The sequence below is a fragment of the Haloglycomyces albus DSM 45210 genome, from assembly GCF_000527155.1.
GTDB lineage: Bacteria > Actinomycetota > Actinomycetes > Mycobacteriales > Micromonosporaceae > Haloglycomyces > Haloglycomyces albus.
In genome coordinates, this window is the sequence record NZ_AZUQ01000001.1 from 3,163,869 (window position 1) to 3,221,539 (window position 57,671).

At 61.7% G+C, this 57,671-nt stretch carries 48 protein-coding genes, 2 tRNA genes and 1 pseudogene (2 of these 51 cut by a window edge); 7 read left to right on the plus strand and 44 right to left on the minus strand.

The window, feature by feature from the left end; all coding sequences use genetic code 11:
* Window positions 1-332 carry the end of a TetR/AcrR family transcriptional regulator gene (locus HALAL_RS0114635; protein WP_025274716.1) on the plus strand. Its footprint begins 433 nt before the window's first position, so the window shows 332 of its 765 coding nt (coding positions 434-765); the start codon falls outside the window, past its left edge; its stop codon occupies window positions 330-332.
* 90 nt (window positions 333-422) lie between these two features.
* Here the strand turns inward: HALAL_RS0114635 and HALAL_RS17845 are convergent, their stop codons facing one another.
* The 5 genes from HALAL_RS17845 to HALAL_RS0114660 all read right to left on the minus strand — a co-directional run bounded on the left by HALAL_RS17845 (window position 423) and on the right by HALAL_RS0114660 (window position 5,760).
* Window positions 423-1,028: a dTMP kinase gene (locus HALAL_RS17845; RefSeq protein WP_051463001.1), complete on the minus strand. Its 606-nt coding sequence runs from the start codon at window positions 1,026-1,028 to the stop codon at window positions 423-425.
* A gap of 182 nt (window positions 1,029-1,210) precedes the next feature.
* Window positions 1,211-3,016: a hypothetical protein gene (locus HALAL_RS0114645; RefSeq protein ID WP_156937765.1), complete on the minus strand. Its 1,806-nt coding sequence runs from the start codon at window positions 3,014-3,016 to the stop codon at window positions 1,211-1,213.
* A gap of 429 nt (window positions 3,017-3,445) precedes the next feature.
* Window positions 3,446-4,084, minus strand: a complete 639-nt coding sequence (locus tag HALAL_RS0114650) for a hypothetical protein (RefSeq protein WP_156937766.1) — start codon at window positions 4,082-4,084, stop codon at window positions 3,446-3,448.
* Window positions 4,085-4,321: 237 nt separating this feature from the next.
* Window positions 4,322-4,398, minus strand: a tRNA-Pro gene (locus tag HALAL_RS0114655).
* A 132-nt stretch (window positions 4,399-4,530) separates the two neighbouring features.
* Window positions 4,531-5,760 carry an RNA-guided endonuclease InsQ/TnpB family protein gene (locus HALAL_RS0114660; RefSeq protein ID WP_025274720.1) on the minus strand — a complete coding sequence of 410 codons (1,230 nt, stop codon included), beginning with the start codon at window positions 5,758-5,760 and terminating at the stop codon, window positions 4,531-4,533.
* 221 nt (window positions 5,761-5,981) lie between these two features.
* Between HALAL_RS0114660 and HALAL_RS0114665 the strand changes: the two genes are divergently transcribed.
* Complete coding sequence (locus tag HALAL_RS0114665) at window positions 5,982-7,088, plus strand: PQQ-dependent sugar dehydrogenase (protein WP_025274721.1); 1,107 nt, start codon at window positions 5,982-5,984, stop codon at window positions 7,086-7,088.
* A gap of 168 nt (window positions 7,089-7,256) precedes the next feature.
* Here the strand turns inward: HALAL_RS0114665 and alc are convergent, their stop codons facing one another.
* The 16 genes and pseudogenes from alc to uraD all read right to left on the minus strand — a co-directional run bounded on the left by alc (window position 7,257) and on the right by uraD (window position 24,339).
* Window positions 7,257-8,246, minus strand: a complete 990-nt coding sequence (gene alc, locus HALAL_RS0114670; RefSeq protein ID WP_025274722.1) for an allantoicase — start codon at window positions 8,244-8,246, stop codon at window positions 7,257-7,259.
* A 1-nt stretch (window position 8,247) separates the two neighbouring features.
* Window positions 8,248-9,561 (minus strand): allantoinase AllB, encoded by a 1,314-nt coding sequence (gene allB, locus HALAL_RS0114675; RefSeq protein ID WP_025274723.1) that lies wholly within the window; start codon window positions 9,559-9,561, stop codon window positions 8,248-8,250.
* Window positions 9,558-10,688: a glycerate kinase gene (locus HALAL_RS0114680; RefSeq protein WP_025274724.1), complete on the minus strand. Its 1,131-nt coding sequence runs from the start codon at window positions 10,686-10,688 to the stop codon at window positions 9,558-9,560. The genes allB and HALAL_RS0114680 overlap by 4 nt, the downstream gene beginning before the upstream one ends.
* 143 nt (window positions 10,689-10,831) lie before the next feature.
* Window positions 10,832-12,532, minus strand: coding sequence for a glyoxylate carboligase (gene gcl, locus HALAL_RS0114685; RefSeq protein WP_029768071.1), 1,701 nt, complete (start codon window positions 12,530-12,532; stop codon window positions 10,832-10,834).
* Window positions 12,532-13,443: pseudogene (locus tag HALAL_RS0114690) on the minus strand (NAD(P)-dependent oxidoreductase); the annotation flags it as partial. The pseudogene HALAL_RS0114690 and the gene gcl, both read right to left, overlap by 1 nt.
* Before the next feature lie 25 nt (window positions 13,444-13,468).
* Window positions 13,469-14,263, minus strand: a complete 795-nt coding sequence (locus HALAL_RS0114695) for a hydroxypyruvate isomerase family protein (RefSeq protein WP_025274726.1) — start codon at window positions 14,261-14,263, stop codon at window positions 13,469-13,471.
* A complete protein-coding gene (locus HALAL_RS0114700) occupies window positions 14,260-14,649 on the minus strand; it encodes an allophanate hydrolase-related protein (protein ID WP_025274727.1) in 390 nt (129 codons plus the stop codon). Before HALAL_RS0114700 ends, HALAL_RS0114695 begins: the two co-directional genes overlap by 4 nt.
* A gap of 32 nt (window positions 14,650-14,681) precedes the next feature.
* On the minus strand, window positions 14,682-15,758 hold the full coding sequence (locus HALAL_RS0114705) for an XdhC family protein (RefSeq protein ID WP_025274728.1): 1,077 nt from the start codon (window positions 15,756-15,758) through the stop codon (window positions 14,682-14,684).
* 293 nt (window positions 15,759-16,051) lie between these two features.
* Window positions 16,052-17,506, minus strand: coding sequence for an NCS2 family permease (locus tag HALAL_RS0114710; protein ID WP_025274729.1), 1,455 nt, complete (start codon window positions 17,504-17,506; stop codon window positions 16,052-16,054).
* A 191-nt stretch (window positions 17,507-17,697) separates the two neighbouring features.
* Entirely contained in the window at window positions 17,698-20,001 is a 2,304-nt protein-coding gene (gene pucD, locus HALAL_RS0114715) for a xanthine dehydrogenase subunit D (RefSeq protein ID WP_025274730.1), read from the minus strand.
* Complete coding sequence (locus tag HALAL_RS0114720; RefSeq protein WP_029768073.1) at window positions 19,998-21,371, minus strand: 8-oxoguanine deaminase; 1,374 nt, start codon at window positions 21,369-21,371, stop codon at window positions 19,998-20,000. Before HALAL_RS0114720 ends, pucD begins: the two co-directional genes overlap by 4 nt.
* Window positions 21,368-21,838 (minus strand): (2Fe-2S)-binding protein, encoded by a 471-nt coding sequence (locus HALAL_RS0114725; RefSeq protein WP_025274732.1) that lies wholly within the window; start codon window positions 21,836-21,838, stop codon window positions 21,368-21,370. Before HALAL_RS0114725 ends, HALAL_RS0114720 begins: the two co-directional genes overlap by 4 nt.
* A complete protein-coding gene (locus HALAL_RS0114730; RefSeq protein ID WP_025274733.1) occupies window positions 21,829-22,686 on the minus strand; it encodes an FAD binding domain-containing protein in 858 nt (285 codons plus the stop codon). The genes HALAL_RS0114725 and HALAL_RS0114730 overlap by 10 nt, the downstream gene beginning before the upstream one ends.
* Before the next feature lie 2 nt (window positions 22,687-22,688).
* The gene (gene pucL / locus HALAL_RS0114735) at window positions 22,689-23,516 is read right to left on the minus strand and encodes a factor-independent urate hydroxylase (protein WP_025274734.1); all 828 of its coding nucleotides are present in this window, start codon (window positions 23,514-23,516) and stop codon (window positions 22,689-22,691) included.
* A 2-nt stretch (window positions 23,517-23,518) separates the two neighbouring features.
* Window positions 23,519-23,842, minus strand: a complete 324-nt coding sequence (gene uraH, locus HALAL_RS0114740; protein ID WP_025274735.1) for a hydroxyisourate hydrolase — start codon at window positions 23,840-23,842, stop codon at window positions 23,519-23,521.
* Complete coding sequence (uraD, locus tag HALAL_RS0114745; protein ID WP_025274736.1) at window positions 23,839-24,339, minus strand: 2-oxo-4-hydroxy-4-carboxy-5-ureidoimidazoline decarboxylase; 501 nt, start codon at window positions 24,337-24,339, stop codon at window positions 23,839-23,841. The genes uraH and uraD overlap by 4 nt, the downstream gene beginning before the upstream one ends.
* A gap of 204 nt (window positions 24,340-24,543) precedes the next feature.
* Here uraD and HALAL_RS0114750 point away from each other — a divergent pair, with 204 nt between their 5' ends.
* Together HALAL_RS0114750 and HALAL_RS0114755 are read left to right on the plus strand one after the other, a co-directional pair.
* A complete protein-coding gene (locus HALAL_RS0114750; protein ID WP_025274737.1) occupies window positions 24,544-26,052 on the plus strand; it encodes a PucR family transcriptional regulator in 1,509 nt (502 codons plus the stop codon).
* 85 nt (window positions 26,053-26,137) lie between these two features.
* Complete coding sequence (locus HALAL_RS0114755; RefSeq protein WP_029768075.1) at window positions 26,138-26,737, plus strand: nucleotidyltransferase family protein; 600 nt, start codon at window positions 26,138-26,140, stop codon at window positions 26,735-26,737.
* Window positions 26,738-27,254: 517 nt separating this feature from the next.
* Here the strand turns inward: HALAL_RS0114755 and HALAL_RS0114760 are convergent.
* From HALAL_RS0114760 to HALAL_RS0114810, 11 genes are all read right to left on the minus strand, one after another.
* Window positions 27,255-27,328: transfer RNA gene (locus tag HALAL_RS0114760), tRNA-Pro, on the minus strand.
* A gap of 108 nt (window positions 27,329-27,436) precedes the next feature.
* Entirely contained in the window at window positions 27,437-28,825 is a 1,389-nt protein-coding gene (gene der / locus HALAL_RS0114765) for a ribosome biogenesis GTPase Der (protein WP_025274739.1), read from the minus strand.
* The gene (gene cmk, locus HALAL_RS0114770; RefSeq protein ID WP_035534613.1) at window positions 28,818-29,498 is read right to left on the minus strand and encodes a (d)CMP kinase; all 681 of its coding nucleotides are present in this window, start codon (window positions 29,496-29,498) and stop codon (window positions 28,818-28,820) included. The genes der and cmk overlap by 8 nt, the downstream gene beginning before the upstream one ends.
* A 113-nt stretch (window positions 29,499-29,611) precedes the next feature.
* Window positions 29,612-29,986, minus strand: coding sequence for a YccF domain-containing protein (locus tag HALAL_RS0114775; RefSeq protein ID WP_025274741.1), 375 nt, complete (start codon window positions 29,984-29,986; stop codon window positions 29,612-29,614).
* A 33-nt stretch (window positions 29,987-30,019) separates the two neighbouring features.
* Window positions 30,020-30,784, minus strand: coding sequence for a pseudouridine synthase (locus tag HALAL_RS0114780; RefSeq protein WP_025274742.1), 765 nt, complete (start codon window positions 30,782-30,784; stop codon window positions 30,020-30,022).
* Entirely contained in the window at window positions 30,765-31,493 is a 729-nt protein-coding gene (scpB, locus tag HALAL_RS0114785; protein ID WP_084472035.1) for an SMC-Scp complex subunit ScpB, read from the minus strand. The genes HALAL_RS0114780 and scpB overlap by 20 nt, the downstream gene beginning before the upstream one ends.
* Window positions 31,490-32,353 carry a segregation and condensation protein A gene (locus tag HALAL_RS0114790; RefSeq protein WP_025274744.1) on the minus strand — a complete coding sequence of 288 codons (864 nt, stop codon included), beginning with the start codon at window positions 32,351-32,353 and terminating at the stop codon, window positions 31,490-31,492. The genes scpB and HALAL_RS0114790 overlap by 4 nt, the downstream gene beginning before the upstream one ends.
* Before the next feature lie 42 nt (window positions 32,354-32,395).
* A complete protein-coding gene (locus HALAL_RS0114795; protein ID WP_025274745.1) occupies window positions 32,396-33,319 on the minus strand; it encodes an AAA family ATPase in 924 nt (307 codons plus the stop codon).
* A gap of 241 nt (window positions 33,320-33,560) precedes the next feature.
* The gene (gene ald, locus HALAL_RS0114800; RefSeq protein ID WP_025274746.1) at window positions 33,561-34,682 is read right to left on the minus strand and encodes an alanine dehydrogenase; all 1,122 of its coding nucleotides are present in this window, start codon (window positions 34,680-34,682) and stop codon (window positions 33,561-33,563) included.
* A 368-nt stretch (window positions 34,683-35,050) separates the two neighbouring features.
* Window positions 35,051-35,623: an NUDIX domain-containing protein gene (locus tag HALAL_RS17050; RefSeq protein WP_025274747.1), complete on the minus strand. Its 573-nt coding sequence runs from the start codon at window positions 35,621-35,623 to the stop codon at window positions 35,051-35,053.
* Window positions 35,624-35,677: 54 nt separating this feature from the next.
* Entirely contained in the window at window positions 35,678-36,205 is a 528-nt protein-coding gene (locus HALAL_RS0114810) for a TetR/AcrR family transcriptional regulator (RefSeq protein WP_025274748.1), read from the minus strand.
* 269 nt (window positions 36,206-36,474) lie between these two features.
* Here HALAL_RS0114810 and HALAL_RS0114815 point away from each other — a divergent pair, with 269 nt between their 5' ends.
* Complete coding sequence (locus tag HALAL_RS0114815; protein WP_025274749.1) at window positions 36,475-38,061, plus strand: MFS transporter; 1,587 nt, start codon at window positions 36,475-36,477, stop codon at window positions 38,059-38,061.
* A 45-nt stretch (window positions 38,062-38,106) separates the two neighbouring features.
* On the opposite strand, the gene HALAL_RS0114820 is transcribed toward HALAL_RS0114815, so the two are convergent.
* From HALAL_RS0114820 to recN, 8 genes are all read right to left on the minus strand, one after another.
* A complete protein-coding gene (locus HALAL_RS0114820; protein ID WP_245598161.1) occupies window positions 38,107-39,774 on the minus strand; it encodes a CTP synthase in 1,668 nt (555 codons plus the stop codon).
* Between the two features lie 38 nt (window positions 39,775-39,812).
* Window positions 39,813-42,017 (minus strand): hypothetical protein, encoded by a 2,205-nt coding sequence (locus tag HALAL_RS0114825; RefSeq protein ID WP_029768083.1) that lies wholly within the window; start codon window positions 42,015-42,017, stop codon window positions 39,813-39,815.
* Between the two features lie 9 nt (window positions 42,018-42,026).
* Entirely contained in the window at window positions 42,027-43,121 is a 1,095-nt protein-coding gene (locus tag HALAL_RS0114830) for a glycosyltransferase family 4 protein (RefSeq protein ID WP_211240482.1), read from the minus strand.
* A gap of 2 nt (window positions 43,122-43,123) precedes the next feature.
* The gene (gene murJ / locus HALAL_RS0114835; protein WP_025274751.1) at window positions 43,124-44,821 is read right to left on the minus strand and encodes a murein biosynthesis integral membrane protein MurJ; all 1,698 of its coding nucleotides are present in this window, start codon (window positions 44,819-44,821) and stop codon (window positions 43,124-43,126) included.
* A 95-nt stretch (window positions 44,822-44,916) separates the two neighbouring features.
* Entirely contained in the window at window positions 44,917-45,717 is an 801-nt protein-coding gene (locus tag HALAL_RS17055; protein WP_051463003.1) for a hypothetical protein, read from the minus strand.
* 32 nt (window positions 45,718-45,749) lie between these two features.
* A complete protein-coding gene (locus HALAL_RS0114845) occupies window positions 45,750-46,679 on the minus strand; it encodes a copper transporter (protein ID WP_025274752.1) in 930 nt (309 codons plus the stop codon).
* 6 nt (window positions 46,680-46,685) lie between these two features.
* Window positions 46,686-47,879, minus strand: a complete 1,194-nt coding sequence (gene steA, locus HALAL_RS0114850; protein ID WP_025274753.1) for a putative cytokinetic ring protein SteA — start codon at window positions 47,877-47,879, stop codon at window positions 46,686-46,688.
* Between the two features lie 626 nt (window positions 47,880-48,505).
* Window positions 48,506-50,242 (minus strand): DNA repair protein RecN, encoded by a 1,737-nt coding sequence (gene recN, locus HALAL_RS0114855; RefSeq protein ID WP_025274754.1) that lies wholly within the window; start codon window positions 50,240-50,242, stop codon window positions 48,506-48,508.
* Between the two features lie 369 nt (window positions 50,243-50,611).
* Here recN and HALAL_RS0114860 point away from each other — a divergent pair, with 369 nt between their 5' ends.
* Window positions 50,612-53,098 carry a hypothetical protein gene (locus HALAL_RS0114860; protein ID WP_051463004.1) on the plus strand — a complete coding sequence of 829 codons (2,487 nt, stop codon included), beginning with the start codon at window positions 50,612-50,614 and terminating at the stop codon, window positions 53,096-53,098.
* A gap of 103 nt (window positions 53,099-53,201) precedes the next feature.
* Here the strand turns inward: HALAL_RS0114860 and HALAL_RS0114865 are convergent, their stop codons facing one another.
* The 4 genes from HALAL_RS0114865 to HALAL_RS0114880 all read right to left on the minus strand — a co-directional run bounded on the left by HALAL_RS0114865 (window position 53,202) and on the right by HALAL_RS0114880 (window position 57,067).
* Complete coding sequence (locus tag HALAL_RS0114865; protein WP_025274755.1) at window positions 53,202-54,515, minus strand: M20/M25/M40 family metallo-hydrolase; 1,314 nt, start codon at window positions 54,513-54,515, stop codon at window positions 53,202-53,204.
* A gap of 114 nt (window positions 54,516-54,629) precedes the next feature.
* Entirely contained in the window at window positions 54,630-55,832 is a 1,203-nt protein-coding gene (locus HALAL_RS0114870; RefSeq protein WP_025274756.1) for a cation:proton antiporter, read from the minus strand.
* Window positions 55,833-55,838: 6 nt separating this feature from the next.
* The gene (locus HALAL_RS0114875; protein WP_025274757.1) at window positions 55,839-56,324 is read right to left on the minus strand and encodes a cation:proton antiporter regulatory subunit; all 486 of its coding nucleotides are present in this window, start codon (window positions 56,322-56,324) and stop codon (window positions 55,839-55,841) included.
* A gap of 194 nt (window positions 56,325-56,518) precedes the next feature.
* A complete protein-coding gene (locus tag HALAL_RS0114880) occupies window positions 56,519-57,067 on the minus strand; it encodes an NADPH-dependent FMN reductase (RefSeq protein WP_025274758.1) in 549 nt (182 codons plus the stop codon).
* A gap of 253 nt (window positions 57,068-57,320) precedes the next feature.
* Between HALAL_RS0114880 and HALAL_RS0114885 the strand changes: the two genes are divergently transcribed.
* A protein-coding gene (locus HALAL_RS0114885; RefSeq protein WP_025274759.1) for a TetR/AcrR family transcriptional regulator crosses the window boundary here: on the plus strand, window positions 57,321-57,671 show its 5' portion. It continues 243 nt past the right edge of the window; only the first 351 of its 594 coding nucleotides appear in the window; its start codon is at window positions 57,321-57,323; its stop codon lies off the right edge, out of view.

Here is a 57,671-nt window from a genome sequence, read left to right on the forward strand (position 1 = left end):
CGCTCGCCGCATTCGACGACCACGACATACCGGAGCGGCAACGGATGATGGTCATCACCGCCGTGGTCGGACTCGCCGAATCCATCGCCCGCGCCTACATGCCGGAAGACCCCTATGGCGACAAATCGGCTCAGTCAACCGAACAGCAATGGTGGGACATCAATGTGCCCTATCTGACCATGGTTTGGGAGTCGGGGCACTACAGCCGAGTCAGCCGCCTGACTGATGACAGCACCTGGGAAGTCACCGGCGAAGAGGCCCTGGAATTCAGTATCAACGGCCTGCTCAACGGATTCGCCCCACTGTTCGGTGATCGACCGACAATGACCTGAACACCGACCTACTGCCTCCCTTAAACGACGCTTGGAGTCGCATGCTGACTCGAACCATGAGACTCCGGCCGCAATCCCGGTTTTCGCCACTTAGTGACGTTGACCGTGGAATGTCGGGTGGCTCGCGGCAGCAGGATCAAGCCTTGAAACGGCTGACCAAATGTCTTCCCGCACAGTGTCAAACGCCCTCTCCGCGTCGATAACCTCGAAAGAGTTGGATTCAGGCAAGGACCAGAAACCATCCCGCAAGCCCTCCAAATACGCCCGCGAATCTACGTCACCGCCGCGCTGCACCTGTCGGGCAAGACATTCCTCAATAGAGGCTTCGAGCCACACGACAAGATCCGGAGTCGGCAGCGAGCGGTAGCAGTCCCGTAGTCCGTCTGGATCAGGGCGGTCCTGCATCGAATCCAAGGCAATATGGCTGAGCGAGTATCGATCGGCAACCCACCAGTCGACGTCATTGGAAGCGCTCGCACTGATTCCCTGCGTCACACGTTGAGCCAGGTCATAGCGATTGTCCGGAGTTATCGCATCGGCTTCCGGTAGATAACTTAGACCTGGTCGTGTGTACAGCTCGACCTTGGACCCCTCTTGGCGCAGTCGCTCAGCCAATGCGGTCGCCTGGCTTGTCTTCCCAACCCCGTCGATTCCGAGAAGAATCACACGCTTGGATGAATTTGGTTCCGGTTTCACTCCCCCTCCAAACTTGGAAATATTGTCGATATTTCTATAGCAGCAGTTTTAGCAGTAACATTATGGAATACCACTTCCTGGAACCTCTCTATACACTGTATGTGTTTACTCGCACCAATCTCTGACGCTGGTGGACCTACATATAAACCCACCGGAGCAGCCTAGGTATCTCCTATATTCGGTCATGGTTCGCTATGTTGAGATGGGGGCCATGAATAGCCAAGAGCCTCGGCGTATCGTTGGGAACCCCCACACACTTTCGCTGCCGATTTCGGGTCAGTTCTGCGCAGTGTTGACACGATTTGCTCCACAGTGGCCATAACTGAAGTATGGTCAACCCAAAACGAATCGGATACCGTGTCCGTGTATTCGAATTGTAGCCACCGCCAATCTTCAGTCCCTGACGGTTCGTTAGGATAGAAAAACCACAGTCGAAGTATCGAGCGGTCGCTGTTCCGTGAAGTAGCCCCGCCAAAACGACATCCCCAGCGAGAAAACAGCTCGGGTTCATCCGAAATTCTCTCACGCAGTAGCCTGGCAGCACGCTTGGCAGGCCATTCCCAGTCAAAGTCACCTGTGGCCCTGGCAACCTCCTGGTCATAATCTATAGCGTCAAAACTAAACTTGAATATCTCATCTGATCGGTCCGTATGCCAAACGTCCCATGTCACTCGTCCCGCACCTTCGTGACGCTGAATGCGAGCCCGCAACGCCCCGCAGCATTCCTCCACACAAACGCCATCACTCAACAACACCTCGCGAGCGCTGTCTATAGACCGCAGCCCCATACCCTTATGTAGCAAGCGCTCGGGGGAGGCGGATTCACCTCGATCGAAGAAACGTTCCACCAAAGGAACACCATCGGTCAATATATGCGTCCGAACACCGGCTCCGCTGCTGGGAGCGGGGACGATACATCGCAGCGCGATTCCGGAAGGCAGCTGTTCATCACCTTCGTCTATAGCCCGATAAATCTGTCGAAGCAGCCAGATCAAGTCAGAACTTTGTGGATACAGACTTATCGCTTGTTCCACTACCATATGAGTTTCAGGATCGGTCAGTACCGACCGAAACCCAGCTGCTGTCGCTTCGCGTTCTCCTGGCCCAAAACCCAGTAGCGCGGTCCTCGCATAGCGGACGTCGTCCCACAGCTCCGCGGCAAGAATAAGAGAGGAGGGACTACCACGGAACATGGAGCGGTGTTCAGCCGCCGTCCGTAGGATCGCAGCGAATCGCGTGTTGCCTTTGAATCGAGGTGGCATCTGCGGCAGTGAAGCGAACATGCGAACCAACTTCGCAGACTCGACCGTTGACAGTGTTTCAAGCAGGGATTCAAGTTCTCCTTCGTTCGCATTGGCAAGTCCCGATACAAAAACTTCTCTGCGCTCCTGCGGTACACGGAGGGCGTCCCAGAACAAGTGAGATGCGGACGATGGAAGTCGTTGAAGCGCTTCGGATGCATTATTCGCATAGGAACGACCTAGCAATGCCAACTCACGTAGCAGGCGCGCATCCTCCGGTTGTGCCGTGTCCCGCATTAGGTTGAGGCCAACAAATACCTCCGCATGAGTAATACCCTCTTGCAGTAGATGAAGCGCTATAGCCCGAATTTGGTCGGCGGACGCTACGAGATCAGTTACCTCGACATAGGGCATGCACCTCAAATTGAGTTTACTGCGCCGCAAACGCTCACTAAGCCACTTGAGATCAATGTCCGTAGCGGCGCTTGCAGATTGAATCACGTCCACCAAGGCCGTTCTGACAGCCCGGCGCTGTTGCCTACGCGACTCGAACTTCCGTACATCTGTCATCGACGGCAATCGGTGATCGGTTTCCTCACCGCGTGGCCGCGACATGGAATCACAGATCGCTTTTACTGCAGATGTAGGCAAGAGGCCATCGGGATGTCGAGCAAGGAGGTTACGGATACGCTGATAGACGGGAACGAAATCGGAGTCGAGCGCACTGCGCTCGCCTGCCGTCGTCATGAAATTGTAAGACTCGATTCGTTGAACATCATGAGTCCACTATACTCTGCGCCGCAAGAGCAATATGGCGTGGTGAGCGCAACTAACTTTCGTTGCGGCTCGTCGACCAGGGCGGGCCCGGGCTGGGGAAGGTTGGATGGGTAGTCCTGCGCGGCCAAGAGGACGGAGGTCTTCGCCCGGTATCACCCCTCTCCCAGTCTAGGTTCGGTATTGGCGTCGTCAGTGGAGCCAGTGGAATTGAAAGGCCAGCGGGTCATCCGGTTGGTAGCCGATCAACAGCGCGAGTAGCTTGCGGAATTCATACCGGAGGAGGCATGGGAGGTAGAGTTGAAAGGGCAGGAACGGGCTGGTCGGCTTTCACCGGAAGGTGTACGGCCGTGCCTCGGTTGATCGGTATGGCCCACGTGATTCTCCAGTAAATCCTGTCTATCAGCAAGGTGTCTGGAGCCTCCCACACTCTTTCAAGTTAGACAGATCTATGTCCGAATCAATGAGTACCTCTCCATCGTGGAAAAGTACCACACTCCTCAGAACGATCTGCTTGTCGATTTCCAGATACAACGGCAACATATAAACGAACTCGGGGCCTTCTTCCATCGGGACAGCCACTAGGTGCCCCCAGGATGACTCGACATTAGCCTGCCGCTCGAACAGCCGTAGTTCTGCGGCGACGTTGGGGTCAGCATGCACTGAATTCAATATCTGACCAAACGACCACGCCGGTTCATGCAGCAAATCAAAGCCTACCGATCCCCACTGTCCCTCGTCCTCAAAGACCAGATCGAACGGCGGCTTCGCGATATTTCCCTCAAGACCGTCGATTTCAAAGGCGATGTAAAGAAATTCGTCAGCCTCACGCGGAATGGTTGGGCTACCGTCTTCGTCAATCTGGACCTCTTGTTGCGTATCAGCCAGTAGACAGGCGGCAGGATCACCCGAGTCGACCAAAAGGTCAAGGAATGTGGCGCCTCCTTCAAGATGCGACGCATCAGCTTCAGCATCGATAATTCCGCACGACACCTGTTCCGCGTGAATCAACGTATCCCTGTCGTCGGCTGCGACGGCCATTTGATCAGGGTATGATATTTCCCCTGTACTATTCGCATCCGGACTTTTGCAACTTCCCATCGTAAGTACCGCCGCTAGACCGATTGCCAAGCCAGAGAAACGCATCAAGACAAACTCCTCAGGTCGATTCCTTATCACGACCCTACAAAAGCACGTCCAACATTGGAGTGCTAAAGCATACAGAACCGGGCAGGAAGAGGATCGACCCGTACGGCCAGTGTCGAAAGAAGTTCCCATTGGTCGGGTTATCCGGATTTGAACCGAAGACCCCTACACCCCCAGTGTAGTGCTCTACCAAGCTGAGCTATAACCCGCACCGGCATTTTCCAGGGAAAACTCCCGGAAATCAGCCAATGGCCACCATGGCGACCGGAACCAATATAGCGCATTGGCCGTACCAGGCTTCCAGCGGGGCGTAATGCAACGCATTGACCTCCTCCCCACGGCTAAGGCCGGGGGATTCCAACCGGTGAGACCGGTTGGCGCACGAGCCCTCGCGGGTGTGCTGGTTCCTGCTTCACAGACTGACTCATGTTTCCGTCTCCACAGGCTGAGACCGCAAGCCCTGCGGCCTTAAGGATGTTTCTCGCCGCGTTCACGTCCGCATTCGCCCGATGCCCGCAGGCTGTGCAGCAGAAACTCGCTTGGCTATCGCGGTTGTCCGCCGCACAGTACCCGCAGGCATGACAGGTCTGTGACGTGTACGCAGGATGGATCGTGACCAGCTTGGTTCCGGTGTACCGGGCCTTCGAGGCCAGCGCGAGTTCGAGCCGGTGCCAGCCTTTGTCGAGGATGGCCCGGTTGAGTCCGGCTTTCGCCTTGACATTCCGCTCACTCGCACGCGCAGTCATGTTCTTAGTCTTGAGGTCTTCCAGCACCACCACGGCATTGTCGGACGCGATCCGGTGCGCCACCTGCGCGGTGAAGTCGCCGCGCCGATCGGTGACCCGGCAGGACAGACGCCGCAGCCGTATCAACGTCCGGCCCCACGACGCCGAGCCCCTCCTCTGCCGGGCCAGCTGTTGCTGGAGGCGCTTATACCGCTTCACCTCGCCGGGCGTGACGAACGCGCGATCGTGGAACCGGCCGTCCGACGTGACCGCCGCATAGGCGACACCCCGATCGATCCCGACCGCCGCACCAGGGTTGGCGTGCTGTTCAGGCGTGGCTTGGTCGTCGTCCACAAGAAACGATATCCACCACCAGCCCGCCTTGAACGAGACCGTGGCGGACTTGATCACGCCTCCCAGTGGGCGGGTAGATCGGTAGGTGGCCCACCCGAGTTTGGGGAGCTTCACTCTCCCCCATTTCCGGTTGATCCGCTCCACGGCCATGGGTTTCGGGTCAGGAAACCGAAACGACGGAGACCACCGGTGCTTCACTCTCCACCGGACGGTAAACGTCCCATGCTCCCGGCACGCCCGGTCGAGATCACGAAGCGTTTGCTGGAGGAGGTGCGACGGCGCGACTTTCAGCCATTCTAGTCCGGGTTCGCGTTTCGCTTCGGCCAGTTGGCGGGCTTGTGGAACGTAGTTCGCCCATGCTCCTTTGCGACGCGCCTCCCGGCGCTGATCCAGCGCGGCATTCCACACCGCCCGGCAGACGTTTCCGTACTCGGTGCACGCTTGGGCCTGTTCGGGGGTGAGCTTGAGACGAAAACGGCGACCGGTCAACATGCACACCACCTTATCGTTGGGGCCTGACATCGCGGTCATTGATGTGCTTACCCCACGGCTAAAGCCAGGGCCCTGCGCACTACGAACCTCCGATCAAACAACACGACGGTTCTCCCGATTCGCTAACGTTGCTACCAGGGACGGCGTCGTGAGCGCTGGATCCATCCGAACATCCATAAGCAACACAATGAATTGTGCGTCATAGTAGGGCTTGGTTCTTCATGAATATCGCACCACCGCAACAGACTCGTCGACAACGCAGCGGACTACTCGTCACCGCACTCGCCGTCACGATGTTCACCGCATGCACGTCCGAACCGGACAACGAGGAGAACGCCACACCGTCACCGGAACCGACACCGTCGACAACGCCACAAGAACGGACCGAGGTCGTCTCCGACAATCTCGATGTTCCCTGGTCGATTGCTTTCTACAATGAAACTCTCCTTGTCAGCGAGCGCGACAGTACCCGCATTCTGGAGCTTGACGATGAGGGAGAGGCCCGGTCGATCGGGACGATTGACGCCGCTGTTCCGAATGGGGAGGGCGGTCTGCTGGGCCTTGCCGTTGCGGACGGCTACCTGTTTACGTATTTCACGGCTGATGATGAGAATCGTATCGAGCGTCGTGAACTGTCGGGGGAGCCTGGATCGCTGGAGTTCGGTGCGTCCGAGACGGTTGTTGACGGGATTCCCGCTGCCGGTCATCATAACGGTGGTCGAATTGCTATTGGCCCTGATGGAATGCTGTACGTAACGACCGGAGATGCGGGGAATACCGGCAACGCACAGGATTTGGATTCGCTGGCGGGCAAGATTCTGCGAATGACGCCGAGCGGCGGGGTTCCGGATGATAATCCGTTCGCGGATTCTCTTGTCTTCAGCTTTGGGCACCGTAATCCGCAGGGTATCGCTTGGGCGGACGACGGCACTTTGTATTCGAGCGAGTTTGGGCAGGACACGTGGGACGAGCTCAATGTGATCGAGGCGGGTGGAAACTATGGCTGGCCTGAGGTTGAGGGTGTCGCTGATCGCGATGGTTTCATTGACCCTGTGCAGCAGTGGAGGCCTGCCGAGGCGAGTCCCAGCGGAATCGAGGTTTATGAAGGTGCGGTCTATATCGCGAACTTGCGTGGGGAGAGACTGTTCGAGGTTCCGCTGAGTGATCCGACCACCGTGACTGAACATTTTGTCGGTGACTACGGTCGCATCCGGGATGTCATCGTCGGGAACGACGGATCATTGTGGATGGTCACTAACAATACGGACGGCCGGGGCGATCCTTCCGACACTGATGATCGGATTATTCGAGTCAACCTTGAGGAATGACCTCAGTCGCTTCGTCCGGTCGTGGTCTGTTCTATCGCCAAGGTGTGCACCGCGGCTGGCGAACAAGACGCAGCCGCGGTGCACACCTTGGCGCAGGGGCCCGGAATCGTTTCCGCCCTAAGTAACGAGCATCGATTCTGACCCCCGTCGTTGTACTTGGAGGTTTCCCTAGTACACCGCTGCTTGAGCCGCTTCGGTCAGCGTTCCCGTCAGGCGCAGGCGGGCGATGCCTCCGTCGGGATAGATGTCCAGCTGCGCGTGGGTTGCCGGCGGAAGGTGCCGAACGCGGAATCGGTGTAGTCCGTCGGGTTGGACTCGGGTGCGCGGCAGCATGTCGAACCACGCGGAGTCGTCGTCTATGGATCTGCCACTGTCAGCGTCGAATCCTCGTAGCCGGATTCCTCCGGGCGCGTTGAACTTCATGTGGGTCGTGTCGATCTCGACGATGTCGACGGTGCCGCGTCCGGCCAGTTTCAGTCGCATCCAGTCGTTACCCGGTCCGCGACGGCGTCCGGTCTCCCAGCCGTCGGCCTGGTGGTTGGCGTGTCCGGGAAGGAGTGTGTTGTTGGCGTTGGAGTAGAAGGTGTTGGACGATTCCAGGCACCGACCGCCGTTGGTGATGGCGGCGAGGTCGAGGGGCAGGTCGGCGAAGTCTTTCAGGGAGGGTTGGGGTTCGCCGTGGGCACGTAGTCGTGCTATTCCCCCGTCGGGGTGCATGATCAGGCGTAGGTGGCTGACGCGCTGTTCGGATTCTATTTCGAATTCGTTCTTGGTGTGGCCTTTGATAGGAGCATGTGCGAGGAGAGGTTTCCATTCGGCTTCGAGCAGTTCGTCGATCGAGGGGTGGCCGTCGAGGTAAACGCCTTCGACGGAACATTCGGGCGGGTAGTTGCCTTTGAAGTGGGCCGTGTCGATGACGATGCCTGTAACGGTTCCGGGAACGCCGAGGCGGATGACGGCGAAGTCGAAACCGGGTTCCCGGCGGCGCCGAGTTTCCCAGCCGTCGTAGATTTGGCCTTTGCTGCCGAAGTTTTCGGGGGTAAATTCCGGTTCGGAGACGCGAATGAGGCATTCCTTGTCGGCGAACGACTCGTCGTTGGCGTACATGACCGAGCCGCCGAGTGCTCGGGAGGCGAGATCGGGACGTTGAGTGAACATATCAGTCCTCCTTGGACAGTAGTCGACCGTGTGGCCGGCCCCCGACCAGACGTCCACGCAGCCACGTCGCAGTGACGTAGCCGGTCAGGGAGTCGCCGTGGTAGGGGCTGACGGGATGGCGGTGATGAAGTCGAGGTGCGTCGACCGTCCACTCATAATCGGGGTCGAAGACGGCGAAGTCCGCATCGGCACCGCGATCGAGTCGCCCCTTCGACTGCAGCCCCGCGATGCGGGCCGGGGCGTGGCACATCCACTGGACGATGCGGGAGAGCGGAATACCGCGCTGACGCGCATGGGTCCAGACTACGCTCAGTCCGGTTTGGAGCGATGAGATTCCGCCCCAGGCGTCCGCGAAGTCGCCGTCTTTGAGCTCGGGTGGGCAGGGTGAATGGTCGGAGACGACGCAGTCGATACCGCCGTCGGCCAATGCCTGCCATAGCCCGTCGCGATTCCTTTCGTCGCGGATGGGTGGGCAGCATTTGAATCGGGTGGCGGCGTCGGGGACCTTTTCGGCGTTGACGCACAGGTAGTGCGGACAGGTTTCTGCGGTGACGTCAACGCCCGATTCGCGCGCCGCAACAATGAGGTCGGCGGTAGCAGCGGCGGAGACGTGCAGGATGTGGAGACGAGCGCCGGTCTCTTTCCCCAAGGCGATGACCCGTTCGACGGCGGCGGTTTCGGCTGAGACGGGCCGGGAGGCGATGAACCCGGTGAAGTCGGTGTTCGCTGTGGGAGCGTTGTCCAGGATGTGGGGGTCTTCGGCGTGGACGATGACCAGGGCGTCAAGAGCGGCTGCTTCTTGGAGACCGTCACGTAGTTGCTCGGTGGACAGGGCGGGGAATTCGTCGACTCCGGAGTGGGAGGTGAAGCATTTGAACCCGTATACGCCCTTGTCGTGCAGGGCGGCCAGGCGACCGAGGTTGTGTGGGACGATGCCGCCCCAGAATCCGGTGTCGGTGTGGATCTGTCCCGGCGCGGTACGGTGTTTGAGTCGCAGTGCGTCGGGGTTGATGGTGGGAGGCAGTGAGTTGAGGGGCATGTCGAGGATGGTGGTGACGCCTCCGGCGACGGCGGCGCGGGTGGCTGTTCGGTAGCCTTCCCAGTGTGTCCGTCCGGGTTCGTTGACGTGTACGTGTGTGTCGACCAGACCGGGCAGCAGGCATAGTTCGCCGTAGTCAACGTCGTGGTGGGCCGACAGTTCGGTGTCATAGCCTGTTATAGAGGTGATGACGCCGTCGTCGACGGTCACCGCGGCGGGTCTCTCCTGGTTGGGAAAGACGGTGCGTTGTGAACGCACGACGAGATCGTGTCTCATGGTTTTTCCTTTTCAATCAGGTACGTGGCTATGTTTTCTCCCAGGCGTTCGAGAAGCGGTCCGGCCGTGGCGATGGAGCGGTCCGGGTCCGGTTCCAATTCCGTTAGAGGGAAGACGGCTTCGAGTCCCGCTTTTTCGGCCTCTGCGGCGTCGAGGTCGTTAATGCCGCAGACGGCGTACACGGGGACGTTGGAGGCACGGGCCGCTTGGGCCACGCCCATGGGGGCTTTCCCGTGCAGGGTCTGGTCGTCGAGGCGTCCTTCTCCGGTAATGACCAGGCCGGTTCCCGGGAGGCGAGAGGTGAAGCCGACGAGGTCGAGGAGAAGGTCGATTCCGGATACGGCCCGGGCTCCCAGGAACGTTTGGGCGGCGAAGCCGACTCCTCCGGCCGCCCCGGTTCCCTTGCGGTCGGACAGGTCGACTCCCAGGTATTCGGCGACCTTGCGGGCGTAATGTCGTAGTCCTGCTTCCAGAGCGACGATGGCACTGTCGTCGGCGCCCTTCTGCGGCCCGAAGACGGTCGCGGCGCCGGTGGGCCCGAGCAGTGGGTTGGTGACGTCGGAGGCCAGGGTGATCGAGACGTTCTTCCATTCGGCGACCGTGCTTGTGGCGTCAATGGACGCAATTCGGTGGAGTTCTCCCCCACCGAGGCCGATGTCCTTCCCCTCTTCGTCATGGAGTTTCACTCCCAGAGCATGGATGAGTCCCGCACCTCCGTCGGTGCAGGCGCTGCCGCCGACTCCGAGAATGATGTCCGTGGCACCTGCATCGCGGACGAGTCGGAGTAGCTCTCCGGTACCACGGCTGGTCGCTTCCATTGGGCGGTACGGCTCCCGGCTGCGGGCCAGACCGGAGGCCTGGGCCATTTCGATCACGGCCGTGGTGCCGCGAACGGCGACGGTGGCGGTGACCGGATCGCCCAGAGGGCCGGTCACGGTGTGTTCCCTACGGTCGAACCCGGCGGCCACGGCGGCGTCCACAGTGCCGTCACCGCCGTCGGCCACCGGGAGTTCAGTGATCTCCCGGTCCGGATCAACCCGCCGTATACCCCGCCCCAGACGGGCGGCCACCTGGGAGGCGGTCAGCGAGCCTTTGAACTTGTCGGGTGCGAGAAGTATGCGGTTCATCGAGTCGACCCTTCTAAGGAGAACAGTGGTGTTGTCGTGCGGCCGGTGCGAATCGTGTTCCACTCACCTGCCCGGCCGGCCGCACGAGCCTTGTCGGAGCGGGCGTAGTGGAAGCACGAACGCCCGCTCAGTCTATGGGGCGGCTAGTCATCGACGACCGCGTCGATGCTCGCGCCACGCGCAGTGTTGGCCTCACGTTCGATCATGATCTCAACCAGAACCGGGCGGCTGGTGGACACCGCTTCCTTGCGAGCCCATGCGATGGCGTCGGCGATCTCCTCAGGACGTGCGACGCGTGTGCCCGAACAGCCGTAGGACTCCATGAGTTTCACGTTGTCCGTTCCGGCTTCGTCGTAGTGGATGTCGACTTGATAGTTCATGTCGTAGCCCAGCGAGGCCTGACGAATGAGCCCGAGATATTCGTTGTTGAGCATGATCAGGACGTACGGCACGTCGTACTGTGCCGCCACGGCCAGCTCTTCGACCATGAACTGAAAGCCGTAGTCGCCCACGACACCCACGACCTCCGTGTCGCCTTTACCTTGAGACTCCAGCGCCTTCTTCACTCCAATGCAGGCGGGAACCTCCCAGCCGAGCGGTCCGGCCTGTCCGCAGACCTGGTAGTGGCGAGGCTTGTAGGCCTTCTGATACATGCCCGACCAGATTTGATAGAGACCGATGGCGAGGATGAAGTACGTTTCGGGATCGAAAGCCTCGTTGATCTCCTTGTACACCCGAGCCGGGTTGATCGGCACCGAGTCGAAGTCCACTGGACGCTCCAGGGTCTCCTTGAGCTCGTCCACTCGTGCCGTCCACGAGTCGAAGCGCTTGAGCGAGACACGGTTCAAGGCCTGTTCCCGCAGTTCGGTCAGAAACAGCCGCGCGTCGGAGACGATCCCCAGCCCCGGACCGAAAACCTTACCGATCTGGGTCGGTTCGATATCCACGTGGATGAACGTACGATCTCCCCGATAGACGTCGAGTGCGCCGGTATGGCGCTCGCCGAAGCGAGCGCCGACGGCCAGGACCACGTCGGATTCCAGGAATGACTGGTTGGCGTACTTCTGTGTCGTCTGGACACCGGTCATTCCGGCGTTCAAGCGGTGGTCATCGGGCAAAGATCCCTTACCCATCAAGGTGACCTGGACGGGAACGTCCAGTAGTTCGGCGACCTGCCGCAACTCCTCGCCCGCGTCGGCGACGACGACACCACCCCCGGCCAAAATCAGGGGTCGCTCGGCCTGTTGCAACAAATCCAGCGCTTTGGCCACCGGGGCGGCTCGCGGACGCACCGGGTGCACCGGGAGTGGTTCGTCGACAGAGGAGTCCCATTCGATCTCCTGCGTCTGTACGTTCAGGGGAAGGTCGATCAGGACCGGTCCCGGGCGTCCTTCGCGGGCGATACGGAAGGCTTCGCGGAAGACCCACGGAACCTGCGCGGCCTCTTTGACCTGCACCGCCCATTTGGTCACCGGTTTGGCGATGTCGACGATGTCGACGGCTTGGAAGGCTTCCTTGTGCAGTTTGTCGGTCGGGGCCTGTCCGGTCAGGCAGATCATGGGGATCGAGTCGGCCTGAGCGGTGTAGAGTCCGGTAATCATGTTGGTACCGGCGGGACCGGAGGTTCCGATGGCCACGCCGACCTTCCCGTTGGTGCGTGCCCAACCGTCGGCCATGTGGGTGGCGCCCTCTTCATGGCGCACGGTCAGGTGGTCGATCCCGCCGTCCTGTTCCATGGCCTTGTACAGCGGTAGGATGGCCGCGCCGGGGCAGCCGAAGGCAATGTCGACGCCTTCGGACTTCATGACCTCGACCGCGGCCGCCATTGCGGGCATTTGTGCCATTAGGACTCCTTCGTATCGGCCACATTGCGGCCGTTGAACTGTTCGACGACGGCCAGCAGCGCCGAGTGGTCCCGGTCGCCCAGGCCGAGAGTGCGGGCGGACGAGACCAGCTGCGCGACCTGTCCGGCCAACGGTAGGGCCACATTGGATTCGCGTGCCGACTCCACGATGATGCCCATGTCCTTGTGGTGTAGATCGATACGGAAACCGGGTTCGTAAGAACGCTTGACGAAGTTGTCTCGCTTGCGTTGCAACACGGTGGAACCGGCCAGTCCGCCTTGGAGCGCGTCCAATCCGGACTCGATCTCCACTCCGGCGGCTTCCATGAGGACGAGGGCTTCAGCGTTCAGGGCGATGATTCCGCCGACCAATAGCTGGTTGGCGGCTTTGACCGCCTGCCCGGAACCGAGTGGACCCACATGGGTGATGGTCTTACCCATCACCTCGAAGTACGGCCGGGCCGCCTCCACATCAGTCTTCTCGCCACCCACCATGATGGAAAGGGCGGCCTCTTCGGCACCGGCCTGACCGCCCGAGACCGGACCGTCGATAAAACGCTCACCCGCGGCTTTCGCCGCCTCGCCCACCTTGACCGACGTGTCGGGGCGCACGGTGCTCATATCGATCAGTAGCGCCCCCTGCGGAGCCTGCGCCACGACACCGTCGTCTCCCAGATAGACGGCTTCGACATGCTGGTCGGCGGGCACCATGGTGATGACGACTTCGGCGGAGGATACCGCCTCGGCGGTCGACCCGGCGGCTTTCGCTCCGTGCTTTTCCAGCTTGGCCACGGCGTCGTGGTCGAGGTCGAAGACTCTGACGTCGTGGCCGGCCTTGACGAGATGTCCGGCCATGGGGGCTCCCATGATGCCGAGTCCGATGAAACCGATTTTGCTCACTGAAATCTCCTCTTTCGGTGTGTGATGTCGTTATTGTTTATTCGCGCCACGCGAAGGAATCGACCGTCGATCCGCTTGCCTTGTACTCCAAGCCGACCCAGCCGTCGTAGCCGAGTTCGTCGAGACCGGAGTAGAGCTCGTCGAAGTCGAAGTCCCCGGTCCCCGGCTCGTTGCGTCCGGGGGTGTCGGCGATCTGAACGTGTCCGATCCGGTCGCCGTATCGGGAGAGAACGTCGCTGGTTTTTTCGCCCATGCGGGCCAAGTGGTAGAAGTCGGCGAGGATTTCGAGATTTCTCTGGCCGGTTTCTTTGGTAACGGTGTCGATCACCGTCGCCACGTCGTGGGAGGAGACGATGGGGAAGGTCGGACTCTCGATCGCGTTGAGGGCCTCGACCAGAACCGTCGCACCGATACGGTCGGCGGCGGTGGCGGCGTGTCCGTAATTGACCACGGCCAACTCGTCCTGTTCGGCCTCGGCCACCCCGTCGAGCCGGATCCCGTAGAGGGCGTTGAGACTCGTGCAGCCCAGACGTTCGGCGATTCCGACCGTCACGTCGATATTGTCGCGAAACTCCCGCGATCGCGCGGGATTCGACAGCAGACCGCGGTAGCCGTTGGGAATATCGTCGGCGAAGTTCAATCCGGTGAGTTGCACTCCGGCGTTCTCGACGGCGCGCACGAATCGGTCTACTTCGGCGTCGCCGGGCACCGATTCGCTGAGCGGCCACCAGAATTCGACTCCCTCGAAGCCGGCCGCCTTGGCCGCTGCGGGACGTTCCAGGAGCGGTAGTTCCTGGAAGAGAATGGAGCAGTTGACGGTGTAGTTGATCATTTCTTGAGGTCCTCCATGTGTTGGTTCCACGATCCGGAGATTGAGATATCGGTGATTTCAGGCCGGTTCAGCCATTCCTGGCGCAGGATCATGGCGAGAGTCGCGCGCCCGTCGGCCAATCTGATCGCTCCGAGTTCGAGTTCCACCGGCTCGTTGGGCAGCAGATAGCCTTCGAGAGTCTCCAGTGGAATGTCGTAGAGCTCGCCGTGGACGACTTTCCCTTCGGCCACACTCGGAGCGGGAATCATTCCGGGGAACTCGTCCCGCACGGCATAGAAGTGGTACAGGGGCGCTGATCGTTGCTCGGCGACGAATGTGGCGTCTTTCAAATGGTGATGGAGCGGACCGCCTCGCATGGCCCCTCCGTTGAGGAACATGTACACCATGTTTCTGTCTCCTGTGGTGGTTGTGGGATCTGTCAGGTCGTAGCCGTCGGAACAGGTTGTCGGCCTGCCTTTCTGCGATGAATGGGGGTGTCGGTCTCGGATAGAAGTCGGCCCGTCGCTCCGTGCCCGAGGGCGACCATTTCCGCCGCAATCGACAGGGCCGTCTCCTCAGACGTATGCCCGCCGAGGTCGAGCCCGATGGGAGAACGCAACCTCGCGAGTTCCCGGTCGGTCAGTCCCACTTCGATCAATCGGTCACGGCGGTGTTGATGGGTGCGGCGTGAACCCATGGCTCCGACGTAGCCCAGCGGCAGACACAAGGCCCGTTCCAAGAGGGGTACGTCGAATTTCGCGTCGTGCGTCAACACGCAGACCGCGGTACGGTCGTCGATTGAGGTCGATTCCAGATATCGGTGGGGCCAGTCGACGACGACTTCGTCTGCGGCAGGGAAGCGTTGTTCGGTAGCGAACACGGGTCGCGCGTCGCAGACGGTGACGTGGTAGCCCAGAAATTTGCCCATTGTCACCAGTGCCGCTGCGAAGTCGATGGCGCCGAATACGATCAGCCGAGGCGGCGGCAGGTGGGCCTCCACGGCGACGGTGCCGTCGGGGACGTCCAGACGACCAGACTCCCCTCGCGAGAGCATCGCGACCACCGCACGGTCCACTCCCCAGCCGTCGGCGTCGGCGCGCACGGTGAACGCCCGTCCGGTTTCCGGCCCGTCGATGTAGCGGCAAAGGGCAATACCGTCGCCGCTGTGCAATGCGCCCAAGACCCGGTCATATGCGTCGTCGGTCGTCTCAACGGCGACGACGAGAACGTCAACCTCACCTCCGCAGGTAAGACCCACGGCAAAGGCGTCTTCGTCGGAATAACCGAACCGCTCCACTCGTGCGTGACCGGTCTCCAGCACCTCCAGGCAGGCGTCGTACACCGCGCCCTCGACGCATCCGCCCGACACACCTCCCACCGCGACACCGGCCTCGTCCACGGCCAGCGCCGTGCCCAGTGGGCGGGGAGCCGAACCGCTGACGCCGATGACCGAGGCGAGGGCGAAGCGTTTTCCGGCTGCTCGCCAGGAAGCGAGTTCAGTGGCGATATCGCGCATTGATCTTCTCCTCATCCTGTGGAATGTTTTGCTGGACTGTAGGGCGGGTTGGTGCGCCCCATGCCGCTGTGTGCAGTTCCGGTGGCCGATTTCGGGATGCTGGTCCACTCGCGCCGGCACGTCCTTTCGGCGGACGGTAGGACGCTGAGCAATTCGCTTCCTTGAGGTCATCCGGCGGACCGCTTGAAACGAACCGTCCCCGTCATCAAGCGCCTCCGGTGAACTGCTTGATCCCGGACCACCCCTTCATCAAGCATCTCCGGTGAACTGCTTGATCCCGGACCACCCCTTCATCAAGCATCTCCGGTGAACTGCTTGATGAAGTCAACCCCGAAGTAGGCCACGAAGACGGCGGCGACGATCCACATCAGCCAGCCGGGTTCGCGCCATTTGCCGTGTACGGCTTTGAGGACGACGTAGGTGATGACTCCGGCACCGACGCCCGCGGTGACGGAATAGGTGAACGGGGTGATCGCGATGATGAGGAACGCCGGAATGGCGATCTCCATGTCGTTCCAATTGATGTGCTTGGCCTGCATTGTCATCAAACCCCCGACCAGTACCAGGGCCGGAGCCGCCGCCTGTTGCGGCACCACGGCCGCCAATGGGACCAGGAACATGGTCAAACCGAACATGATTCCGGTAAATACACTGGACAGGCCGGTACGAGCACCGTCACCGACTCCGGCGGCCGACTCCACGAACACGGTGTTGGCGCTCGAGGAAGTGACTCCGCCGAACGCCGCCGCCGCGCCGTCGACGGTCAATGCGGTTCCCACGCCCTTCATTTGACCGGTCGATTTGTCGGTGAGGCCGGCTTCTTGCCCTACGGCGATAATGGTGCCCATGGCGTCGAAGAAGCCTGACAACACCAGGGTGAACAGGAAGACGAACAGAGTGAGGACTCCGATTCCGGTGACCGCTCCGATGATGTCGAACCGGCCGAACAGGCTGAAGTCTGGCCAGCCGACGACGTTCTCCGGCACACCGGGGACGACCAGCCCCCAGTCGCTGGCCGGAGGTTTGACCACCGCGTGGATGATCATCGCCAGGATCGTAGCGACCAGGATTCCGATCAGGACGGCTCCGGGTATCTTCTTGGCCCACAGAGCTACCGTCAGCAGGAATCCGACGGCGAATACCACGATGGGCCAACCTTGCAGGACGCCTTCGACTCCGAGGTCGACCGGTTTGCCTTCTTCGGGCGAGGTGACGAAACCCGCGTTGAACAGGCCGATAAAGGCGATGAACAGGCCCAGGCCGATGCCGATGGCATGCTTGAGGTCTTTGGGGATGGCCTTCATGATGGCCGTCCGCGCTCCGGAGGCGGCAAGGACGACGATGAGCAGACCTTCGATCACCACCAGCCCCATGGCCTGTGGCCAGGTCACGTGCGGAACAATTTGGTAGGCCACCACCGCGTTCACGGTGAGGGCGGCCGCCAGTGCCAGTGGAACACGTCCGATGACGCCCATGGCGAAGGTCGCGATGCAGGCGGAGAACGCTGTCATCGTGGTGACGGCGACGTTCGACAGCTGCTCGCCGTTGACGTCCGTCGCGCCGGTAAGGATGAGCGGGTTGAGCACGACGATGTAGGCCATCGCCATGAAGGTCGTCAATCCTCCGCGGAACTCCTGTGCCACCGTGCTGCCACGGGCGGTGATGGAGAACCAACGGTCGATGAAGCCGGGTTCGGCTCCACCGCCCGACCCCTTGGGGGCCTGCCGGTCGGTCTCGGTAGTGGCCATGTCAACTCCCACTTTTCACTCGTGTGTATTGGACTGAAGCCGTCGGGGCGAGCGGGAACAAGTCCCCGTAGCCTCGGGGTGGCGGGTGCCGGAATGGTCCCGGCACCCGTCCGTTGAGGTGGTTCGTCGTGTGGAGGCTGCTCCCACCTCCGGTTGTGCGTCGGGCCGGTGCGGTGACCGACGCCGGACAATCAGGTGCCCGTCAGGTCTTCGGGACGGACCGGGACGCGGGTGAGCGTCTTCCCGGAGGCGTCACGAATGGCGGCCGCGATGGCGGGGGTGGACGACAGGGTCGGCGGTTCGCCTGCCCCACGCAGTCCGTAAGGGGCGTACGGATCGGGATGCTCGAGGATTTCGATCCGCATGGGCGGCATGTCGGCAATGGTGGGTATCAGGTAGTCGGTGAACGACGGATTGCGCACCAGGCCCTCGTTGACTTGGATTTCCTCCATGACCGCCAATCCCAACCCCTGGGCCGTGCCGCCGTGGATCTGCCCTTCCAGCGAGAGCCGGTTGAGGATGGTGCCGACGTCCTGCACGGCCTGTAGTTCGACGACCTTGATCAGCCCCAGCTCCACGTCCACGTCCACAATGGCTCTGTGAACGCAGATTCCCAGTTGAGTGTGGCTGTCGCCCTGTCCGGTTACCGGGTCCATCTTCTGGGTGGGACGGTGGTGGTATTCGCGGACCTCTTCGACCGGATCGTCAAGTGCGTCATAAAGATCGGCGATAACCTCACCTTCAAGATTGAGGATCTTGCCGCCTTGCAGAACAATGGCGTCCGAAGCGCGTCCCACCCGGTCGGCGACCACCTCCCGCACTGCTTCGCAGGCGGTCTTGACCGCCCCGCCGGTCATGTACGACTGGCGAGAGGCGGAGGTGGAGCCACCGGATCCGATCTGAGTGTCGGACGGGAGGATGGTCACGTTCTCCACCCCGAGTTCCGTGCGCGCGATCTGTGCCAGCAGTGTCACGAGTCCTTGACCGACCTCGATACCGGCGGTGTGGACGGTGGCCTGCGGCGCGCCGGCGACCGGCTCCAATCGCACTCGCGCGGTGGAATAGTCGTCGAAGCCTTCGGAGAAGCAGATGTTTTTGATTCCTACGCCGTAGCCGATGCCTCGGCGTACCCCTTCTCCCTTGGTCGTGTTTCCCAGCCCGCCGGGAAGGTCGTAGCCGTGATGACCGGATTCGGGCAGAGGCGGCGGAAGCGGCATGTCCTCCAGGCGTCGCAACATGTCCGCCAGCGGCGCAGGAGAATCGATGACCTGGCCGGTGGCGAGTTGCGAACCTTCGGACACCGCGTTACGCCGACGAAACTCCACAGGCGACATGTCCAGTCGCGCGGCCACTAGATCCATCATGGACTCATAGGCGTAACAGGCCTGTACCGCGCCGAATCCACGCATGGCACCGCAGGGAGGATTATTCGAGTAGGTGCCGTGGGCGACGATGTCCAGGTTGGGAAACTCATAAGGTCCCACCGCCAGCGAAGCCGCGTTCCCGACCACGTTCGGAGTCGCCGATGCGTACGCTCCTCCGTCGAGAACGATCTCGACCTTGCCGTAGACGAGTTTGCCGTTCCTGTCGGCCCCGTATTCGTATTTCATCCGGGCCGGGTGGCGGTGCACATGGCCGTAGAACGACTCTTCGCGGTTGTACATCATTTTGACCGGTTTTCCGGTGTGCAGAGCGAGCAACGCGGAGTGGATCTGACAGGAGATGTCCTCCCGTCCGCCGAAGGCGCCGCCGACCCCCGATAGTGTCAACCGAATCTTGTCCTCCGGCAGGTCCAGGACGGGGGCGATCTGCCAGAGATCCCAGTGCAGCCACTGGGTCGAGACGTAGAGGTCCACCCCTCCGTCCTCGGCCGGAACGGCCAGAGCCGACTCGGGCCCCAGGAAGGCTTGATCCTGCATGCCGACTTCGAACGATTCGGAGACGACCACGTCGGCGGTTGCCGCCTCGGTGTCGCCCACCAGAACCGGCTGGGATCTCACGATATTGCCGTGTTCGTGAAGTTTGGGGCCCTTAGTACCGTCGGGGTCGGCCACGGCTTGAAACGAATCGGTCAACGGCTCCCTGAGCTCGTATTCGACCTCGATCAGTTCCAGGGCCCGCCGCGCGGTCTCCGGATGGTCGGCGGCGACCAACGCCACCGGCTCGCCCTGATAGCGGACCACGTCGACGGCCAGCACCGGTTGATCATGGGTGTCAAGCCCGTGAATGTTGTCGCCCGGGATGTCATCGGCGGTGAGAACGGCGCGGACTCCATCCAGTCGGAGAGCCGGACCGATGTCGAGGGACACGATCGTGGCATAGGGATGTGGACTGCGCAGGGTCGCACCCCACACCATGCCGTCCATCCACAGATCCGAGGAATAGGCGAATTCTCCACGGACCTTCTGGCGACCGTCGGGACGTAGTGGGCTGTCGCCCACGCCGCCGGGAACGTTTTGATTGACCGGGGAAGGGCTGCGTAGAGGAGAGCTCATGATCGTCCTCCGTTCATGATCGTGAGGTGGACGCGACGCGCCTCACGCGCCAGCTCCGCCTCGTCGGCTGTGAGCAGTCTGCCGTCGGCGACGACCGGATCGCCGCCCACCGTCAGAAGTTTGAGCGGGGCGGGAGGACCGAGAACCAGCGCAGCCACGGGATCAAGGATGTCGGCATGTCCCAGCCCGTCGAGCCGCCAGAGCGCGATGTCGCCCATCTTGCCGACCTGAAGCGAGCCGATCTCGTCGTAGCGGCCCAACACGCGAGCGCCCCCGATGGTGGCCAGTTCGAGCGCTTGACGGCAGGTCATCGCGGTGGGCCCACCGACTTGGCGCGCGGTGTAGACGGCTTGACGCAGTTCCTCGACCAGCATGTTGGATTCCTGGCTCGCCGCTCCGTCCACACCGAGTCCTACCGGGACGCCCGCTTCGCGGAGTCGCGGTGTGTCGGCCATGCCGGTCCCCAGTCGGGCGTTCGAACTGGGGCAGTGTGCCACACCGGTTCTGGTGGAGCCGATCAGCTTGACCGCCTCGTCGGAGAGGTGTACGGCGTGGGCGTACCAGACGTCGTCGCCGACCCACCCGACGGATTCCATGTACTCCACGGGGTTGCATCCGTGGGTGGTCTGGCAGAACTCCTCTTCGTCCAGTGACTCGCACAAGTGTGTATGCAGACGTACCTCCTTGCGCCGGGCCAGTTCCGCGCTTTCTTCGAGTAGTTCGCTCGATACGGAGAACGGGGAGCAGGGTGCGACGTCGACTTTCAGCATGGAGCCGAAGGAGGGGTCGTGGTAGCGGTCGATCGTCCGTTCGGTGGCGGCCAGGGCGTCATCAAGGGTCTCGACGAGATGGTCGGGTGGGAGGCCGCCGAGGGATTCTCCACGGTCCATCGAGCCACGGGTCGCGTGGAAACGCAGGCCGGTGGACCGGGCCGCGGATATCCACGCTTCGGTGATGTCGTCGGTTCGACCGTGTGGAAAGACGTAGTGGTGGTCGGCGCTGGAGGTGCATCCGGTCAACGCCAACCACCCCAGACCGCCCCGGACCGCCGTGGAGACCCACTCCGCGGTCAGTCGACCCCAGACGGGGTACAGGGCGGTCAGCCATTGGAAAAGCGAGTGGTCGTAGGCCATTCCTCGGGTCACCCACTGGTACAGGTGGTGGTGGGTATTGACCAGTCCGGGCGTCGCGAGGCAGCCGTCGCCGTTGACTCGCTCGGTGGGTACGTCGTCGGAGAACGTCGGTGCTTGTCCGGGTCCTACGGCGGTAATGACGCCGTCCTGGACGACGATATGCCCGGTGGTGTATTCCTTGCGTTCGTCGTCGACGGTGGCGATGGCGGTGTTGTCGATGATCAGTCGGGTGCTCATGCGGTCCTCCTGGTGGCGGCCAGGCGGACGGCGTCGAGGATCTTCTCGTATCCGGTACAGCGGCACAGGTTGCCGGCCAGCGCCTCTCGGATCTCGGCGTCGCTGGGATTCTCCTCACGGTCCAGCAGGTCGTTGGCCTGCATCAGAAGTCCCGGGGTGCAGAATCCGCATTGGACGGCTCCTGCGTCGACGAAGGCCGACTGAATGTCGGAGAAGTCCTCGCCGTCGGGGGCCAGCCCTTCGACCGTCCGGATCTCGCGTCCTTCCGCCTGGCCCGCGGCGATCAGGCAGGAGCACACGGCGCTGCCGTCGAGATAGACGGTGCAGGAACCGCATTCGCCTTGTTCGCAGGCGTTTTTGGAGCCGGGGTATCCCATTCTCTCGCGCAAGACGTGCAGGAGGCTTTCACCCGGCCAGACGTCTTCGGCGGTAACGGATTTACCGTTCACTTCGGTGGTCAGTCGCATTGGTATTCCTTCCACGCCCAGCGAAGAGTACGGCGGGCGACGGTGGCCAGGGCGTGGAGCCGGTAGGCGGCGGTACCACGCACGTCGTCGATGGGGCTGGCGGCGGCGGACACCAGCTCGCCGAAGTGGCGGGCGAGTCCCTCGTCCAGCTCACCGCGAGTTTCCCAAGGCAGCCGGGTATTCAGCAGTTCCTCGGCTTCCGGTGCCCGTCTCGGGGTGGGGGCGGCGGAGCCGATCCCGGTTCCCACGGTGCGGTCGGTGGTGTCCAGAGCGATGGCGAAGCAGCACACGGCGATAACCATGGCGTTGCGAGTGCCTATCTTGGTGAACTGCTGCGGTCCGCGTTTCTCCGGAATAATCACGCCGGTAACCAGCTCATTGGCTGCTTTCACACTGCGTTTGACGCCGGTGTAGAACTCGTGCACCGGCACGGTACGCGAACCGTCGGCGCTGGCCAGTTCGACTTCAGCGCCTGCGGCCAAGAGCGGTGGATGTCCGTCCCCCGCCGGGGAGGCCGCGACCAGGTTGCCGCCGAGCGAACCGCGATTGCGGATCTGTGGGGAACCGACCGTCCGAGCCGCCTGGGCCAGGCCAGGGAGGCGGTGGCCCAGTTCGTTGATGATCCGGACGTAGGGAAGGGTCGCGCCGATGCGGATGCGGCCGTCGTCCTCATCGCTCCACGATTCCAGTTCCCTGACTCCGTTGAGGTCGATCAGCGCGGACGGGCGGTGCAGGTCGAAGTTCATCTCGACCATCGTGTCCGTGCCTCCGGCCACCGGTACCGCCTCAGGATGCTCGGTTTTCAAACGCAACGCCTCGTCCAGGCTGTCGGGGCGGAAGAATTCCATGGTCATTTTCGGGTCACCGTCCCTTCGATGAGCCCGTAGGGCCGGTCGGCGGCGTGGAAGACCAGGCCCGGGTTGTCCAGTTCGAAGGGCTCCAGGTCGACCAGGAAGTGGTGTCTATTGGGCAAGGACATCGTGACCCTGTCGACCTCTGGGAGGTCTTCGAGAACCTTGGCACCCATGGCGTAGAGGGTCTGCTGGAGTGAAAGTGAATAGGTGTCGCGGAAGGCTTCGATCAACGCGGTGCGGCCGGTTTCAAACGCCTTGGTCCAGTCCACATCGGTCTCGGAGAAGTGCCAGTCGGCCGTGACCGCCGTAGCAAGAATACGATCGGTCGCGGGAGCCAAAGTGGTGTACTCATCCACGATGTATCCGGTGAACTCCGAGTCGGTGGAATTCAACAACAACAGGTCGCGCAGGCCGACCGTCACATCGGATGCGCCGTTGTCGTTCACGACGGTCACCTCGCGGTGCTCGCCGCCGTCACTTCGGCTGAACGTATGGTCTCCGTGCCGCGTCCAGGTGTACTCCTGAACGGTCACGGTGGCTCGGTCAATGGAGCGCTGCCCGCCGGTGAAGTGTTGTGCCAGGCGAAGACCGAAGTCCTCGGCGCTGTCGATGCCGTCTCGAGCCAAGGCGAAGACGGTGTTCTTCTGAGTATCGGTCGGTAGGACCTTGTCGTTGGCTCCAGTGAGGTGTGTGTCGGAGAGATCTCCGGCGAGCGCGACGCTCACGTTCATATCGACGATCTCGTGGCGGTCGGTGTCGCGCACCGTACGTACCACTCGTGTCTCGGCTTTGCCGTATTGGTTATCCCCAAGCATAATTGCCATGGTTAACTTCCTCTATATGTTGTATAAGCGAAAGGGCTGACCAAAAGCGGTACGTGATAATGCGCGGCATCGTCATCGACGGTGAACGTCACCGTCACCTCCGGATGGAAGGTGTTGAACCCCTTCGCCTGCCAATATTCACCAGTGGCAAACTCGAGACGGTAGCGCCCTTCGCGCAGTTCCCAACCTTTGAGGCGGCCGTCGGAATCGGTCACTCCCGAAGCGACCTCCTCGTACACTTCCCCGGCCAGACGGTGGAGGCGTAGACGCATTCGCTCGGCGGGTGTTCCCGACACCGAGTCGAGGACGTGGGACGAGAAACTCATCGACTCACCAACTTTCCCAGTCGAATCCGGACGATCTTCCTCAATTCGGCCGCCACCTCCGCCGCTTCGGAATCGGGGTCGTTGTGCAGGCGACGCCGCGCCTCAGCGAGAATCCGCTCGGTCCCGAGCCCGGTGGCGCAAATGAGGAACACATGCCCGAAGCGCTCGCGATACTCCGCGTTCACCTGTGCCAGTTCCTTCTTGGTCTCCTCCTCCGCCTCGAGCGCGGCGTCCTGCTCCTGGTGGGACCAGGAGGACTCGTGGCCGCGGCCCGTGGCACGTTCCCCGATTTCGGGGTGCGCTTTGACGGCCTGGTCGATCTGCACCTCACTGAGACGGTCGTAAGCCGTATCGGCGAACTCCCTCAGTTCTCCGTTACTTCCGAACGGGCGTGCGTCGCTGACCGTTTCGGCCCACTCCGGCGACGAGCAGCACGTTAGAAGCTCGGCTCGGGCGGTCGGGGTGTCCAGGTCGTTGAACTCGGCCAGTGTCCACATCTTTCACCTCCACTTCGTCGTGCGGCCCTTAAGCGGGCCTCGGCGATGCCTTCACAGTTAAACCTCTGCTCGGTCGTCTCATCAACTGTCGTCCCCCACGAAAATCGTTGATACATATAGCTCGATATTTGGAGGATTATCCAAGACCTTCCCCACCGAACCTTCTGTTAACCTCAGTTCCACCACCACCGGGGAGGAGGCCGTATGGACCTGAATGCGCTGATAAAGGCGGAAGAACTCGGGATGACGCTCGTAAACGGGACGACACATCTGGGCCGAAGCATCCGCTGGGTCGTCCCCACCGACCTCACCGATCCGCGCCGGTACCTCTCGGGAGGAGAGCTGGTACTGACGGGCATGTTGTGGCGCCACAACCCTGGAGATTCCGATACGTTCGTCCGCAATCTCTCCCAGGCCAATGTGGCCGCCGTCGGTGCCGGAGATCCGGATCTGACAACGATCCCCGATGACCTCATCAGTGCCTGCCGCCAGCACGACCTGCCACTTTTTCACGTTGACCCCAGCGTCGCCTTTGCCACCATTACCGAACACGTCGTGCAGCGGCTGTCGGCACATCGCTCCGGCGGCATGGCGACCGTATTGGAACGCCATCGCCAACTCCTGGCTTCCGGAGGCGGGTTGGACGACGTGCTCAATCTGGTGCACCGCGAGATCGGGTTTTCCTGCCACCTCATCTCCCCGACCGGGCGCCTCCTCACCTCCACCGACCCGCACCTGGCACCCGACGAGATCGAACGCCGACAACTGGCCGAGCGCCTGCTGCACGGGCATGGCCGAACTCGTCGCCTACGACTGAACCGCCGGGTCGGTTATTCGGCGTTCACCGTCGGCTCGACGGCGCACTGTGGATGGTTCCTCCTGGTCGACGATGACCACACCTCCTGGCTCCCCGAGCGCCAGGCAGTGGCCGACAAGCTCACCGCGCTCATCGGCTTGGAACTCGATCGTGTACTACAGCGACCTTCGGGCGACACCGAATTCATCACCGCAGTGGAGACCGGAACCGACGTCCATACTCTCTCCAGTCTGTACGCACAGGCGGGTATGGACCCCAAACGGCCGTTCGCCGTCTCCGTGGTGCAGAGCGATCCCGATCTGGCCTCGGCCGCGGTAGCGGAACTGATCGAACCGGCCGCTCAATCGACCGTCTGGGGCCCTACCTCCGAGGGGGCCATCGCCATATCGACCATTGACGAAGGTTACGAGAAGATGCTCGCACACATCAATGTGGCGGCGCCGTCCTTCGCGCCCGGCCTCAACGACGATCGGATCTCCATCGGAGTGTCCGGACCGGTCACGGCCCTGGAAGGCATGACCGGATCCCTGTCCGAGGCTCGCCATGCGTGTTCGATCGCCCAAGCCCGCCGTGGACGAGTGGAAGTGGCAGATCGCGGTGAGCTGACGTCCCACGTACTTCTCCTGTCGGCCCTACCCGACGAACTCAAACGCGAATACACCAAGCTCACCTTGGGGCCGTTGCGAGATTACGACCGGAAACACCAATCCGACCTGGTCATGACCCTGGAAACCTTCCTGGACAATGCCTGTTCCTGGAGCCGGGCCGCCGCACAGCTGCATTTGCACGTCAATACGCTCCGGTATCGGATCGAAAGAGTTGAAAAGTTGACCGGTCGTGACCTCAGTCGATTGTCGGATCGAGTAGACCTGTTCTTGGCCTTGAGGATGCGCTAAGGGTCGATCGCCGGGCGGTTCAATTCGTGTTTCCCGAGGTATGCCGCTTATCGGTACAGGACCGTTCGACTATTGGGAGGTTACGGTGAGATTTACAGGACTCATACTCGCCGCAGGAGCGGGCCGCCGCATGGGAGGTCCGAAGGCACTCGTCGAATGGAACGGCAAAAGCTTCCTGGAGCATGCCTACGACGTCTTGACAACGGCCGAATTCTCTCCCGTGCGCATTGTGGTTGGTGCCCAAGTCGAAAGTATCAAACACCGGCACCCTCGATTGCGCGATGACATGATCACCAACTCCGAATGGAAGCGTGGCATGGGACGCTCTCTCCACGTTGGACTCACCTCTCTACCGTCGAAGGCCGACTGGGCGGCCGTTATCCTCGTCGACCAGCCGCTCTTGTCTCCCAAGGCCGTTGTTCGACTTCGGGATACCGCCGCGTCCTGCCAAAACGTGCCCCGCCGTCCAATCGTCACCGCGTCGTATGAAGGCCGTCGTGGGCATCCGGTCCTCTTCCATCGGTCGATCCGGCCGGATCTCATCTCTTCCTTGAGTCCGGATGCAGGAGCCCGAACCTTTCTACGCAGTCATCCTGAATTGGTGCAAGAAGTCGACTGCACCGGGCTCGGCGACCCTACGGACGTCGATACTCCCGACGAACTGCGACAACTCCGGACCAACTGAAGTCCCTCTCCTTCGGCGATGAACCCTACCGACAGAAGGACTTTCCACCGGAAAGTGGTTAGAGAACAAACATGGCACTATTCCCGCTACTGCCCCACTGAACTGCAAACACACTAGAGGCCACTTAAACCTCCAGGTGATCGTTCCTTCTGCCCCTTTATAAAACTCGCAACGGTCTCGAATCGCCATAATGCATTTCTCAGCTGTTCCTCCGCTCACCCAATTGCTCACCGAGTCAGCGGGCAGGATTCTCCCCCGATGGAAGAGCCGGTTTACTGAGATTGATTTCAAGGGTCTTTTTAGGGGTTCGTCAATGCAGTCGTACGGAATGTCCACCCGGCCGACGAAACCCGAAAGTACTCTTTTTCACCAACCACACCCCGCTAAACTCCGAAGAGCCGCTAAACTCCGAAGAGCCCGTGATGCCCTACCGGCACAACGTGAATCGACGAACCGCCTGAACCGCCTGAACCGCAAAAAGCCGACCAGATTTCCATCTGGTCGGCTTTTTGAACAGTCGGGTTATCCGGATTTGAACCGAAGACCCCTACACCCCCAGTGTAGTGCTCTACCAAGCTGAGCTATAACCCGTACCGGTAAGGTCCAGGTGAAATACCCGCATTTCCTCACCGATGGTCGTCATCGCGACGTCATAAAATATACCGCACCGAATCGACGGCTCGGTGCGCGGGGCCAACCCTAGCGACGTCCCTTACCTTTCATTTCCCGTGGCGCTCTCGGCTTAATGACCAGGTCAATTGGACTTCCTTCAAAACCGAAGTCCTCCCGGAGGCGACGCATGAGGAACCGCTTGTACTGTTGGTCGAACGCTCCTGTGGTAAACAGCACGAAGCGTGGCGGCTCGACGTCGACCTGACTGGCGAAGAGCACTTTGGGAATCTTTCCACTGCGGCCGGGGTGCGGCGTGGCCGCTTGGAGGTCACTGATCCACTTGTTGAGTTCCCCGGTGCCGATACGCTGCGTCCAACCGTCCAACGCACGCCGTACCGCGGGAGCGATCTTCTTGAGCGCCCGACCCGTATCGGCGGAGACGTTGATACGCGGAGCCCACGATACCTGAGCCAGTTCGCGGTCGATTTCCTTTTCCAGGTAGTAACGACGTTCGTCGTCAACGAGGTCCCATTTGTTGAACGCCAGTACCAAGGCGCGTCCGGACTCGACGACTTGGGTAAGGATGCGCTGATCCTGTTCGCTGAGGGGCTCGGACGCGTCGAGGAGGACGATGGCGACCTCGGCGGCCTCAATGGCACGTTGGGTGCGCAACGACGCGTAGTACTCGGTGCCGGAGGCGAACTTGACGCGTTTGCGGATTCCGGCCGTGTCGACAAAGACCCAGTCTTCATCGTCGAGGGTCACGATGGAGTCCACCGGGTCAACGGTCGTACCGGCGACGTCGTCGACGACGGCTCGGATGGAGTCCGACATCTTGTTGAGGAGGCTGGATTTGCCGACGTTGGGACGTCCGACCAGCGCGATTCGGTGAGGTCCTTCTTCTTTGAGTGCGCCGGTGGGGATTTCGGGGAAGGCTTCGACGATGACGTCGAGCAGGTCGCCGGATCCGCGCCCGTGGAGGGCGGACACGGGGTGGGGCTGGCCGAGGCCGAGCCCCCAGAGTTCGGCGATGTCGGCTTCCTGTTTGTCGCTGTCGGCCTTGTTGGCGACGAGGATGACGGGCTTTTTGGTCTGGTAGAGGAGTCGAACGGCGTCTTCGTCTGCGGCGGTGGCTCCGACCCGTGCGTCGACGACGAAGACGATGACGTCGGCGGTTCGCATCGCCATTTCGGCTTGGGCGGCGATGGCAGCACCGATACCGGCGGCGTCTCGATCCCAACCGCCGGTATCGACTAGGCTGAATTCTCTGCCCGCCCATTCGGCGTCGTAGGCGATGCGGTCGCGGGTCACACCTGGTTGATCTTGGACGACGGCGGCTCGACGACCCAGAACGCGGTTGACGAGAGTCGATTTTCCAACATTGGGTCGTCCGACGACGGCCACCGTGGGAACGGGTCCCTGATCGTGGCCTGCATCGGTCCAGTCGTCTTCAATCCAGGTGGTGTCGTTATCCATCTATGTTCCTGTTATTCAGTAGTGCGAGGATTTTAGCCACGACTTCGACGATCGGCAGATCGGTGGAGTCGATGACGTGTGAGTCGTCGGGCGCTTCCAGCGGCCGTGTGGTCTTGCTGTCGGCTTGGTCGCGTTTGTCAATACTATCTTTGGTGCTGTCGGCGTCGTTGCCGGTTTCGGCGGCACGGCGGCGAGCGCGCTCATCAGGGTTGGCGGTGAGGTAGATTTTCAGGTCGGCGTCGGGTGCGACGACTTCGGCGATGTCGCGACCTTCGACCACGATTCCGCCGGCGGCGGCTTTTATGAGTTCCTGTTGTTGTTTAATGAGGTGCTTGCGCACATCGCCGTGGGCGGCGACGGCGGAGACGTTGGCCGTGGTTTCGTCGGAGCGAATCGCTTCGTCGGCCTCGTCTCCGTCGACTGTGACGGAGGGCTGTTCGGGGGACGTGGCAATCTCGATGGTGGCGGTGGTGACGGTTTTGAGTACTTCGTCGGCATCGTCGGGATCGACCTCGGCTTGCAGTACCGCGTGGGTGGCGGCACGATACATGGCCCCGGTGTCGAGGTAACCGGCGTCGAGCGCGGTGGCGAGGGTTTTGGATACGGTGGATTTGCCGGAGCCGGAGGGACCGTCAATGGCGATCACTGGTGCGGATGTCTTGTCCTCTGACACGGTTATTCTCCGTTCTGATTGTCGTAAACCCCGCCAATTTAGCACTTCGCTGATGTGCGTTGTTGCGCCCGTAGCCGTGTTTTGTGAGATTTGCGTCTGAAGTGCGTTGCTTGTCAGGGTTTGTCTACCACGCGCGCTCCGAGCGGCCACAACGCGAGTGGAACCATCTTCCAGTTGGCGATGGCCAGTGGGATTCCGATGATAGTGATCGCTTGGAGTATGCCGGTGACGAGGTGTCCTAGCGCGAGGCCGAGTCCACCGAATATGAACCACAGGATGTTTCCTATCAGAGTGAGCGCTCCGGTGGTCGGTTCGCGGGCGATGTCGCGACCGAACGGCCAGATGACATAGCCCGCGAGGCGGAAGGAGGCTACTCCGAAGGGGATCGTGACGATGAGGAGACAGTAGACGATTCCGGCGAAGAAGTAGCCGATGGCCAGCCACAGTCCCGCTAGAAGTACCCAGATAACGTTCAGTATTGTGTTCATGTTTTCAGTGTGGTGTTCGTCTGCCAACTTTGGTCAGCGTTTTTTCTTGCGTCCCGGGTTCGGTTCGGACTCCTTGTACAGTTCGCCGACTTCTTCGGTGGTGAGGCGGCGAACGGTCCCGGGCTTGAGGTTACGTAGTTTGATCGGTCCGATTCCGGTGCGCACCAGACGCGACACCGGGTGCCCCACGTGGTCGAAGAGGCGGCGAACAATGTGTTTGCGTCCTTCGTGAACGTCGATTTCGATGAGAGTCTGTCCGGCCGCTTCGTCGATGATGTGGAGGCGATCGGCTTGAGCGGGCCCGTCGTCGAGTTCGACTCCTTTACGGAGTTTGTTGAACGTGGCCCGGTCGAATTCGTGGGCGACTTGAGCGCGGTAGGTCTTGGTCACCCCGTGCGACGGGTGGGTGAGGCGATTGGAGAGTTCCCCGTCGTTGGTGAGGATCATGAGTCCCTCGGAGTCGGTGTCCAGACGGCCGACGTGGAAGACACGGGCGGGGATTCCCTTGGTGTACTCGCTGAGGTTCAGGCGACCTTGGTCGTCCTCCATGGTGGAGATGACGCCGCGCGGTTTGTTGAGAATGTAGTAGACCTTGTCGTGGTCGGTGATGACGCGCCGTCCCCGGACGGTGATGACGTCGTTGTCCGGGTCCACTCGGCGACCGAGCTCGACGGTGGAGCCGTTGACTTTGACCTTGCCCCGTCGAATGAGGTCTTCTGCTTCGCGACGCGAGGCGACACCCGCTCCGGAAAGTACTTTCTGGAGACGTATGCCGTCTTTATTGTCGGATCGCTGCATCGTTTTCTACATCCTTCAGGTCGTCAGGTAGGAATGGGGCCAATTCGGGCAGTTGGTCGAGTGACTCGAGCCCCATTCTCTCTAGGAAAAGCGTGGTCGTACGGTAAAGGAGAGCCGGCGAGTCCGGGTCGCTACCGCATTCTTCCACCAGTCCCCGCGTCAACAGGGTTCGCATGACGCCGTCGCAATTGACTCCGCGTATCGCGGAGATGCGTCCTCGGGTGACCGGTTGTCGATAGGCGACAACGGCAAGTGTCTCCAATGCGGCTTTAGAGAGCTTGGCGGTAGCACCGTCGGTAACGTAGCGCTCCACGTAACCGGCGTAGTCGCCGCGTGTGTAGAGCCGCCAGCCCCCTGCGGTTCGGCGCAGGTCGAATCCTCGTCGCTCTCCAGTGTATTCTGCGCTCAGGGTGACCAGCTGCCGTTGAATGTGTGAGACTGGCCGCCCGGTGAGGTCGGCGAGGAAGTCTTCCTCCACCGGTTCGGCGCTCACGATGAGAATGGCTTCCAAAGCTCCCGGTAGGTCCTCGTCGGGCACCGTTTCAAAGCGCTCGTTTTCGGCGGCCGGTGACACCGGCTCCGAGTCCTGCGGCTCGACGGCTTGAGCGTATTCGTCGGCTCCATCGGCGGCCGGTTCGTCGGAGGGCGTGTCGGCGCGCTGGTCCTGACGTGGTGCGGGTGGTTTCCAGTTGAAGATGTCGTCGTTCATGTTTCCTCCCCGTCCAGGTCGATCGACCCACTGTATTCATCCACGTTGATACTGGTGTTGTCGTCGCTACCGCCGATCCAACGCACGATCAGGTCTCCCAACGCTTGAACCTGCTCGAAACCGACGAGAGCTTCGCGATACAGCTCGAGCAGCGCCAAAAAGCGCGCCACCACCTCCAAGCGGTTGTCACAGTCGCCGATGAGGCCGTTGAACGAGGAGGTGCCGATCTTCTGTAGGCGACGGGTGATGATGATGGCGTGTTCCCGCACCGACACCTGTGGCGCGTGGATATGACCAATCTCGACCGATTCGACCGGTTTCGGTTCGTGCGCCTTGGCCGCGAGGCGAGCGAGGTCGTCAAGACCGAGGTCGATTTCCAACGGCGGCAGAAGGTTCTTATAGCGGTCGTCGAGCCCTACGGTGCGAGCGTGAATACCGGCGGTACGAGTGGCCATGTCGGCCAATCGGTCGGCCGCTTCCTTATAGGCCTTGTACTGCAGAAGTCGAGCGAACAGGAGGTCGCGTTCCTCCAGCAACGCCAGATCGTCCTCGTCGTCTACATCGGCACGCGGCAGGAGACGGGCGCACTTCAAGTCGACGAGGGTGGCGGCGATGAGGAGGAACTCGCTGGTCTCCTCCAAGTCCCAGGCATTGTCCAGAGCGGTGACGTAGGAGATGAATTCGTCGGCGATCTGATGCAGGGCGATCGACGTGACGTCGAGTTTATGTTTGGAGATCAGCTGCAGCAAAAGGTCGAAGGGACCGGTGAAGTTGTCCAGGCTGAGGTGGAAACCGGCCTGAGGGGTTGCTTGATCGGCCTCTTGCACCAGGGGTTGGGCATTCGGTTGTGTCTCGCTCACGATTGACAGATTACGTGGTGGTCGACTCCTAGCCGGTGACGGTTACTTTCCAGCGGTGTGTATGAGTTCGCGGGCCAGTTGCCGGTAGGCGCGCGCCCCGGAGGAAGCCGGTGCCCAGGTGGTGATCGGTTCACCGGCCACCGTCGTTTCGGGGAAGCGTACGGTGCGACCGATGACGGTGGAGAACACCTTCTCTCCGAACGCTTCGACGACTCGTTGCAGCACCTGCCGTGAATGGGTGGTACGCGAGTCGTACATTGTGGCCAGAATACCGTCGAGTTCGAGATCGAAGTTGAGGCGTTCCCGAACCTTGTCGATGGTGTCGAGCAACAACGCCACCCCGCGTAGAGAGAAGAATTCGCATTCAAGCGGGATGAGGACCCCGTGGGCGGCGGTGAGCGCATTGATCGTCAACAGCCCCAACGACGGCTGGCAGTCAATCAGAATGAAGTCGTACTCGCTCAATACCGGACGCAGCACTCGCGACAGGGTCTGCTCGCGTGCCACTTCGTTCACCAACTGGATTTCAGCCGCCGAAAGGTCGATATTGGCCGGTAGCAAGTGCAATCCGTCGACATTCGTCTTCGACACCACATCGGTGATCGAGACATCGGACTGCATAAGCAGGTTGTAAATCGCCAATTCCAAGGTGTGTGGGTTGGTTCCGAACCCGACCGACAGGGCCCCTTGGGGGTCGAAATCCACCAGCAGAACCTTACGCCCGTATTCCGCGAGCGCGGCTCCCAGGTTGATCGTGGTCGTGGTCTTTCCTACCCCACCCTTCTGATTGGCCATGGCGATGACGCGAGCGGGGCCGTGGCGTTCGAGTGGGCGTGGATTGGGGATATCGCGTTTACCGGTATAGGTTTCCGGATCCGGTGAGGAGAAATCGCCTTCGGAATCGTTGGGTGGGACCTGAGCTTGCCGTAGGGCAGCCCATTTATCGTTGTTGTCCACACTGGTCATAACAGTTGGTCCTCCGGATAATCTTGTACCGCATCGCGTCTGGTATCTGGAATGGAATCATGGAATGCGATTCCCACCCGAACGAAAGTGGTGCCAGAAGTTCTACTGTAAGTCAGTTTAGCTGGAGTGTCGAGCACCTGGACAGGGATATGCCCACGTTGAGGTTCTGCTCGCCATCATGGTGTCACAAGCAGGAAACGGCCCTCGCCGCAAGACGAGGGCCGTGGCGACGTTGTGTCGTTTAGACTTTGGCGAGTACGTCCGATACCGCCACGTGGGGTAGGTCGAACGCTTCGGCCACCGGTTCGTTGGTCAGGGAACCGGCATAGACGTTCAGCCCTTCGGCCAGCGAATCGTCCGCACGCAGGGCCTCGGCCCAACCGTGTTCGGCGATCTTCATGACGTAGGGGAGGGTGGCCGAGGTCAGTGCGTGCGTAGACGTTCCGGGCACGGTACCCGGCATGTTCGCCACGCAGTAGTAGATCTTGCCGTCCACCTCGAACGTCGGATCGTCGTGTGTGGTGGGACGGGAATGCGCAAAGCATCCACCCTGGTCGATAGCGATGTCGACCAAGACCGCGCCTTCCTTCATGACCGCCAGGACTTCGTCGTTGACGACTTTCGGCGCGCGGGCGCCCGGTACGAGCACCGCACCGACCAGAAGATCGGCCTCGGCGGCGGCCTTCTCCACTTCGAAGGAATTCGACACGACGGTGCGGACACGTCCCTGGTACAGCTCGTCGGCCGCACGCAGTTTGTTCTTGTCGAGATCAAGCAGCGTTACCTCGGCGTGCATGCCGACCGCGATGGCGGCGGCGTTCATTCCCGAAACGCCCGCCCCGATAATGGTGACCTTGCCGGCCGGCGTCCCGGGGACACCGCCGAGCAGTGTTCCGCGACCGCCTTCCGAACGCTGTAGGTGATAGGCACCGGCCTGGACCGACAGGCGTCCGGCGACCTCGCTCATGGGAACGAGCAGAGGCAGAGTTCCGTCGCTGTTGCGAACGGTCTCGTAGGCGATCGCGGTCGCCCCCGAATCCAGTAGGGCGTCGGTGCAGGGCCGGGAAGCGGCCAAATGTAGATAGGTGAAGAGAGTGTGGTGGCTCTTCATGCGGTGGTATTCCGCCTCGATCGGCTCTTTGACCTTCAGGATGAGCTCCCCTGCGGCCCAAGTGGCATCGGCGTCCGGTGCGATCGATGCTCCGGCATCGATGAATTCCTGGTCCGGAATGGCCGACCCGACTCCGGCGTCTTTCTCTACCGTGACCTGGTGTCCGGCCTTGGTCAGTTCGTGGACGCCTGCGGGGGTCAGAGCCACACGGTTCTCATTGTTCTTAATCTCGCGCGGGACGGCGATTTTCACGTTCCCATCTCCTTCTGGTAAGCATGGCGGCTGGTGAGCGCCTCCGGGTTCAGCCTACGACGCGACCAGGGATCTTCCCTTCCACTACACCCCGTTCGGCGTGCGAACGAAAAGTTCAGTCGTGTCGGTGACAGGTTTTTCGGACGATGACGGCAACTGTGCGAACCGGGTGCGGCGCCGGCGACGATCGTCTCGACGCATGCTCGGCTCGACCAGTGGGTCGCGGGACGCCGTCGGTTGACGAACGCCCGCCGAAGTGGGTGGCTAGCGCCACCGCCTCCCGCCGCTCCCCTCACTTTAAGCCATTGATTCCAACGGAGTAATACAGGGGCAGGCAATGTTACTAAGGAGTTCTGATATTTTCTCCTTTATTTCGAAGATTTCAGGGCAGTTTGAGTGAGACAGAGAGCAAGCGCGCAGATGCCGTTGCGTATTTCACCTGTTGAGACGGCCGACACGGCTTTGTCGAGATCCCACCAGTGCAGTTCCATCTCGGCTTCTTCCTCCGTGCGAACGTGTCGATCATCCTCGGCGACGGCGGACAGATCCCGCGCCAGGAAATAGTGCACGCACTCGCTGGACATTCCCGGGCTCGTGTAGAACGATCCCAGGCTCTGCCAGTCGTCGGCCCGCAGGTCCGCCTCTTCGGCCAGTTCCCGTTGGGCGGTCGCCATCGGGTCCTCCTGCGCCACATCCCGTATTCCAGCGGGAACCTCCCAGAGGTATTCACCGATCGGCACCCGATATTGGCGGAGCATAGCCACCTGCCCCCGATCGTTGACCGGCACGACGACCACGGCCCCGATGTGGTCGACGTATTCCCGCGTGACCGTCGATCCGTCTGGCATCACCGCCTCCACCGCCTTCAGATCGAAGGCGAAGGCGCGATATTCGGTTGTGGACCGGGTAATGGAATAAAGAGATTGCTCGGAGTTGTCCATGAGGTCAGCATAATTGCCCTTGTGCACCCGGCCCGAAGTGGACGAAGCCGGCGATCAGCGCTGTGGCTGCAGTCGGTCGACGATTGCATTGACGGTGTTTTCATCCGGAATGGGCAACCCCGCGATCGATGACAGAAAGAGTCCGTCACCCACCAGGCGGATCGTTTCCGCCAAGACGGGGTCGCCGACGGCGTCGGTCAATACGTCTCTCCACGCCTGGAAGATGTAGACGATGTCCGCGCGCGCCCGCTCCGATAGATCGGTGTTTCCACGCAGGGTGGTAAAGAGAGCCCAGAGATTTGCCGATTCACCGTGCTGCAACTCCGAAGCACGCAGGAACAGGTCAATGGCATCGCCGTCTTTCGCCGCATCCATCTGCCGCTGCTCTTTCGCGCGAAGTCGCGCCACCAATCCGTCGTAGAGATCGCTCTTGGAACGGAAGTGATACAACAAGCCGCCTTTCGACACCCCCGCCTCGGCGGCTACCGCGTCCAGAGTGACGCCACTGGCCCCATGGCTTGCCAGGAGGGATTCGACCGCGTTGAGAATTCGATCACGGGTGCTGATTTCTTGCTTGCTCACTGCTACTCCTTCGGGTTACTATACCGTCTAGACGGTATAGTTTCAATGTCAGCGATGCCTTCCTCTACGGCAACGGTCGGCGACCGCCGCAGAAATGGTATCGACTCCCTCCACCGGCACTCGGTGAGGTAGCGATCTCGCTGCGAGGAGACGCGGCGCCGCTTCGGCGCCTCTATTCACTACCGCCACCCGAGTCTCCGACGGCTGATGTCACTACCCGGATCGTGGAGAACACCGCCGTCGACCAGCGAAAGACAAGGAGACGACCCATGACCGTTACGGCTGGAATCGGCGAGCGCACCCGCGCTCCGTTCACCGGGCAGCAGATCGCGGCGTTGATCATCCTGCCTCTGCCCGTACTGCTGATCGCCGTCGACATGACCGTGCTCGGCTTTGCCGTGCCGTACTTGTCGGAGAGCTTGAATCCCACGGCGGGCCAGCTGTTGTGGATCGTGGACGTCTACGGCCTGGTTCTAGCGGGCCTATTGATCACCATGGGCGGTATCGCCGACCGGATCGGCCGTCGTAAGCTTCTCATGATCGGCGCGACCGGATTCGCCTTGGCTTCGCTGGTGGCCGCTTATGCGGTCAATGCCGAGATGTTGATCGCCGCGCGCGTATTGCTCGGTTTGGCGGGTGCGACGCTGATGCCGACGACCTTGGCGAGCCTGCGGCACGTGTTTCCCGACAATAGGCAGCGTACTCTGGCCGTCGCGGTCTGGGCGTCGGCGTTTTCGGTGGGTGCGGCGGCCGGTCCCATTGTCGGAGGATGGCTGTTGACTCATTTCTGGTGGGGTTCGGTGTTCCTCATGGCCGCTCCGGTCGCGGCGACGGTGGTCGTTGCGGCACCGTTCGTGCTGCCCGAGACCAAGGACCCCGCTCCGGGACCGCTGGACGGGGTCAGCGTGGTTCTGTCGTTCGCCGCGTTGGTACCGTTCGCCTACTCGATGAAGTCCTTTGCCACCGACGGCGTGGGGGCCGTGGCGCTGGGGGCCTTGCTGTTGAGCGTGGCGTCGGGGGTGGCCTTTGTCCTGCGGCAACGGCGTCTACCGTATCCTCTGATCGATATCGAGCTCTTTCGCTTGCCGCGGTTCAGCGCTTCGGTGGCCACCAACTTCATCATGGTGTTCGCACACGTCGCGGCGCTGTTCCTGTTGACGCAGTATTTGCAGCTGGTACTGGGATACAGCCCGATCGAAGCCGGAATGGTTCTGGTTCCGGGACTGGTATTGTCCGTGGTCACCAGTCTGATCGCCGTCAAGCTGAGTGATTCGCTCGGCCTGGGATCCATCATCGGGTTCGGGGTCGGTTTGGCCATCGTCGGTTACCTCGTGGTCGCTGTGGCCGATCAGCACAGCGGTGTCGCACTGGTCGTCGTGGGTTTCGGCTTGATCGGCGCGGGAATCGGTTTCGCCGAGACGGTCACCAATGATGCGATCCTGTCGTCGGTCCCGGGCAACCGGGCCGGTTCGGCCTCGGCGATTTCGGAGACGTCCTATGAGCTCGGGGGTGCTCTGGGAGTCGCGATTCTCGGTTCGGTGGCGACGGCGGTGTACCAAAGCCGGTTGGCTTCGGCTCCCGATGCCGCTCGGGAAACCCTGGCGGAGGCCCTGGAGGTCGCCGAGACCATGCCGTCGGACCGGGGTAGCGAACTGATCGCTCAGGCACATGCGGCGTTCAGCGCTGCCGTCTCGGTCGCGGCGCTGATCGGAGCGGGCTTGTTGACCGCCATGGTGGGGGTCGTGATGTATGTATTGCGCAAACGGAAAGCGCCGTGTGATCGAGCGTCGCAGGAGCAGCGAAACGGTGTCGGTCCCGCCGCGACCGACGATCCATCGTCAATGGTTTCGCACTGAAACAGGGGATACCGCCCAATGTCGGTATCCCCGTTATTGAGCTTCTTAGGAACGCCGGTCCAATGCGGCGGCGATCAGGCCGTCGAAGAGAGGATGCGGCCGCGTGGGCCGGGATTTCAATTCGGGATGCGCCTGAGTCCCTACGTAATACGGGTGCTCATCGCGGTCGAATTCCATGAATTCGGCGAGTCGTCCGTCCGGTGACAGGCCGCTGAGGGTGAATCCGGCCTTGGCGAGTTGTTCCCGATAGGCGTTGTTGATTTCGTAGCGGTGCCGGTGTCGCTCCGTCACTTCGCTGCTGCCGTATATCTCGGCCAAGAGGGAGCCTTCGGTCAGCAGCGCCGGGTAAGATCCCAGACGCATGGTTCCGCCGAGATCGCCGGCTCCGGCGACGATGTCGGTTTGATCGGCCATTGTGGAAATCACCGGGTGTTCGGCGTTCTGGTCGAACTCTTCGGAGTCGGCCCCGTCGATCTCGCCGACGTTACGCAGCCCTTCAATGGCCATGCACTGCATTCCAAGGCAGATTCCCAGCGTGGGGACACGCTGTGTCCGGGTGTAGTTCAACGCACCGAGCTTGCCTTCGACTCCGCGGGTCCCGAATCCGCCGGGAATCACCACGGCGTCGACATCGGACAGAATGGAACGCGCCCCGTCCGGGGTCTCACAGGTATCGGATTCGACCCATTTCACCTTTACGTTCGCCCAATGCGCGAAACCGGCCGAATGGAGGGCCTCCACCACCGACTTGTAGGCATCGGGGAGTTCGACGTATTTTCCAACGATACCGACGGTGAGTTCGTGGCGGGGGTTGTGTACTCGATCAAGCAGCCGATCCCATCCACTCCAATCCACGTCTTTAAAGGGAAGATCCATGCGGCGCACCACGTAAGCGTCAAGACCTTCGGAGTGGATGGTGCGGGGAATGTCGTAGATCGAGGGTGAGTCGGGAGCGGAGATGACCGCGGCGTCCTCTACGTCGCAGAAACCGGCGATCTTCTGTTTCATCGACTCCGAAATCGGCCGATCCGACCGACACACGATTCCGTCGGGCTGAATACCGATACTGCGCAGCTGCGCCACGGAGTGCTGGGTCGGTTTCGTCTTCATTTCCGAGGAGGCGGCCAGATACGGAACGAGGGAGACGTGAAGGAAGAAGCAGTTCTCACGTCCGATGTCGTGCCGGAACTGGCGAATGGCCTCAAGGAAGGGAAGGGACTCGATATCACCGACCGTGCCTCCGACCTCGGTAATCACCACATCGGGAACCTTGCCGGTACCGGGTTCGGCGTCGGCCATGGCGCTGACCCGCGACTTGATTTCATTGGTGATATGGGGAATGACCTGAACGGTCGCACCGAGATAGTCGCCGCGCCGTTCCTTGGCGATGACGTCCGAATACACTTGGCCGGTGGTCACATTGGCGGACTTGGACAGATTGCGGTCCAAGAACCGCTCGTAGTTCCCAATATCGAGATCGGTCTCTCCCCCGTCGTCGGTGACGAAGACTTCCCCGTGCTCGTACGGATTCATGGTTCCGGGATCCACGTTGAGATAGGGGTCGATCTTCTGCATCACCACGTACAGACCACGCGCCGACAACAGGTTTCCCAGACTGGACGCGGTCAGCCCTTTTCCAAGGGCGGAGGTCACCCCACCGGTGACAAAGATGTGTTTAGTATGCCTGATTTGGCCGTTGACGACACTACTCAACGTGAACTCCCGTGGTTGAACCTAGACGTGGTACTGACTTACCCACGGGATTCCACACTAACACTCTCGGTACCCGGCTCGCCATCAACCCACGAGGGTGCGTTGACCGTCATGTCGGAGTATTCGCCGTCCTGAACATGGGCTCGCGCCAGTACCCGGTGCGAAACGATCACGGCCAAGGGAACGATGACCGCCAAAGACACGCCCAGAACCATGAAGCCTTTACCGGTCAAAACACCCGCACAAAGAGCCGTCACCGCGGCGGCGGTCACCGCCGCCCGCAACGGCGGATGCAACCCGAAGGCGCGGCGCAGCCCACCCCCGGGGCGCAACAGCACGAGCCAGCAGTAGACCCCCGCGATCAAAGCCACCATCGTCAACGGAGAGGTGAAGATGGCGACCAGATTCGCTCCGGTGGCATTGCGGATCACGCCGTTGGATTCACCCAAAAGATCCGTGACGACTTCCCCCAGGGCGCCCTGTTCCACCTGGGGACGCCGATAGTCCATCCACGATAGGACCACCAAAACCAGCCCGCCGACCATGAGTGACCACAAGAGTCGCATGGCGCTCATCCAGCCCCCGTAAGCCAAGGCGGCGGCCAAACAGGTACCGACGACCAGCGCGACGGCTGTTCCGGTGGAGTTTCCCAACATTCCCGACGCCATACCGGCCACACCGATCGTTCCGATACCGGCCATGACCGGCGCGTGGAAACGTCGGGGCAGGTTCCACGCCAATGCCGCGGCGAACATCCACAACGAGGCGATGTAGATTCCGGCGACCACCGGGCCGATCGACTGGCTGGTGGAATTGGAGATACCGCTGTCTCCCATAAGAGTCCCCATCGCGATGGAGTAATGGACCGCCATAGCCAGAACCGTCACCAACAGACCGGACAGTGAGATCACCGCCAACAACGTGGACGGTGAATGCCGACGCGGCAGGAGAGAGGCCGCGGCCGCCAGTACCGACGCGACCGCCACAGCGAGGAGCGGCCCGGAGACGGTGGGATTGGGAAGCGCCCACCAATCAAAGGCATCGCTGATCACCGCGGCGGTGGGGAACAGCGCGCACAGCAGAGCCACCACGATGTCGGCCCGCATCAGCCACAGCCGGGGCGGTTTGACCCCCGGTTGTCCCGCACGACGCAACTGACGCATCAAGGGGAAGGCCACAATCGCTACCGCCACCAACAACAGCGCCTGCAACCACTGGCTACGGGCAGCGGCCTCGTCCGCCACCGCCAAGCGCGCATCGCTGGCGGTGAAAGCCGCCAAGCGATCACTGAAGTCATAGGAATCGTCCACCGTCGCGGCCACGTGACCGCGAAGATAATCCGGTTGCGGACTACCCAGCAAGGCGATGACGGTAGGGGTCAAATCCGTCAGCTTCATATAGCCGGGCTTCTCACCGGCCACGTCCAGCAGGCCGCTCGACGTATGGGGTTGATCGATCATGAGTGCCTGCAGGCGGTTTTGATCTTCGGTTTGCCCGATGCCGGTCACCACCACGGCCGTATCCGGCCCACGAGCCTCCCGGACTCTACCGATCATCGAGTCGACGGCTTGCAGAGAGGCCGCCCCGGCGATCTCTCCCCCGTCGATCACCGACAGAGGACACTGTCCCAACAGTTCCCGCATCTCGCCGTTGGAGGGAAGAATCCGATCGTAATAGGCCACGCGTCCCACCCCGTTGGCGGTGGCATAGGCGGCACCCGGACCGATCGCGGTAGCGCATTCGCTGGCGCTGGCCATCGTTCCCAACCGAGTGTCGGGATCGAGCTCCCGATTGAGGTCGTACAGCTCGCTGAACCCCTCGATCGAGGCGCTCGCACCCGTATCCGACACGTCCGGAAGCTCCACCGGTTCGCACTCCCCCTCGGGAAGCGTCTCCGAGACGGCTCCATTGCCGGCCGCCAAGGTCAACCAACCACTCGCAGCACAAGTCAGGCGATGCCCGGAGTTCAGCCGCAACTCCGCTACCGAAGCGTCCGCGGCCAAGTCGTACAACTCAGGCGTGTCGTCCGCATTGATGTCTCCCCAGCCAAGACCGGCCACGCCCACCACGATCACGTTGTCGACCTGATCGGCCGGGGCTTCCTTGATAGAACGCGGCAACACCTGCCAAGCGGCAAACGCCGCCAGCACGGCAACGAGGCCCCAGGCCAGACTGAGGTCGCGGTTACGGCGTAGCCAGCGGAGAGCGCGACGGGGTGCGGCCGTCGGATCGAATCGTGACATGAGGCGTGACTATCTTCCCGTTAGTTCGCGGTAGAGAGCATCGAGCGCGTCGATGGTGTCGTTTTCCGTCGGCCAGGAGGCGGCGAGTTCACGTCCGGACTCCGCAAGGCGCTCGCGTTTTCCCGAATCGTTGAGCAGCGTGGTGACGATCTTGTCGAGCCCGTCGACGTCGCCGACGCTGAACAGTTCGGCGCTGTCGCCCACGAGTTCCGGAATACCACCGGTTCTGGTCGCCACGAGCGGCACTCCGGCTTGCATGGCTTCCTGGGCGAACAGTTGGCGTGCTTCCCAACGGCTGGTGACGAGGGCGAGGTCGGCAGCCGCCAAGAGGTCGGCGATATCGGTGCGGTGTCCCAGGAGTCGCACGTCGGCACCGGTGGACTCAATGAGTTGTTCCAGGTGTTCCCGCCGATCGCCTGATCCCGCGATGGCGACCACCGGACTGGGATCGAGTGTGCGCCACCGCTCGGCGGCCGCGACGAGAGTGTCGTAGTCCTTTTGCTCGTGCAACCGTCCCACCGACAGAATCAGTGGACGACCGTCCAATCGAAGTTCCGCGTTGATGGCCGCGGCATCGCCGGTGTCGCGCCGTGGCGGCGCTGCCACCGGGGCGAGGCGGGCGTCGCGGGCGCCGATCTCAATGAGGTGTTGCTGCAGGTCACTCGAGGCGGCAAGAGCGACGTCCACCCGGCGGGCCAGCCGAGCCTCGATGACGTTGGACAAGGTCCGCTTGACTCCCTCGGTCAGAAGTTGATTGTGCCAAGTGGTGACGAAGGCGGCCCCGGACGGTCGATTGGCGAGCGCCACGATACCGGCGGTGAGACCGTGTGCGTGAATCAGGTCGTAGCCGCGTTCATTGATGCCGTGGAGAGCACGGTGGGCGGCCGTGAGGGCAGTTCCCAGGGCGGGTGACGGTTTGGCGCTCATGGGTACGGGTAGAAATCGTGCTCCCAGAGCGCGGAAGCCGAAGGTGTCGTCGACTTCGGGAGGACCGATGACGGTGACGGCGTCTCCCTTGGCAAGTAGGCCCTTTGCGATGGAGGCGACGTGCATCCCAATGCCCCCTGTGGAGGGTCCTAGAACGAGTGCGATTCGACGGTTCACGGTCACTCCTTGTGGTTGGATTCGGTGGGTGGGTCATCGTTGGGGGATTTATCGGTCCTCCGCCGCAGCGCCGCCTTCAAGTCACGCGGATCGAAGGCGACTGCGGTGAGTCCGTAGACGATTAGGATAATCACTCCCCCTATCAATCCTTTGAGGAGGGAGCTTTCGATGTTTTCGGGTTCTCCCCACGCGTTCAGAACCAGTTGCGATGCGGTAATAGCAAGTAGACTGGCGCACACGGTGGTCAGCGCCGCACGCGGCATATCGCGGAGAGCCTCGCTGCCGGAGGTCTTCACCAACACGGTGATCAGTGCGATCCCAATGATCGTCATTCCGGTCGACCATCCGAGCGCGAGCGCTAGAGTCCGGTCGGCGTCGGACATGACCGCTGACAATGCGATCGCGGCGATGATCGCGCCGGCCCAGCCGACCGCGGTGGCCATGGCGGCCCGTATCGGGTGACCGGCGGCGTACATGGCGCGCGAATAGATGGCGAACAGGGAATAGCCGATGAGCCCGAACGACAGTCCGGTGAGGGTGAGGGTGAACGAACGGGTCGCGTCGGATACCTCTCCGGGCGCGATGGTGGTGAGGACGGTGGCGATGGGGAGGGCGAGGCCCGCCAAGGCGGACACTCCGAGTCCCGACAGAATCATGATGGCCCGGCCGGTTTTAGCGGTTACTTCGTTGTAGCGCTGAGGATTGTCGAGTGCGTGGGCCTCACTCAACGCGGGGTAGGCAGCGGTGGCCAGCGGAACGGCCAGCACCGCCCAGGGCAGGAGAAAGAAGTTCTGACTCAAGGTGAAGATGACGACCGGGCCGTCCCCGGCCAGGTTGGCTAGTTTAATGAGCACGACCTGGCAGATCTGCTGCGCCCCTAGGGTAATCGCTCCCGCGATGGCCAGCGCTTTCAGACCCGCGGCGATGTGGGCGTCCATGCGCCAGGTGGGGCGTAGGCTGAGATTCAAGCCGCGCAGTGGAATGAACAGACATCCGGCGAGAACGACGACTCCGAGAGTGGTTCCCAGTCCGAGCACCAGGATAGGAACTTGCCCGACGGAGTCGGGAGTGGCCGTCCGCCCGGTCAGGATCGCATAGGCGACGTAAACGAGCATCATGGTGATGCTTGACAGCAGCGGAGCGAGGGCGGGCCAGGCGAAGCGACGATGGGCTTGCAGCACACCGGTGAGGATGACGGCGACACCGTAGAGAGGTATTTGCGGCGCGAACATGACCAGCATGTCGGCCCCGATCGACAGGATGGTGTCGTTGATTTCCTCGCTCTCGGCGACGAGGTTGACCAGTTGACGCGCCGCCAAGGCGACGATAACTCCCAGCGGAATCAAGATCGTCAGCGACCACGTCAGCAGTGCTCCGGTAATGCGGTTGACGGTGTCGCGGCCGTGTTTGGCGATCGGCCCCGACAGCAACGGCACCACCAAAGCGGCCAGGGCCCCTCCCGCCACGAGTTCGAAGATGAGGTTCGGAATAGCGTTGGCGCTTTGATAGGCCGTGCCGATCCCGATGATGCCCACCGCCCAAGCGAACACCAACATGCGACCGAACCCGGCGAGTCGTGAGGCGATGGTGATGGCCCCGATGACTGACGCTGACTTTCCGACGGAATCTTCGGTGCCTTGGACCGGTGTGTCGTCGTATGGAGGCGTAACAGCGTCACCCCGCTGCGATTGTTCGGTCATGCATGTCTTTCAGTTATTGGTTCTTTTGGCGTCCCAGTTGATCGAATTCCCGCAAAACCGGTGTCTCGGCGATGACTCGTGTGAAGGAGACCTTCTCACTGGCCAAGGTAAGCCCCGCCGATGACGGCGAGCGCCAAGCTACGCCCTACCAGACCCGTACGTGCCACATAGGAAAGTCCGAGTAGCGCTCCTACCGAGTTGGCGCCACAGTCCCCGAGCATGGTCTTGCCCTGAAGGTCGTCCGGTAGCGCTGTGGCTGCGGCGGACTCCACGGCAATGGCGGTGTTCACTCCGGCGCCCGCGCTGTACGGGGCCGCTTTTCCGGGTTTGCTCGCCAATAGAGTCGAGGAGACGGTCGCGACCTTGAGAGCCCGCCCGGGGCGCAGATCGAACAGGTTGATCAGATTGGCCGCACCGGCGATGACGCCTCCCCCAACGACGGTGGAGAGTAGGCGACGACGGCGTGGTTGGGGGGCATTGTTCGCATCGACCAGAGCCGCCGAGGCGACCCCTGCCGCCGAGATTCCCAAAATCTTGACCGTCCCGGCCGAGAGACGACCTTTCCGCAGGGCCCCCAGGTGGCCTTTCAAACCTTTCGCGGATTCCCCTTTCGTGTCCGCCAGATCGTCGTAGAGGCCGACCGCGCCGGACACGAATCCACTACAGGCGGCGGCGGTCGCGTACTGCGGGTTCGTCGCTCCGGCTATTGCCGCGCTGGTCGCGCCGATCGTAACGCCCGGTCCTTCGGCAAGTGAGACGGGGTTGCCCTGGTGGTTGATCCGCTCCAGAGCGTCGGCTCGTTTGGAACGCTTGATACCGCTGACGGCAGCGGTGGTCGCTCCGGCCGCTACCGCTCCCAGCGTCGCGCGTCCCAAGGCTTGCGTGAAGGTACCCATGTGTGGTTCTCCTCAGGGTTGTGGTGGGGCCGCTATATGTTTCCAGGAAGAAGACCGTCGGTGTCGTCGCCCGTTCCCAGGTCCACGGCGGCTCCTTCCGAGACCAACGAAACGGTCGCAGCAACGGCGGCGATCTGTCCCTGTATGCTAACGACTCCGTCCACCGTCGATACATCGTCCCCGAACTCTTCACGGATGGTGAGCAATGGGTTGCCTTCTCCCGCTGAGGTTTTAGTCGCGTAGGTGGTCGCGGTATCGGCCGCGAGCGCCTCCACCAGCGATACGACCGCGTCATTGTGGTAGTCGGCCTCGGAACCACCGGCCGCACCGCCACCGATGACGATGACCGCGTCGGCGGCGGCGGTCAATTCCTCTTCAACGTTGGCCATGTCCAGATCGTCCAGACCGGATACGACCGTGGTGACGTCACCGGATTCGATGTCGATGTCCTCGCCGTCGTGACGGGACGTCGCTACTCCGGCCAGCACCGAGCTCATGGCCTCCACGCCGTTGTAGACCACGGGAACTTCCAAGGTTTCCGGAGCCGTACGGTCGGCGAGATCGGCCAGCTGCTCGCTGGAACCCTGTTCGAAGAACTTGTCGTACAGGTCAATGTGGCCCGCTGAACCCGCTCCCGAATATTCCAGCATTTCCTTGACCCCGTCGACCGAATCCGGGTCGGCACTCGGCACGGTCAGTAGCAGAACGTTGGAGTCGGCCAGTTTCCCGTCCAGATAGCTGGGGGCGATTTCGGCGGCAAAACTCTGGTCGTCGTTCAGTTCGGCGCGCAGATCTTTGATCTCGTCACGCAGGGTCTGGTTGTTCTCTTTAAGATTGTTCGTCGTCTCCGACAATGCGTCCAGGGCCGGACCGTTCAACGCCGCGGTCCCCAAAATGAGGCCGACCGTAAGGGCAAGAAACACCGCGGTCAGGGAGATCAAATGGTAACGAAAATTAATCATAGTGTCCTACAGCAACCTCTGGATCTGGAAAATAAGGCCGTCCCACCAATCGGCGAGTACGTCAAGGAACGAACGTCCCACTGTCGAAATCGCCACGGCCGTGGCCATTGCCGCCAACGCGGACACGATCAAGAGCAACAACGCGGAAAACGAAACGTTCTGCCGATACAGCCGACTGACTCCTTTGGCATCGACCAGTTTACCCCCGACTCTCAGCCGGGTGAGAAAGGTGGAAGCCATTCCGCCACGGCCCTTGTCCAGGAACTCAACCAGGGTGACGTGGGTTCCGACCGCCACGATGAGTTCGGAGCCTTTCTCGTCGGCCAGAAGCATGGCGATGTCTTCACTTGTCGCCGCGGCGGGGAACGGCGTGGCGGGGACGCCCAACTTATCGGTGCGTTCCATACCCGGAGCTCGCCCGTCGGCGTATGCGTGTACTACGACTTCGGCACCACACCGCAAGGCGTCGTCCGATACCGAGTCCATATCACCCACGATCATGTCGGGGGTGTATCCGGCCTCCAGGAGAGCGTCGGCACCTCCATCAACCCCGATGAGTACGGGTTTGAACTCACGGATGTACGGGCGCAGGACGTCGATGTCCTCTTTGTAGTTGTAACCGCGAATCACGATCAGGCAGTGACGCCCGTTGAACTTGGTACGAACGTCGGGAACTCCAACGCCGTCCAGGAGCAGTTCGCGCTCCCGCTTGAGGTACTCCATGGTATTGGCCGCGAAGGCTTCCAGCTGTACCGAAAGTCCTTCTCGAGCGGTATCCATGTCGTGGCGAATACTATCGGAGGTTTGGCGTAGCCCTTCAGCGATTACCTCGTCTCCGAGATATATCTTGTTGTCTTCAAGGCCAATACGCTTCCCGTCGCGAACGCGGTCGAAGATTTCATCGCCCACATCGTCGATCAGAACGATTCCACTGTCCACCAGGACCTGCGGCCCCAAGTTGGGGTATCGTCCCGAAATCGATTTCGAGGCGTTCACGACCGCTTTCACACCAGTGGCAACCAAGGCGTCGGCCGCGACACGATCCACGTCAACGTGGTCGATGACGGCTATGTCAACCGGCTCAAGGCGGCCGCTGAGACGTTTGGTCCGCCGATCCAGCCGGGCCGGCCCGGTGAGCCGTTCGGCAGATCCTTCTCCGTCGCCGTTACGGGACGACTTTCGCAAACTAGGTACACGCATCAGGATTATGATGCCATCTTCTCAGTCGACGCTCCGCACGACGCGCAGCAATGTCTCCTCCCTCGCCGCAAAAACGCCCAATAGTGCGTAAACCCCCACGTGCGCCCTCACCATCAGAAACCCTAAGCTATCGACGTCCCTGCAGTTCACAGTCGCATAACGTTCAGATAAACCCGATGTGACCAAGAGGCATCACAGTGAAGCCGACGCAGTGTCACCTTCGAGCGATAAAACTCACATTACTGAGCCTGAGCGGATACGTAACCAACCGCAATGGCGGCCGCCAACGAGATGAGCGGAGCCTCCGGCGAACCTCAGAAGCGGCAGAGCCGGCTGTATCTTCAGGAGGCACCCCACTACCATACAAGTCCTTTACGTCACTGGCGAGCTTCGAGCGCAGCGCAGAAGCGGTAGAGCTGCCTGTACTTTCTAGACGAGCTCGACCACCACGCATGCCCCTGACGAAACTGGCGAGCTTCCAGCGCAGCGCAGAAGCGGTAGAGCTGGAAAGGAGCTTAGGCGCTGCACAGTGCGTTGAATAGCGGTGTTCTCAGAACCCCGCGTGCGGAAGCACGCGTGGAACCTGAGAACCCCACTATTCAACGCACTGTGCAGCGCCTAAGCGGTCACTTACTCTTAAAGGCTTGGGCGAGGAGCTCTTCTGCGTGGGCGACACCCAGGTGGGAGTCGGGCATGCCCGCCAGCATGCGTGCCAGCTCGCGAGCGCGGTCCACATCGGCCACGGCTCGTACTCCGGAGGTGGTGACCGTTCCCGACGTATCTTTGCTCACCACGAGGTGAGTGTCGGCGAACGCGGCGACCTGCGGGAGGTGCGTCACCACGATGACTTGGTGTCGTTTGGCGAGGGTCGCCAGGCATTGTCCGATCGAGGTGGCTGCTTGGCCTCCGACTCCGGCGTCGACTTCGTCGAAGACGAGCACGGGTGGGCTGGACACGCCGGCGAATACGACTTCCAGTGCCAGCATGACTCGGGAGAGTTCACCGCCGGAGGCTCCTTTGTCCAAGGGTGCCGGCGGAGCGCCGGGGTGGGGCCGTAGGTGGAGGCTCACTTCGTCGGCTCCGTCGGGGCCGACTGAAGCGAGTTCGCCGTCGACTTCGATGTCGCAGCCGCCTCGTCCGGCCGGTCGGGGCGTGACCTCGGCGGTGATTTCGGCGTGGGGCATGGCGAGGTTTTTCAGTTCGGCACTGACTTTGTCCGCCAGGTCGGTGGCGGCCGTGTGACGGAGTTGGCGCAGGTGCGACGCGGACGCGGCCATTTCTTTGGTCAGGCGCTGTACTTCGGCGTCGGTTTCGGCGATGAGCGCGTCGGAGTTGTCGTATTCCTCGATTGTGCGACGGGCGTCGTCTGCCCAGGAGAGGACGCCCTCTATGTCGGGGGCGAAGCGACGAAACAGGTCTTTGAGTGCCGCTTGGCGTTCGTAGATCTCTTCCAGCCGGTGCGGGTCGCTTCCGAGATCGTCGAGGTAGGACGATAGGTCCACGGTGGCTTCGGAGAGTAGGGTGTTCGCTTCGGATACGCGCTGTCCGAGGCTTTCCAGTTGCCGGTCGTGGTCCGATTCCGCTTCGAGGAGTCGGGCGGCTTCTGCCGCTCCGTCTATGGCTCCGGCGATTTCGGTGGTTTCGTCGCCGGTGAGGGTGGCGTAGGCGCCTTGTGCGGCTCGCCGTAGGCTCTCGGAGTTTTCCAGGCGTCGTGCTTCGGCGGCGAGTTCTTCTTCCTCATTGGATTGCGGGTCGACCGTTTCGATTTCGTTGAGGCCCTCGCGTAGGGCGGTGACTTCACGGTCGGCTTTTTCGGCGTCGGTTTTGAGTCGTTGGAGTTTATCTTGCGCCGCTTCGAGAGCGGAGTACAGGGATTCGGTTTGTCGCAGGGCCTCTGCGGCCTCGCTGCCTGCGTAGCGATCGAGTGCTTGGCGTTGTTCAAGGTGGGAAAGCAAACGCATTTGGTCGGATTGACCGTGGAGACTCAGGGTGTGCTTGGACACTTCGGACAGGATTCCGACCGGTACGGATCGTCCGCCGAGCCATGCGCGTGAGCGTCCCGCCGAGGAGACGGTGCGCGCGAGCAGCACGGTGCCGTCGTCGTCGACGTCGGCATCGTTGTCGGCGATGACGGACGAGAGTTCGGAGTCCTCCTCGGGGACGTGGAGGCGCCCCTCGAGGCGGATTTTCTCTTCGGACAGGGGCGCTCGTGAGGAGCGTCCGCCGAAGAGCAAGCCCAATCCGGCTACGACCATGGTTTTACCGGCGCCCGTTTCACCGGTGACGCAGGTGAGCCCGGGGGATAGCGGTAGTTGGGCTTCTGTTATTACGCCTAGGTTCTGAATTCGAAGCTCGTCCAACACACCGTAAGCTTATCGCCCGGTGCCGACGGGTTTCCAGGGACTTCCCAATGTTGAGACTAATCCGTTGACGGTATTGGGTGATTGCTCGGGTTGCATACCTATGGCCTATGCGAGTTAATAATCGCATATAGTCATATATCGGACCCCGTGAATACAGAGGGTCCGATTGATGGGATGATGTGAGGACCTTGCGGATTACCACCTGGGAAGGGATTGACCGCCTTCCGGTCACGACCGTCCTTTTGAGTGGTTTTCACACATCGTCCACGTCCCGGTCAACTGGGCGTGGTGCGATCGAGGCTAACGAACGACCAGCACCGGGGCCGGTTGGCAATCATCTCCGGCTCCGCAACCGACAAGGGAGTTGGTATGTCACTCGCCATCTCGCCGGCGAAACGACCGCGACGTCTCCGCCGAGCCCTCGTGCTCGGTCTTGCCGCGTCGCTCGTCGGAATCACCGCACCGTCCGCCGCGTCGGCGGCGACACCGGACCTCACCTACATCGGTGAAGTCCAAGGATCCATCGACGACGACCAAACGAACTTCACCTCCCCGCTATTGGGAGAAGAGGTGTACGTGCAAGGCATCGTCACCCAGGAAACTCTGGACGGAAGTGGCGCGCACGGATTCTTCCTCCAGGAATCGTCCGACGCCACCGACGACGATCCGAACTCGTCGGACGGAATCTACGTCTACAACAGCAGTTACACCGATCTTCGTACCGCCTGGGACTCCCCGGCCGAAGAGGAGTACGGGGACCGCTGGGACGTGACGGTCGGAGACGAGATCATCGTCCGGGCCGAAGTCAAGAGTTACTACGGCAATACGCAGTTCACCGGGGGAACGGCCTTCGTCTGGGATGTGGTCGACCACCATGAGGCTCCGCTGTCTCAGGTCGACACCGTCGAAGCCGCACCTCCGAACGACGCAGACGACGCCAAACGTTATTTCCACCGTCGCTTGGGCATGCAGATGACGGTAGCCACCGGTTCGACCGTGGTTGCGGGACGCGACGTATACGGCAACGACGGAGAGGTCTGGGCCGTTAACGGCGACCACCCCGTGGCTCAACGGAACGATTACTCCGCACGAGTCTTCCGCGACGCGCACCCCTTGGACAACGACTCCGAGCAGACGTTCGACGACGCGAACGGCTACCGGTTCCTGATCGGTTCACAGGGCGTCAAGGCCGCCGCCAACGACGAGACCGCCATGATCGCCCCCGCCAAGACCTTTGACGTCGTTAACACCGATGCCACCGGAGGTACGTACTACGGCTACGGCAAATACTCCATCAATGTGGCGGAGAATCTCGATCTGACGTCGAGCCGTCAACCGGCGGACAACAATCCCATCACCCCGGCCGGAGACGGAGAGGCCGCGGTATCCGCCTATAACGTGGAGAACCTCTACGACCTGCGGGACAACCCCAACTCGGACTGCGATTTCGAAGGAAACCCCGGCTGCGACGACGGTGAATCCACCATCACACCACCGTTCGACTACGTGCCCGGCTCTGTGGAGGAATACGAATCCCGCCTCGAGCGGATGGCCGATCAGATCACGACCGACCTCCACTCACCGGCGGTCATCATGGTTCAAGAAACCGAAGGCCAAGACGTGTGCTCGGTAAACCCGGATTACGATCCGGCGAATCCCGGTACCACCGAACGCCTTCTGTGCGATTTGGACAATACCGGCGACGACAACGAGTACAGTGACGGCGCTCCGGATTCCCTGCAGGAACTGGCCTTGGTCATCGCCGAACGCGAGGGTGCCGACTACGCGGCCACCTTCGACGTCGATGCGCGTGATCTCCGGGGAATCTCGACCGCCTACCTGTACCGCACCGATCGCGTCAGCCTCCCCGAAGCCAACGGTGACGACCCTCTACTCGGGTCAAACGTGACCATCGACTACGACGGCACGGATCTGGATTACAACTCCGAGGTCGCCAACCCCAAGGCACTCAACGCCGCGCTTCCCGACCGCGTCCTCGACGAGTGCACCTCCTCGGGTGTCAAGGCCTGCAACGGCTCAAACGTCTACCCTCGAGCCGCACAGGTCGGAAAGTTCCGGCTCTGGAACGGACCGGTGGGCGAATCGGACTTCAGCGACGTCACCCTGGTGAACAACCACTTCTCCTCGGGTCCCGACCGCCGGGTCTTCCACCGCATCGAGCAGGCGACCTACGGCAATGCGATTGCCGAGACCGCTTTGAACGCCGATGCGGACCGTAACGTCGTCTTCGGTGGAGACCTGAACGTCTTCCCTCGCGACGACGACCCCTTCCCGGAGGGCACCCACATCATCGATGATTGGTACGGTCCCTCCGATCAGCTGTCCACTCTCTACGACGGACCGCTGGACAACCTCTACGATTCGGCGCTCGCGACGACACCGGAAGACGCCTACACCTACACGTACCAGGGCCAAGCTCAGACTCTGGACCACATGTGGGTGTCACCGGCACTGTCCGAACGGATCAATGACTTCTCGATCGCCCACATCAACGCCGACTACCCCGCCGACGCCACACACGTGGGCGAAGATCCGGCGTTCGGCCGTTGGGGCGTATCCGATCACGACCCCGCCGTCGCCACCGTCGACCTCGGTTCGGCGATGAACGGTCCTGGTGACCTGGTCGATCTGCTCGACAGCCTCTACGCCGCCGGTGATCTCACCGATCACCAGCACGACTGGCTGACCAAGAAGGTCGAGCAAGCCGAGGACCACCCGTTCAGGTACTACCACATCAAGGCCAAGGTCAGGATGTGGATGCTACTGAATCGAATGGAGTTTGACACCGGTCGCACCATCATTGATGCGGTCAATTCGGTGAACTCGGCCCGCTAAGGAATCGGTCCGTTAGCGTCTGTGGGGGTGCGGCTGAGCCGCACCCCCACAGACGTTTTTCAATCCCACCCACGTTCAGAGGCGGCGAACTTCCGACCAACGGCTAGGAGCGTCGCACGAAGCGATCCATCACCTGAACCCCGAACTGAAGTGCATCGACCGGCACGCGTTCGTCGATACCGTGGAAGAGGGCACCGAAGTCCAGGTCGGCGGGCAGTTGCAAGGGCGCGAAGCCGAAGCAGCGAATTCCCAGGGAATTGAACGCCTTGCCGTCGGTTCCTCCCGACAGCATGTAGGGAATGGTGATGGCCCCAGGGTCGTGGTGACCGATTGATTCGGCCATCGCCTCCACCAGAGGACCGTCAAAGGTAGTCTCCACCCCCGGTTCTCGGACTTCGTATTCGATGTCGATTCCCTCCCCGATGAGAGCGCGAATCGTCTCCTCCAATTCCTTGGAGCGGCCCGGCAACGAACGACAGTCCACCACCGACTCAGCGGTCGAGGGAATCACATTGGTCTTGTACCCCGCGTCCAAGCGCGTCGGATTCGCCGTATTGCGCAGCGTCGCACCCACGATGCGAGCCAGGGGACCGATCTTCGCCAGGGCCTCATCGGGTTTCTCGGGGTCGAACCGCATCCCGATGTGGTCGGCGATCGAGTCGAAGAAGTCCTGCACCGCCGGGGTCACCTCAACGGGGAACCGGTGCTCCCCCACGTTCGCCACCGCGCGCGCCAGGCGCACCACGGCATTGTCGTCGGGAACCATCGACCCGTGGCCGGGCTTACCCACGGCCTTCAGACGCATCCAGTCGAGGCCTTTCTCCGCCGTCTGCACCGTGTAGGCGCGGAGGTCGTCGTTGATCTGCATGGAGAAGCCACCGACCTCTCCTACCGCCTCGCTGACACCGTTAAAGATCTCCGGATGCTCCCGCACCAGGTGCCAGGCCCCATGGATCGAACCGGCCTCCTCGTCGGCGGTGAAAACGAATACCAGGTCCCGTGGGGGAACGATGTCATTGCGCTTCCAGTGCCGGATCAGCGCTATGAGCATCGCGTCGAAGTCCTTCATATCGACCGCACCGCGGCCCCAGAGGTAGCCGTCTTTGATCTCACCGGCGAACGGATCCACACTCCACTCATCGGCTTCGGCAGGAACCACATCCAGGTGCCCGTGCAGAAGTAGAGCCGGTCGCGAACGATCCACTCCCTCCAGGCGCGCGACCACATTCGTACGCCCCGGCAGGGATTCGTATATCTGAGTCTCTACACCGACCTCTCCGAGCTTGTCCACGACGTAATCGGCCGCTTCCCGCTCGCCTTGGGACGTCTCGTGATGACCGGTATTGGTGGTATTGATCCGAATAAGATCGCGGGCGATACCGACGACCTCGTCCTCAACGTTGACATTGTCATGCATGGCTGCGTACCATCCGTTTCTTCCTGTTTAAGACCACGAGGGCAGTCACGTTTCTCGGCGTGCCGACCAACCGGGACGCGAAGCAGCGATCTTCATCGCCGCCCCGGACACCGTTCACACGACGGCCGAATCCTGACGAGCCTGACGTCGCGCCGCTCGTAGTCTCTTTATACGACGTTTGGCAATGGGGTCGGCCAAGCGGACCAAGAGCGGTCCAGCGGCCGCCATGATCAGTACATACGCGGCCGCCAAGGGGGCCAGTTCCGGAACCACTCCCGCACTGACGGCCAGGCCCGCGATGACGATGCTGAACTCACCGCGCGGAAGCAACACGAGACCGGCACGCAGCTTAGCGCTGAATCCCAGTTTCGACTGTTTCGCGGCCCACCAACCGGTCCCGAACTTGGTCGCCATGGACACGATCGCCAATGCGAAGGCGATCAACAGGACCGGGGGCAACTGAGACGGATCGGTCTGCAGACCGAAGTTGACGAAGAAGAAGGCGGCGAACAAGTATTTCAGCGGTTCCACCACCCGTTCGGTCGTCTGGGAGACCTCCCCGGAAAGCGCCATGCCCACGAAGAACGCCCCGACGGCCGCCGAAACGTGGATCTGTTCGGCCAATCCGGACACCACGAGAATGATCCCCAACACTTTGAGAAGCAGAACTTCATCGGAGGGCGAATCGAGCCAGTGTCCCAACCATTGACCACCGCGACTGGCGATGATGAACGCCACCGAAATCGCCAAAGCGGCGAAGCCCAGCCCCCAGGCGGCCTGGCTGAACGCCACCCCGGCCAGAACCGTGGTCAAAATGGGCAAATAGAGCGCCATGATGAGATCCTCGGCCACCAGAATGGCAAGGACGGTAGGGGTCTCTCGGTTACCCAGCCAATTGAGATCCGACAGCATCTTGGCGATGATTCCCGACGACGACACGTACGTGACCCCGCCCAACACCATCGCCGCGACCGGACCCCACCCCATCAGCAGGGCCACCGCCACACCTGGACCCGCGTTGGACACCACGTCGACGATCGCGGACTTCCACGACGTCCGCATGGTCGACATCAATTCCGGCGGCGAATACTCCAATCCGAGTACGAACAGCAGCAGAATGACGCCGATTTCCGCGCCGATCTCAATGAATTCCGCCGAAGAGTGCAGTTCATAGATACCACCTTCGCCGAACGCCAATCCGGCGAGGAGATACAGGGGAATGGCGGAAATACTGAATCGTCCGGCGATCGCTCCCAATACGCCCAGACCGACGGTAAGAAGCCCAAGTTCCAGTAGCAGCTCGACAAGATGGTCCATGGGCCGCTACTTCGAACCGTGAAGTATGCGGTCCACCGCGTTGACCGACTCGTCCGTTCCGATGGTGACCAGACGGTCCCCCGGATTCAGAACGGTGGTGGGTGCCGGTTGAGTACTGACGACGTCGTCGTGAATGACCGCAACCACGGAGGCACCAGTTCGCGTGCGAGCCTTGGTGTCGCCCAAGGTCTTCCCCGCGTACGGACTGTTACCCGCCACGGTCAGTTTCCGCGAGACCAGATTGTCGATCTCGTGATGGAGCCGATTGAGTTTCTCCACGATTCGAGCGCCCCCAAGGAGTTCTCCGATGGACGAGGCCTCATCAGAGTCGAGCACAATGCATTCCAATGTGGTATCGGGATCGTCGGGGTCATAGACGACCAGGTCGCGACGGCCCTCACGATGGGCGACCACGCCCATCCGCACTCCGCGCTTGGTTTCCATCTCAAACCGCACACCGATTCCGGGCAGTTCGGTACGTTCCACGTCCACGGTCGTTCTCCTCGTTGGGCCGACTGAGCAATTAACGCCTCAACCTTAACCCAAAACCCTGCGAAACCGACTCGATCGTCTCCCAGTCGCCGACACCCACGACCCGAACGGCCTCGATCCTGTCAGACGGTGTTCGGGGAAGCATGACGTTCTCCCCCGAACACCTTGTGGCCGAAGACCGGTCCGGACGCTTATCAGCGCTCGCGCACGGCGGTGACGAGCTGCTCCAGGAGCGAGTCGAGCGCACCCGCCGGCCCGTCGGCCAGCTGCCCGTCGGCACCGACGGCGGCATCGGCTTGCGGCACGGCAACGGGTTCACCGACGATCTCGGCCCCCGCAACCTGGTAGGCGCGATGGAGACCTTCGGCGGCCCACTGGCCTCCATACGGAGAAGGGCTGGTTCCGAATGCGGCGGCCGGTTTTCCCTTGATGACTCCGTCGGCGTACGGGCGCGAGACCCAATCCACCGCGGTCTTGAGGTGCCCGGGAACCATACCGTTGTATTCCGGTGTGGCGATCAGGACCGCGTCGGCGGCGGCGACGGCCTCGCGCAGGGCGGTGACCTTTTCCCCCGGAGTGTCTTCGGTGTCCTCGTTGAGTGCCGGCAGTTCATCGAGTTGACCGATCCAGGTCGCGTCGATGTCAGCGTCGAAACGGTTGAGCGCCGCCTGAAGTACCGAGGTGGAGAAGGCGCCTTTGCGCAGCGACCCGGGGATAACGGCGACGGAAACGGGAGTTGGCATGTGATTACCTTTCTGGGCGGAATCAAAATTAATTGGTCAACCAAATATAACCATGGGAACCGCTCCCCCATTCCGATTCCAAGGGTGATTTAACACCCATCACAGCCGTGGGCCGTCAAGCCGCGCGCTGTATGTACCAAGCCGTACGGTTATCACTGGACACCAGTTCACAGCGCTGCCGTCGGTGAGCCGTAGCCACAGTCGTCGATGGCGTGAACACCCGCCCGGGACCCGGCCCAAGAGGGGATACACCATGGCCTCACGCTCGTCAAAACCCACGTCCAAGGATCAGCGGCTCGGCGAACGGGACTGGGTCGAGGCGGCCAACGACATTCTGGTCGAGGAGAACGTTCGAGGCATCAAACTCGATCGCCTCTGTCGCAAACTCGGGGTGACGAAGGGAAGTTTTTACTGGCATTTCAAAAAACGTGCCGAACTGTTGACCGCCCTCTTGGCCGATTGGCGAAAGCGCATGACGCTCAACACCATCAATCAGCTCACCTCGCAGAGCAATCGCCGACGACTGGCCAATCTACTCAAACGGCCGCGGCACCCCAAGGCCACACGTGCTGCGGCCATTGAAGTGTCGATACGAGACTGGGCG

Coding starts and splice junctions, on each gene's coding strand:
- HALAL_RS17055 (WP_051463003.1), bottom strand. CDS start 45,717: ATGGGTACCTTCACGCAAGCCTTGGGACGCGCGACGCTGGGAGCGGTA.
- uraD (WP_025274736.1), bottom strand. CDS start 24,339: ATGTGGACACTGGCCGAGTTCAACGACCTGGACACCCCGACCGCCCGA.
- HALAL_RS0114725 (WP_025274732.1), bottom strand. CDS start 21,838: ATGCGACTGACCACCGAAGTGAACGGTAAATCCGTTACCGCCGAAGAC.
- HALAL_RS0114695 (WP_025274726.1), bottom strand. CDS start 14,263: ATGATCAACTACACCGTCAACTGCTCCATTCTCTTCCAGGAACTACCG.
- HALAL_RS0114865 (WP_025274755.1), bottom strand. CDS start 54,515: ATGCATGACAATGTCAACGTTGAGGACGAGGTCGTCGGTATCGCCCGC.
- scpB (WP_084472035.1), bottom strand. CDS start 31,493: ATGAACGACGACATCTTCAACTGGAAACCACCCGCACCACGTCAGGAC.
- HALAL_RS0114825 (WP_029768083.1), bottom strand. CDS start 42,017: ATGTCACGATTCGATCCGACGGCCGCACCCCGTCGCGCTCTCCGCTGG.
- HALAL_RS0114645 (WP_156937765.1), bottom strand. CDS start 3,016: ATGACGACGGCAGGCGAGCGCAGTGCGCTCGACTCCGATTTCGTTCCC.
- HALAL_RS0114680 (WP_025274724.1), bottom strand. CDS start 10,688: ATGAACCGCATACTTCTCGCACCCGACAAGTTCAAAGGCTCGCTGACC.
- allB (WP_025274723.1), bottom strand. CDS start 9,561: ATGAGACACGATCTCGTCGTGCGTTCACAACGCACCGTCTTTCCCAAC.
- HALAL_RS0114700 (WP_025274727.1), bottom strand. CDS start 14,649: ATGGTGTACATGTTCCTCAACGGAGGGGCCATGCGAGGCGGTCCGCTC.
- HALAL_RS17050 (WP_025274747.1), bottom strand. CDS start 35,623: ATGGACAACTCCGAGCAATCTCTTTATTCCATTACCCGGTCCACAACC.
- HALAL_RS0114870 (WP_025274756.1), bottom strand. CDS start 55,832: ATGGACCATCTTGTCGAGCTGCTACTGGAACTTGGGCTTCTTACCGTC.
- HALAL_RS0114650 (WP_156937766.1), bottom strand. CDS start 4,084: ATGGCCGTCGCAGCCGACGACAGGGATACGTTGATTCACGCGGAACAG.
- HALAL_RS0114750 (WP_025274737.1), top strand. CDS start 24,544: ATGGACCTGAATGCGCTGATAAAGGCGGAAGAACTCGGGATGACGCTC.
- gcl (WP_029768071.1), bottom strand. CDS start 12,532: ATGGCACAAATGCCCGCAATGGCGGCCGCGGTCGAGGTCATGAAGTCC.
- HALAL_RS0114705 (WP_025274728.1), bottom strand. CDS start 15,758: ATGCGCGATATCGCCACTGAACTCGCTTCCTGGCGAGCAGCCGGAAAA.
- steA (WP_025274753.1), bottom strand. CDS start 47,879: ATGCGTGTACCTAGTTTGCGAAAGTCGTCCCGTAACGGCGACGGAGAA.
- HALAL_RS0114775 (WP_025274741.1), bottom strand. CDS start 29,986: ATGAACACAATACTGAACGTTATCTGGGTACTTCTAGCGGGACTGTGG.
- der (WP_025274739.1), bottom strand. CDS start 28,825: ATGGATAACGACACCACCTGGATTGAAGACGACTGGACCGATGCAGGC.
- pucD (WP_025274730.1), bottom strand. CDS start 20,001: ATGAGCTCTCCTCTACGCAGCCCTTCCCCGGTCAATCAAAACGTTCCC.
- HALAL_RS0114660 (WP_025274720.1), bottom strand. CDS start 5,760: ATGTTGACCGGTCGCCGTTTTCGTCTCAAGCTCACCCCCGAACAGGCC.
- uraH (WP_025274735.1), bottom strand. CDS start 23,842: ATGAGTTTCTCGTCCCACGTCCTCGACTCGGTGTCGGGAACACCCGCC.
- HALAL_RS0114860 (WP_051463004.1), top strand. CDS start 50,612: ATGTCACTCGCCATCTCGCCGGCGAAACGACCGCGACGTCTCCGCCGA.
- HALAL_RS0114730 (WP_025274733.1), bottom strand. CDS start 22,686: ATGGAATTCTTCCGCCCCGACAGCCTGGACGAGGCGTTGCGTTTGAAA.
- HALAL_RS0114845 (WP_025274752.1), bottom strand. CDS start 46,679: ATGATTAATTTTCGTTACCATTTGATCTCCCTGACCGCGGTGTTTCTT.
- HALAL_RS0114665 (WP_025274721.1), top strand. CDS start 5,982: ATGAATATCGCACCACCGCAACAGACTCGTCGACAACGCAGCGGACTA.
- murJ (WP_025274751.1), bottom strand. CDS start 44,821: ATGACCGAACAATCGCAGCGGGGTGACGCTGTTACGCCTCCATACGAC.
- HALAL_RS0114815 (WP_025274749.1), top strand. CDS start 36,475: ATGACCGTTACGGCTGGAATCGGCGAGCGCACCCGCGCTCCGTTCACC.
- HALAL_RS0114880 (WP_025274758.1), bottom strand. CDS start 57,067: ATGCCAACTCCCGTTTCCGTCGCCGTTATCCCCGGGTCGCTGCGCAAA.
- HALAL_RS0114710 (WP_025274729.1), bottom strand. CDS start 17,506: ATGGCCACTACCGAGACCGACCGGCAGGCCCCCAAGGGGTCGGGCGGT.
- pucL (WP_025274734.1), bottom strand. CDS start 23,516: ATGGCAATTATGCTTGGGGATAACCAATACGGCAAAGCCGAGACACGA.
- HALAL_RS0114720 (WP_029768073.1), bottom strand. CDS start 21,371: ATGAGCACCCGACTGATCATCGACAACACCGCCATCGCCACCGTCGAC.
- HALAL_RS0114780 (WP_025274742.1), bottom strand. CDS start 30,784: ATGCAGCGATCCGACAATAAAGACGGCATACGTCTCCAGAAAGTACTT.
- alc (WP_025274722.1), bottom strand. CDS start 8,246: ATGTTCACTCAACGTCCCGATCTCGCCTCCCGAGCACTCGGCGGCTCG.
- HALAL_RS0114795 (WP_025274745.1), bottom strand. CDS start 33,319: ATGACCAGTGTGGACAACAACGATAAATGGGCTGCCCTACGGCAAGCT.